Below are 57671 nucleotides of genomic sequence, written 5' to 3' on the forward strand. Positions count from 1 at the left end.
GAACATGGGGAACAGGAACCAGGGGTCGCTGATGCCGGTCGCGATGTTGATCCCCAGGCAGCCGAGCGAGACCGCCGCCCAGCTGGCGAACTGACCCCGAGCCTTCTGCACGATCCGCGGCTCACCGGTATCGGGCACCAAGTCCTTGTCGTTGCGGTCGCGCGGATCGCGGCGGCGCAGCGCGTCACCCCGGGCGCCCGGAGACGGCCGGGGCCCGAGCCCGGGCCGGGCGCCCAGGTCGCGCCGACCGGGCCCCACGCCCGCGCCGGTGCGGCCGCCCGCGAGCGGCCGGGGTGATGCCGGGGCGGGCGCTCGCTGGCCCTTGAAGGTGGTGCCGGTCGGGCGGTATCCGCTGACGATCCGGCTCTCCAGGGACCGCCGGAGCGCGTCCGCGCTGGGCCACCGGTTCTCCGGGTCCTTCTCCAGGCAGCGGCTCACCGCGAGTGCCAGATCCTCCGGCACTTCCGGGCGACGGGTCCGCAGGTCCGGCGCCGGCTCGGTGATCTGCTTCATCAGGATACCGGCCACCGTCGGTGCGGTGAACGGCAACTCGCCGGTCAGCATCTGGTAGCTGACGACGCCGAGGCTGTAGACGTCGGACCGGCCGTCGATCTCGCGCTCCCCCGCGGCCTGCTCGGGACTCATGAACGCGGGTGTCCCGATCGCGACCCCGGCTCCCGTGAGCGTCGCGCCCGACGAGGAGGACAGGGCCTTCGCGATCCCGAAGTCGGTCACCATCACCCGGCCGCGGGACCCCTCGAGCAGGATGTTGTCCGGCTTGATGTCGCGGTGAATGATGGAAAGGGCGTGGGCGGCGCTGAGGGCGTCGGCGGTCTCGCTCATGATCCGCCGGGCCTCGTCCACCGGGAGCTTGCCGCGCCGCCGGATCCGCCCGGCGACCGACTCCCCGTCCACATAGCCCATGACGAAGTACACCAGTCCCTGGCCCTCGCCGACGGTGTGGATGGGGACGATGTGGGGATGGGAAAGCTTGGCGGCCGTCTGGGCCTCGCGGGTGAACCGCTCCCTGATGTCCTTCTGGAAGGCAAGCTCCGGCGGCAGCACCTTGATCGCCACCCGGCGCTGAAGGCGCTCGTCCCGGGCGCGGTAGACCACCCCCATGCCGCCGCGGCCGATCTCCCCCTCGATGGTGTACGCGTCGCCCAGGGCCTCGCCGAGCCGCGCCGCCAACGGCTTATCGGCGGGGTCGGTCATGAACGAGGCCGCCGCAAGATGCCGGCGAGAGCGCGGGGGAGGCTAGAGGGTTGGAACCGCCGAACATGGCACCCAATCTGTACCCGCGCGCGGCCAGCGGCAACTGAACCGGCCCCGGTGTCGGCCCCCCTCGGCGGCGGTTGCCGTCAAATTGGCAGCGCCACGCTCGGATTTTCCGGCCGTCCTGCCGCCCCGGCCTTCGCCGGAAACCACGCGGGCCCGTAAGTTGTTTGCTAGCATGACGCAGATCCGGGGCCTGCGTGGCACGTTCGGTGCTTGTCTGCCCCCGATCTGCAATACGTCGTTTTCTTCCCCGACAATCGGGGACTTGGAAGGAGTAGTCTCTACATGGCCGAACGACTGACTTTGCCGGTGCTGCCTCTGCGCGAGGTGGTACTGTTTCCAGGGGTCACGGCCCCGATCGGCGCCGGGCGACCGGCGACGCTCCGGGCCATCGAGGCGGCGCTCGCGACCCCGGAGCGCCTCGTGTTCGCCGTGAGCCAGCGGCAGAACGTCGAGAGCGTCAACCCTGACGTGCTGTATACGATCGGCACCATTGCCAAGATCGGTCAGCTTCAGCGGGGCCTTTCCGGCATGCAGCTGCTGCTCCATGGGGAGCACCGCGGCATCGCCATCCACTATACCGAAAAAGAGGGCTATCTCCAGGCCGTCGTGCGTGAGGCGGAGGAGATGCTCCCACTCAATGCCGAGGATGCGGCATTCGTCGCCCTGCACCGCGAGGCCCGGACCCGGGCGGCGGAGCTGGGCCAGAAGTCGGGTCTGCCGGACGAGGTGGTGCAGCAGGTGCTGGCCGGCGTGAACGAGCCGGGCCGGTTCGCCGACCTGGTGGCCGGGTATATCGACATCACCCCGGCCCAGCGCCAGCTCCTGCTGGAGACGCTGAGCGTCGAGGAGCGGCTCCGCCGGGTGCTGGTGCACGTGCAGCGTCAGATCGGCGTGCTCGACGCGCAGGAGGACATCAAGTCGCAGGTCCAGGAGGAGCTGGGCGAGCGGCAGCGGGAGATGTTCCTGCGGGAGCAGCTCAAGACCATCCAGCGCGAGCTGGGCGAAGGTGACGAGCGGGACGACCTGCAGGAGCTGCGCGAGAAGCTCGAGGCGCTCGACCTGCCGGCCGAGGCCCGGAAGGAAGAGGACCGCGAGCTCAACCGGCTCACCCGGATCGGCCGCGAGTCCATGGAAAGCCAGGTCATCCGCACCTTCCTGGAGAACATCGTCGAGCTGCCGTGGAACGTCCGCAGCAAGGAGCACCTCTCGCTGCCCGAAGCCCAGAAGATCCTCGATGAGGACCACTATGCCCTGGGGGACGTGAAGGACCGGGTGCTCGAGTTCCTCGCCGTGCGCCAGCTCCGCATGCAGCAGGACGCGGCGGAGAAGGCCGCTGAGGCGGAGGAGAAGGCCGGGCGGAAGGCCGACGAGGTGGCCCAGGGCGAGTCGACCGACACGCCCCAGGCGACCGCCACCGTGCCGCCGCCCAACACGGCGGTGAAGGGCAACGACGACGACCGCGCCCGCGGTCCGATCCTGCTGTTCGTGGGTCCTCCGGGTGTCGGCAAGACCTCGGTGGCCAAGAGCATCGCCCGCGCGATGGGACGGAAGTACGTCCGCATCTCGCTCGGCGGGGCGCGCGACGAGGCCGACATCCGCGGCCACCGGCGCACCTACGTCGGGGCCATGCCGGGGCGCATCATCCATGGGATGAAGCAGGCCGGCACCAAGAACCCGGTGTTCCTGCTGGACGAGGTGGACAAGCTGGGCGTCTCGTTCCAGGGCGACCCGGCGAGCGCGCTGCTCGAGGTGCTCGACCCGGCCCAGAACGACACCTTCGTGGACCACTACCTCGGTGTGCCGTTCGACCTGAGCGAGGTTCTCTTCATCGCCACGGCCAACTTCATCCAGAACATTCCGAGTCCCCTGCTGGACCGGATGGAGGTGGTCGACTTCGCCGGATACACCGAGCGGGAGAAGCGGGAGATCGCGCGGAAGTACCTCATCCCCCGCCAGTTCACCGAGAACGGCGTGAGCCCGGATCAGTTGACCATCACCGACGAGGCGCTCTCCGAGGTCATCACCAGCTACACCCGGGAATCCGGGGTACGCCAGCTGGAGCGGGAGATCGGCCGGCTGGCCCGCAAGGTGGCGCGGAAGATCGCGGCGCACGAGGCGGAACAGGTGACCATCGATCGGGAGATGGTGGACGACCTGCTGGGTCGGCCCAAGGTCCATCCCGAGAAGATGGCCCGGGAGGACGAGGCGGGCGTGGCCACGGGCATGTACTACACGCCTACCGGCGGCGACATCATGTTCGTCGAAGCGTCGACCATGCGCGGTAAGGGCGAGCTGGTGCTCACCGGCCAGCTGGGCGACGTGATGAAGGAGTCCGCCCGGGCGGCCTGGACCTATGCCCGCTCACACGCGGCCGCATTGCAGATTCCGGATGAGATGTTCGATCGTGACATCCACATCCATGTGCCCGCGGGCGCCATCCCCAAGGACGGCCCCTCGGCGGGTGTGACCATGGCCTCGGCGGTCGTCTCGGCGCTGTCCGGCCGGGCGGTGCGCCACGACGTCGCCATGACCGGCGAGATCACTCTGCGCGGCCGGGTGCTTCCCATTGGGGGCGTGAAGGAGAAAGTGTTGGGTGCGGTGCGGGCAGGCATCACCAAAATCATTCTGCCCAAGGAGAACGAGCCCGACTTGGAGGATCTGCCCAAGGAGGTTCTGGACAAGATCGAAGTCTTCGTGGTGCAGGAGCTGGGGGAAGTGCTGGCGCTGACCCTGCGCGGGGCCACCTTCCGGGAAGGCCGCCTGCTGTTCGGCGACGAGAAGAACCCCCGGGATGTGACGCCGTTGTCGGGAGGGTTCCGGCACTAATTCCTACTTCTCGCTCTTGTCCTTTTGCAGTGCCCGGACCGCCGCGTGGGTCAGCTCCCCCGCGGCGGTTCCGTCTGTAGGGAAGCAGGACCAGCCGACGCTCACGTGCAGGGGAATGATGATGCCCTCCTGGGTGGAGGCGGACTGCTCGCCCAGCACTCGCCGCAGCTTGGCCGCCAGCACGGCGGCGCCACCCGCAGTCACTCCCGGCAGCACCATGGCGAACTCCTCGCCGCCGTACCGACCGATCACGTCGCTCGCACGCACGTTGGCGCGGAACACGTTGGCGACGTGAAGCAGCACCTGGTCCCCCACCTGGCTGCCGAAACGCTCGTTCACCTCATGGAAGCGATCCAGATCGAAAACTACGAAGGTCAGCGCACCGCCGTGCCGCCGAACGTGGTCGGCAGCGTAGTCCAGCTCGGCCAGCAGGGTCACCTGGTTGAGCAGGCCGGTGAGGTGGTCGCGATGGAGGGTCTCCCGCAAGCGTCGGCTCCGCTCGGCTCGGACGACGACCGTCTCGACAAGCAGCGCCGGAGAGACCGGGAAGGGCAGGAAGTCGTCCCCGCCGGCTCTGAGCGCGGCGATCTGGTCGTCGATGGTTCCGGGCCCGAGGAACAGGATCGGGAGAAAGCGGAGCCGGGGATCCCGCCGAAGAAGGCGAGCTACCGCCTCGCCGCTCGAGTCGGCCAGCTGCACCGCCAGAAGCAGCAGGTCCGGCACCTCGCGATCCAGGATTTCCGGCACCGATTGGGCGAGGTGACAGCGGACCACGCGAACGTTGGCCTCCTCCAGCTGCCCGCCCACCGTGGCGGCCCGGTCGGGATTGCTCTCGACCAGCAGGACCACTCGCGGCGGCGGCCCGCTTCGGGCGAGGGTACGGGCGTACCGGGGCACGTCCTCCACCATGCGCTCGGCGGGCACGACCGCGTCGACCCCCGCCGCGATGGCTCGGAGCCGGTTCACCGCCCTGAGCGTCTCGATGAGCACCACGGCCCGAGGCCGGGAGCTGGACGCTCTGGTCCAGATCGAGGCAATGGCGGACGGATCCCCCTCTCCGGCGGAGGTGCCGATCACCAGTAGATCGAGGGGGTCCGTGGCCGCAGTCCCTGGGGAGTGCTCGGGTCCGCGAACCGGACCTACCTCGAATCCTTCCTTCCGGAGCGCCTTCGAGAGCTGCTCCTGCTCCGGGCTCGAGGGGAGGATCAAGCTGGCTCGGAGCTGGACCGGGGTTACGGCCGGCGTACCGGTCAGACCGGCGAGCAACCGGCGCTGGACCGCGGCCAACTGCCCCAGCGCCTGGTCCAGACGGCCTGCCTCGGTGGTCGGCGGAGCCGTCCCCATCCACAGCTCATGCTCCCGGGCAATCCGACTGATCTCGGGGAAGCCGTACGAGCCGCCGGAGCCAGCCAGCCGGTGAAAACGCACTTTGAGCGAGCCTGCCGCCTCGGCCGATCCGGACCTGAACGCGGCGACGTCCGCCCGGATCTCGTCCAACCGCTGGGGAAGCTCGGAGAGGTACTCCCGCTGCAGTTCGAGGGAAGCCTCGTCGATCGGCTCAGTCATGATTCCAGGAAGCGCTCGAAGGCGAGCCGGGCGCCTGCCACGAACGCCGGGGCGGTGCTCCAGTGGCCGCGCACGTCGCCGCCGGTGCGGGAGGCCAGGATGGCGCTCCGGTCGTCCACCACGGCGATGATGGGCATCCCAGGCCAGCCGTGACCGTCGGACACGACACCCACCGAGGCAAATCCGAGGTCCACGGGGGCGGGCGCGCACAGAGTCAACGGCAGCCCGGCGGAGAAGGGGCGACGGAGGGCAGGGGCGAGAATCGGGAACGCGTCTGCCGGGGCGAGCAGGGAGACGGCGACCGTGGCCCGAGCGACGTCATGGGTGATGAGCTGCAGCACGGCTCGTCCCGACTCGATCTCGACCAGCGTGGGCGTGCTGGGCACGCTGACCTGGTCCAGGTCGCTGCTCAGACGCTCCATCGCCAAGCCATGATCGGTCGAGATCCGGGCGATGAGGGCCGTCGGAGACTCGGGCCGATACCGCTTGGGCCGCCCGGGGTCGACCCGCGCGGCACCCTTCGAGACCAGCCCCTCGAGCGCGCTGTAGGCGTTGGCACGGGCGAGTCCGGCCGACCGGGCGATGGCGTACCCAGTCCCGGGTCCGCCGGTCAGCAGGACCTCGTAGACCAGGCTCTCGGTCGGAGTGAAGCCGAAATGGGTGAGGTCGATGCGAGGCATCGAAGTAGTATTGCCCGCTACGACGTAACGAGCAAGGGCAGTTCAGCTCTCAGGCGTAATCCAACGTCCAGCCCAGCAGTTTGGCGATGAGGCCCAGCCGAAAGGTCACGTCGACCTCGCGGCCCTCGGTGGTCTTGTCGTCGACAGTCAGGGGATAATAGTGGTAGGTAATCTTGTTGAGCGCCTTGGGCTGAGACCGGAGGTTTTTCGGACGCCAGACGCCCATGTCGTCGCAATCCTTGAGCAGGCGGGCGAGCACTCGGGTGGCCACCGGGGCCCAGGTGAGCGCCCCCATCCGAGCCAGGAGCTCGATGTAGTGCAGCGCCAGCGGCAGGTCTTTGGGCAGACCCTTCGCGTCGGCCTCGATGGGGTCACCCAGCAGCAGGTGCTGCGGCTTCACGGTCCGCTTGCCCACCTGAATGACAAACGCCTTGTTGGGTGCGGGCTGCGCCAGATAGTGACCCAGCCGCTCGGTGAATCCGGCGCGCTCCCGCTGCAGGTTGGGCATCGAGCCCAGCATGGTGACCGAATACCAGCTCGGCGGATGCGCCTCGGGATGGAGCACGACCTGCTTGCCGGACTTGAGGAAGGGTTTCTCCGCCAGTGGGCTGCGAAGAAACTGGGAGATGGCGTTGGCGATCTTGTGCCCGGCGCCGCGAAGTCGGGGGTCGTCGGCGTAGCCGGCTTCGGCCAACGCACCGGAGGCGGCCTCCCGCATGATCCCCCGGGCCCAGGCTTCGGCCTCGGGATCGGATTTGACGCTCTTCTGAAATTCGAAGAGGAGCGCGGGATCCTCATCCCTCGAGAGCAGCCGGAACAGCACCCGGTCGGCCAGCTTGAATGGCCGGGTGGCGCGGGGCCAGGCCAGCTGGAGCAGGCGGCGATACTGCGGAATGGTCCCGACGTCCTTGATGCCCTGGGCCGCTGAAGCTGCGAGACCCAGCAGATTGCTCCCCCATACGCCGTTGTCCTTCTGCTTCTTCACCACCCCGAGCGCGACCTTGGACTCGGTGATCGCCTGGTGAGCGGCCTCGATTTCTTCCGGAGGCGCGTACCCCGGCGGGGCCAGCTCGACGTAGGTTCGGTACCGGACCGACGCTCCGGCGTTCTCTAGCAGCCACGCGAGCGGGATCCGGTGCTGGGTAGGCAGTTCCAGAAGCGCTCCTGGGGACGGGGGCCAGGCGTCAAGCGGGCGCAAATCTACCTATGTGAGTGGCAAGAGAGAAGTAAGGCCCGCGGCACCAGGCGACCGGGCCTCCTTCGGGACCTCCGGCGGACTGACCTAAGTCCTTGTCACTTACGGGCTGTCCGCTCCTCACCGGCCTGGCGAAACTCGGAGTTGGCCTTCCAGGTCGGCTGGCTGGGTTCGTTCCCGACGGCAACTGCTGTCCTGACGATGACGCGAAGCTGTTGGACAGCGCCGTCGTCGGTGAACCAGGGAAGCAGCTCATCGCTCGGCTGATGGTAGCGCTTGGCCACATACTCGTCCTGCTGCTGCTTGCCCCACCCGGCGGGCCGCCCGACATAGTCGGTGCCGCTCTCGAGCGAGGTCCCCGGGACCCCGACCCGGGCCAGGGAGAAGTGGTCCGAACGGAAATAGGCTCCCCGAATCAGCGCGTCCTCGTTGGTGCTGACCCGCAAGCCCTCCGCGGCGGCCGCCCGGGTCACCGTCTCGCCCAGAGTCGATTGATCCAGGCCCAGGGCGGAGAAGTCTCGGGTTCGGCCATACAGGTTCATCACGTCCATGTTGAGAATCGCCGCCATGTCGCGAAGCGGGATCGGCGGGGTAGTCGCCAGGGCCTGGGACCCGAGCAGTCCCGACTCTTCCGCCGCGAACCCGATGAAGAGCATCGAGCGGGCGGCCCTGACGCTGCTCCGGACGAACGCCTCCGCGGCGGCCAGCACGGCCGCGGTGCCCGACGCGTTGTCCTCTGCGCCGTTGTAGATCGAGTCGCCGTCCACCGGGACCCCGATACCGAAGTGGTCGTAGTGCCCCCCGATGAGAACCGCCTCACGCGCCAGGGGGCCGCGCCCGGGCAGCCGTCCCAGGACGTTGTACGTGTCCGAACGGCGGATGCCGCTGCGCACGGAGGCGTCGAGCTGGACTTTGAGCGGTACCGGCCTGAAGCCCCGATGCCAGGCCCGTTCGCTCAGCGACGTGAGATCCTGACCGCCTTGGCTGAAGAGCCGGCCGGCCGCATCCTGCTGCAGCCATCCGGCGACGATGAGCGAGCTGGGCTCGGTTTCGAGCCGGACCTGAGGGCCTGACCAGCTGGAGAGCACCGTGGTCCACGGGTAAGTGGCGCTCTCGGTGGTGTGGATCATGAGGATCCCGGCCGCGCCCTGCCGCCGCGCCTCTTCGATCTTGTAGGTCCACCGGCCGTAGTAGGTGAGGATCTTGCCTCGGAAGATGGTCGAGTCCCGCAGGCCGGGATCGTTGGTCAGGGTGATGACCAGCTTGCCCTTCACGTTGACGCCGGCGTAATCGTTCCAGCCGTATTCCGGCGCCACGATGCCGTAGCCCACGAAGACCGGCTCGGCCCGCAGACTCACCAGCGAGTCGTTTCGCATGGACCACATCACGAAGTCTTTCTTCCACGCGAGCGCCGCCGGCTGGGCCGCACCGACCGCGAGCGAGGGCTGTGGCGTCAGCCTGATGATCGGCACCCGCTGGAAGTAGCTGCCGGTGTCGCCGGCCGGGACCAACCCCAGGCGCTCGAACTGCGTGGCGATGTACTTGGCGGCCGTCGTCCCTCCCCGGGTCCCCGGCGCGCGCCCTTCGAGCGCGTCATCCGCCAGGAACTCGAGATGGGAGTGGAACACCCGGGGGTCCACCGCTCGTGCCACCCGGGATTCCGGCGAGTTGGCCCGGCCGATCTGCTGCGCTTCGGCGGCACCCGCATCGAGGACCAGGCCGATCAGGCAAGCCAAGCGAAGAAGTGTCATGCGGGTCCTCACAGGCGGAGTCGCCGGAAGATGGATTCGGGCAGGGCGGTGACGAGACACATGATGGGCCGCCAGAACCAGGGAATGTACACCACGCTGCGACGCGACTCGATGGCACGGTAGATGGCGCGCCCGACCCGCCGCGGGCTGGCGAAGAGAGCGTTCTTCGGCACCTGCGCGGTCATCGGGGTGTCCACGAAACCCGGCTTGATCGTGATGACGTCCACGCCGGAGCGGAAGAGCCGGTTGCGGAGCCCCTCGAGAAATCGCTCCAGTCCGCCTTTGGCGGCCCCGTACACGTAGTTGCTCTGCCGGCCGCGGTCTCCGGCCACCGAGCCGATCACCGCGATGCAGCCGTGGCGCGCGCTCTCGAATCGGTTGGCCACCAGCGTCAGCAGGGCCACGGTCGCGGTGAAATTCACCTGCATCGCGGCCAGCGACTCGGCGACGCTTTCCTCACACCGCCGTTGATCGGGCAGGGTGCCATGCGCGATCAACACCACGTCCAGCCCTCCCATGCCGGCCGCCGCCGCGTCGATCACCCCGGCGTGACCCCCAATGTCGGTGACGTCGAGGCGCGCTGTTTCGACCTGCATCGCACCCCGTACTCGCAGATCCGCGGCAACGGCCTCGAGCCGGTCCGGATGGCGTCCCGTCAGGAAGAGACGAGCCCCGTACGCCGCGAATACCCGCGCGGTTTCGGTGGCGATGGCTGAGGTCGCACCGATGACCAGGACCCGCCGGCCTGAGCGATCAGGAGCGCTGGACACGACGCCAGAAGGATGAGGAGAACTTGGGATCGACGTGGACCGCGAACCGCTCCCATTGGGGAAAGAACCGGCGGAAGCTCTCGGGGCTCATCCGGGCGTCCTTGGCGGGATAGACCGCTCCGCCCGCGTCTCGCACCACCCGGTCGAGATCTTCCAGCAAGGCGAGCGTGCGCTGCCCACGGAAGGCAAAGTCTACCGCCAGCGTAAGCCCCGGCCGGGGGAAGGAGAGCAGGCCGGGGGAAGGCACATCCCCGAAGCGTTTGAGCACCGCCAGCGACGGTGCTTCACCAGACCTGGTCATACGCTCGAAGATCTCGCGCATGCCTGCACTGCCCGGTTGCTCCGGAACAACGCATTGGTACTGCAGGAAGCCGGCGGCACCGTACAATCGACTCCAGTCGGCCACCGTGTCCAGCGGGAAGAAGAACGGCGTGTACGGGACAAGGGACCGAGTCCGGCCCCGAACCTGCCGTCGATAATACAGCTCGTTGAAGGCGCGCATGGTCGCCCGGTTGATCAGGCCGGCAGGCGCATCGCAGGGAACCCGCAGCCGAGCTTCGACCAATGGCGAGGGTGGCGCCCCGGGCCACCCGGCGTGATCGCCCCGCATGAAGATCCCCCGGCCCAGCCGCCGTCCCCGGGCCAGGCAGTCTACCCACGCGACGGTGTACTCATACTGTTGATCGCTCTCGGTGAGCGTGAAGAATTCATCCAGGCTGCCGAAACGAATCCGTTCCAGGGCGATGCCAGCGCCAGGAATTCGGTTGAGCCGGATCTCCGCCCACAGGATCAGGCCGGTGAGGCCGAGTCCACCGACCGTGGCGTGAAAGAGCTCGGCATTCTCTTCCGGAGAGCAGACCAGCCGGTCGCCGCTGGAGCGCAGCAGCTCGAGCCGCACCACGTGAGCCCCGAAGGTGCCCGCGCGGTGGTGATTCTTCCCATGAATGTCGTTCGCGATGGCACCGCCTACCGAGACCCATCGGGTGCCGGGCACGACCGGCAGGAACCAGCCCTTGGGGACGGTGAGCGCGAGAATCGCCGCCAGGGTGACTCCCGCCTCGCAGCGCAGCAGGCCGTTCCCGGCGTCGAAGGCGATCAGCCGATCGAGCGCCTTCGTGTCGAGCAGCAGCCCGCCGTCGTTGAGGCAGCTGTCTCCGTAGCTGCGGCCGAGTCCGAAGGGCAGGATGCTCCGGTCGAGCCGGTCGAGCGGAGGTGGCTCGGTCCGCCACACGATCGGCAGCACTCCGGTGTGACTGGCCCGGGGGTACCGTCCCCAGGACTGGTAGGTCCTCATCGGCTACAGGGCCGCGTACATGATGACGCCGACCAGGGCACCCAGCAGGTAGCTCAAGGGGTCCTGCACCGCAGCCACGATGGGATCCTCATGAATCTGCCCGCGATACGCCCGAAGCCACATCCGGCCGATCCAGAGCAACAGCAGGGGACAGACCAGCCACAGTAGGAGCGGGAACCGGTAGAGGGCCACGACCTGGTCGCTGTTGATGTAGAGCGCGAGTACCAGCACCGACAGATACCCGCTGGAGCTTCCCATCGATCCCAGCCACTCGCGATCGCTCCGCAGATATCCGCGGCGGCGGACCTGCTCGTCGGCCTGCGGCTCCAGTCCGCTGATCTCGGCGTAGCGCTTGACGAAGGCGAGGCTCAGGAAGAGGAACATCGAGAACGCGAGCAGCCAGGTGGAGAATCGCACGTGCGAGGCCGCGACTCCGGCCAACACCCGAAGGGTATAGAGTCCCGCCAGCAGGACCACGTCGAGCACGGCGATGCGCTTGAGATAGGTGGAGTAGGCTGTGGTGAGCACCAGATAGAGCGCCAGTGCGGCGACGAACCGCGTTGGCAGCCGGGTCCAGCTGAGCCAGAGCGCCCCGATGACCAGGACGGGAATGAGCGCCACGCCGAGTGCCGGCGGCAGCGCTCCCGAGGCGAACGGCCGATGTCGCTTGGTGGCGTGCCGGCGATCGGCCTCGAGATCGAGCATATCGTTGAGGATGTAGCCGCCCGATGCCGCCAGGCAAAAAGCGATGAAGCCGATCCCGGCCTTGGCCATGGCCGCGCCGTTGAAGAGCTGGTGATCGAGGATCACGGGCACGAAGAGCAACAGGTTCTTCACCCACTGGTGCACGCGAATGGCCCGGACCGCCGCCACCCAGCGCGACTGCGTATCGGGGTGCTCAGGCACGGGGCATCGACCTGAGACGGTACCCACTGATGCGCCCGGCGAGGTCGGTGCGCTCACCGAGGTCCCGCAGCAGGGCCTGGCCGGTCTCGACGCCCGATCCCAGGGCGGTCCCGGTGGACACGATCGTCGGGAAGGTGCGATAGTTGCCCGCAAAGTAGAGGTTGTGCCAGGAGGCGCTCTTGAGCGGAGGATTGCGGAAGCTCCGGCCGAAGACCGGCGAGTACATCGGCACCCGCGCCAGGTGGGTCCAGAACGGCTCCAGCTCGAAGCCGAAGACCGCCCGGAAATCGGCCCGGTAACGCTCCACCAGCCGCTCGTCCGGTTCCTGGAACAGCGGACGGTCCCGCCCGCGGAGATGGGTCACGAAGTTGACGCAGCTGTCACCCGGGCGGCCGATCGACGGGTTGAGTGAGCTCAGAAGAAAGATGCCGCAGGCGGTCCGGTCGAGCGACGCCAGGTTGATCCAGTAGGCGTCGGACCTCACCGCCTGACGGGTGGCGCAGACCAGGGAGATGAGCGCGGAATAGCGGATGCTCGCCAGCTCGGGCGTGGCGTCGCCGGGCAGCAGCCGGAGATAGACCTCCGTCGGGATACTGCTGACGAAGAGGTCGCCGCCCAGCCGCTCGCCCCCGGCCAGCTCCGCTTCCCGGATGAGGCCGTCGCCGGTAAAGAGCTTGGTGACCGGGCTCCCCAGCCGCACCCGTACGCCGGCCTGCTCCAGCAGGCGGGTCACTCCATCACAGAGCACCTTGGTCCAGTTGGCGCCGGGGATATAGCCCAGCGGAGCGGATCCTTCCCGGTAGTGCAGCCGGGCGCCCAGCCAGGCCCCGCTCACCTCGGAGCAGGGCAGCTCGAACTTGAGCCGGGTCAAGCGCTCGAACAGCGCCTCCCGCACCCCGGGGCCGGCGCACTCGTCCACCAGCTCGGCGGCGCTCCGGTCTTGCCAGTCGGACCAGTCGCGCTTGCCGAACGCTTTGAGCATGAGGCGAACGAAGCGGGCCTTGTCCGGCAGGCTCATAGGGAAGCGGAGGAATCCGGCAGGACTACCTAGATCGTACGACTGCGTGCCCAGATTGAAGAGCATGCGCACCCGGCGCCAGCGCACGTCCGGCAGCGCGCCGACCAGATCGAGAAAGAAGAGCAGGGCGCGATCGCGGTGCAGGATGTGATGGTAGCCGAGCGGATAGAAGTGCTGTTCTCGCTCGAAGCTGCCCGCCAGGCCGCCCAGGCTGCCGCCGCTTTCGACCAGGGTCACGTCGCGGAGGCCCGCCCGTGCGAGGGTATAGGCGGTCGCCACGCCGGAGAGCCCGCCGCCCAGCACCACGACGGACGGTTGGGCCATCCGCTATTTCTCCTCCGGCCGGCTCATCGACATGGCGGAGATGAAGAGCGACGAGAACAACGTGCTGAAGCCAAGGATCACCAGGGTGGCCGCGAACGACACCCACTCTGGATGTGGCAGCGGGAGGAGCTGGGAGCGGAGCCACTGCGCCACGATCACCAGCAGGATGCCGCCGCCGAGGACGATGAGCCCGCCGCCGAGCAGCAGGCCGGCTTCGAGCTTGAACCGCCGGTAGAACGCGCCGAGCGCCCGGTTGTCCCGGTCGAACCGGCGGCTCCAGGAATAGGTCTTGGCGTGCAGGCCCAGGCTCAGGATCTCGAAGCCGACCACGCTGAAGATCGTGGCGAACACCGCCGTCACTCCCGAAGCGGGACGGCCGCCGAAGCGCACCAGTCCGAGCAGCACCGCCAGGTGAATCAGCAGTCCGAGCGTCAGCAGGATGGTTCCCGGAACGAAGAACAGCTTGTTGGGTGAGTAGAGCAGCATCATGCGAAGGCTGCGCCAGCCGTCGCGGAACGTCCGCAGCTTGGACTCGCCCTTCCGGGCGCCAAGGACGATGGGGATCTCCCTGGTGCGGAGTCCCGCGAGTCCGGCATTGATGGCAAGCTCGAGGTTGAACTCCATGCCGGGGCTGACCGGACGGATCAGCTCGTACGCGTTGCGGGAGAAGGCGCGGTAGCCGCAGTACACATCGGTGTACCGGGTGCCGAAGAGCAGATTGAGGATCCGGGTGAGCGCCGGATTCCCGAAATAGCGGTGGAGCGCCGTGATGTGCGCGTCGCCGCCGTTGAGATAACGGCTCCCGGTGACGAATTCGCAGTGCTCTTCCTCCAGTGCCGCGAGGAACTGAGGAATCATCGTGAAGTCGTAGGTATCGTCCGCGTCACCCATGACCAGGTACCGCCCGCGCGCGCTGGCGAACCCCTTGAGGTAGGCGTTGCCATAGCCGCGAGCCGGCTGATGCACCACCCGGGCGCCCATCCGCTCGGCGATAGCTACCGAGGCGTCGGTCGACCCGTTGTCGCACACCACGATCTCGCCGTCGATGCCGGCCCGGGCGAAGGTGGCCTGGATCTTCTCGATGCAGGGGCCGATGGCCTCTTCCTCGTTGAGGCAAGGCATGACGACGGATACGAGCGGCTCCTGGCTCATGCTCCCCTCATTCCCAACGTGGCCGCGCCTCGGCGGCGTCTGCGCCGAATCGCATCCAGCGGATACCCCCCGCCACCAGGCCGGCCGAGTAGGCCAGTCGCGCGGCGAGAATCGCAGGCAGCATCAGGAGCGGCTCGAGCCGGCGCGCCCGGATCCAGCACCACAGGATGTACCCGGTGCTCCCCAGCGCGAGCGGCAGGCTCGCGGCCACCAGCAGGGCGGGGAACCGGTAGACCCAGGCCAGGCGCGCGGCGCCGGTCGGCGCCTTGCTCTCGATGGCGCTGTAGCCCCAGCGGTAGTTGCGCCGGAGGAGATTGCGGAAGCCCGGGCGGTTGTAGTGATAGACGATCGCCGCCGGATCGAAGAAAATGCGGCCGCCGCGCCGCCGCACCTCCGCCTGCCAGACCAGCTCCTCATGCGCGTAGGCGATCGGCTGGTGTTCGGTAAATCCGGCGGTGCTCGCGAACTCGGCGCGGCGGACGCTCAGGTTGCCGGGTGGATGATTGGGCACCTCGCCCGCGGCGCGGCGGGAATGCGCATGGTACCAGCCGCAGTAATAGTCGCAGCGTGCCATCGGCGAGAGGCCGGAGGGGAGATCGAGCGAGCCTCCCACCACCGCGGCACCGGCTGCGTGTCCCGCGAGGAGCCGTGCCAGCCAGCCCGGCGCCGGCAGGCAGTCCGCGTCGAGGAAGATCAGCGGATCCCCCGAGGCGGCCCGCGCGCCCCGATTCCTGGCGACCGCCGGGTTGCCGCCGCCCGCTCGGCTACCGAGCTCGAGCACCCTGGCACCCGCGGCGCGCGCGACAGCCACGGTGTCGTCGGTCGACCCGTCGTCCACCAGCATGACCTCCGCCGTCCATCCGGCGGGCGTCTGCTGCTGAATGGAGTGGATCAGCCGGGCGATCGTCCGGCCCTCGTTCCGGGCTGGAATGATGACCGAGACGGTCCGTTCGGGGGCGGCCCCCCGCGGCTCAGGCTGCGGCATACGGCCCCTCGATGGAGCCGACGACCCCGCACCAGCCGAGGCGGGCAGCCAGGGGAGCAACGACCAGGATGCGGCGAATGGGGATTTCCGCCACGCTCCCGCGAGCGTCGTGACCCCGCTCCCGGCCATAGGCCGCATGGGAGGGGGCTTCGCCCGGCGTGGCTCCTGAAGGCATGGATTCGCCCGTGTGGGTTAACGGTGGTTCCAATGCATCCCTAAGTGTCTGCCCTTTAAGTACTTCCGGTGGCCCTTCCGGCGACGAGGGGTCGACGGAAGCGTCCCGGTGCTGAATATAGAGCGCGGTGCTGGGAAATCGGGGGTGATTCGTGTCGCGTCGCAGGCAAGTTCCTTGCCCACCCCCTCCGGCCTCAACATCGGGCGCTCGTGGAACCCGAGCATCGCCGGGCCGGTGCCGGGTGAGCTTCCAGAAGCCGAGGGTCGACCGGATAAAACCGGTAGGGCAGCTGCCCCGAGACGTACATCTCGTCGGGAGCCCGCGGGAGGTCGGCGCCGAAGTAGTAGCGGAACACGTTCCTCAGCACGTTCACCAGGGTGACGGGCTCGCGGAAGGTGCTGTCGCCGCCAGCCGGAAGGTAGAAGGCGCCGAAGGCGCCGAACCGCTCACGGATGAATGCCGTCGAGACCCGCTCCGGGTGGCCATAGAAGCCGACATCGGCGAACCGCGACCCGTGGTCGCCTACGATCAGGATCACCGGAGCGATTGGCGACTGGCGAAGCAGGGTCGTCACCAGCTCGAGGACCAGCCGATCGGCGCACTGCACCTGGCCGATGTAATCGGCGCGCTGTGCCGGAGTGTCGGCCTCCTCATCGTCCGCAACCGGATGCTCCAGGGGCCGGCACCGCTCATCCACCAGGTAGGGCACGTGAGGAAGGAGCACGTGAGCGAAGGTGAACGTAGGCGCCGTATCCGCTGGAATCCTGCCCATCGCCTCGAAGGAGCGCAGGAAATGCTGCACCAGAGGGGTCCGCGTGTGATCAGTCCCGAGGACGAACCTGAGCAAGGTCGACCGGAGCACCGTGAGCCGCAGCTCCGTCCGGCGCACCTCGTGCCCGAGCTCGAACCTCGCGTGGGAATCGAACTCCCGGTCGGCGAGAGGGCTGGCAGCGGTGGCGGCCCACCAGGCGGAAGGGAACAGCACGTACCGGTACCCGTGCGCCTTGAGGAAGCGCGCGGCGCGGTTGTGCATGATCAGGTACTTCGGGAGTGAGTGGTCCGTGCTGGTGGTCCCGGCGTCCTCCGCCAGCCTCGTGACGTGGGAAAAGTTCAACAATGAGGAGACCGAGAGGTAGGTCTGGACATAGTTGCTCCGTGCGTCCCGCGGGATCAGGAAGCCCAGAGCGCGCAAGCTGTCCTCGAAGCGGGAGTTGTCGAAGCCGAACACCTCCTGCAGGACGCGGGCGTTCGCGTGGCCGTCGAGCACGATCAGGTAGATGTCGCGAGGCGGTGCATTCCTCCCAGGTGGCGGCGGGACGGCGATAGGTAGCGGGGAGGCGAGCTCGCGCACCAGCGTGCTTCGCCTCGCGACCCGGGGCCCGCGCCCCTGGGAGACGACCACCTGCACCGTCACCATCGTGAGGAGCAGGAGCCCGAAGGTCGTCAAGTATCTGCTGAGGCCGAGGAGGCGGGGGCGCGTCTGCCGGAGCAGCCAGGTTATCGCCGCGAGAGTGGGCAGGGCAGCCAGGGGAGCGAAGATCCGGTCGCGGGTGAGGCGATGGCTCACGCTCGAGAGCGCCTGCTGTGCCGGGATGTAGTAGAAGATCCACGCGATGGCGAGCAGTGCGACCGCGGCCGCGAGCGGCGCGGCGCGATCGGTGCGGTCCAGCGCCCACACAGCTAGGAACACGACCGCGATCACCAGACCACTCACCAACAGCACGGCGGCGAGTGTCACGGCGAGGTCGGAGGGCCGGTACTGCCCTGGATTGCCCGCCGCGATCGCCAGCACGAGGGACGCGGCGAAGCACAGCGGATACAGCAGCCCGCTCACGGCCCCGACGCCTTGCTCGATTCCCGCCACGCACCGAAAGGTCCGATTCCGGCCTCATGCAGTCGCTGCAGGCTCACGACCATCAGCGGCTCGTCCCAATGCAGCATGAACTCGTAGTGACGCCGGGCGAGCGGCTCCGCCGGCGTCTCCGCCACCAGATCGCGCTCGAACGATTCGAAGCCCGCCTGGAACCAGGCCCGGCGCTCGAAACCGACACGGGTGTTGAATGGAAAGAGCAGCGCGAGACCAACAGCCAAGGCGGCGGGGAGCATGCGCCGCGTCCAGGCCGTTCCGTAGAGAAGCGCGGTGAAGTAGACGGCGCACAGCCCCGGTGCCGCGAGCAGCACATATCGAGTGGGCATCCGGCCCGTGGCCGCGGCGCGACCCGCGCGCCCCCAGCCGACAGCCAACGCCAGCACCGCGGCAGCCAGGAAGAACGCCAGCATGCCGAGGATGCGGAGGCGCTCCTCGCGCTGCTGGCGATACGCCGCGATCAGCAGGCCGAGGCTCAACAGCAACAGAGGAACGGCGATGCTGCCGCAGAGGAGCCACCGCTTTGACGCGGCCGGGCCCAGGCTGAGCGCCAGGAACTTGCCCGTCGTCGCCAGCGTGGCGCCCAGACCGGGGCTCGCCTGGTTCCACGGCGACGCCTGGTAGCCGATGAAATAGACCGCACACAAGAGCACCGCGAGGCAGGCCATCGCGGCCGGCAGCCACTCACCGCTCCGCTGGTCGGCGGAGGCGTCGCGTCGCCGGGCCCAGGCAGTGTATCCCAGCCAGGCCGCGAGCGTCGGCGTGAAGACCAGCCCGTTAGCGCCCGAGAGCGGCAGGCCGATCAGCGCGAAGGCAGCGGCCAGAGCGCCCCAGCGGGTGGGCAGGCCAGGCCGCGCGACGATGACCAGCAGCAGCACACAGGCCAGGACCGTCGGGAGGACGAATTGGATCTGCCATCCCCACACGAGGTTGTCCCAATTCCCCAGATGGAGAAGGAGCAGCGGGAAGAACGCGTCGGCCAGGCTGGTGCGTCCACCGCGGAGCGCGCGCGCCACCAGGATCATGCCGGCCGCGACCGCGCCCAGGGCGAGGGTATCGAACAGCATGGTGGAGCGAAAGTCATGCGTGGCACGGAGCAGGGTGAGATTGACGAGGCGGGGAAGCGGAAGCCGGTGTTCGCTGTTCTGGCTCCAGAGCCAGCGCGGCAGGTTCGGCTCGTGGCCGGTCATCGGCCCGACCATCAGCCAATCTTCTTCGAAGGGAATGTTCCGGCCGTCGCCAGCGATGGCGAGGAGGAGACTGGCGAGGGTGGCCGCCCAGATGAGCCATACCAGGGGCCCGGCGACTCGGGATGCGCCCGGCGTGTCAGTGCTGGTCAATCGTCCGTCCGATCAGGAGTGGGCCGGTGCTCGCCTCCTCCGGCGTGCGCACCAGCATGAAGAACAGAAACAGCGCGCTGGGCCAGATCTGCAGCAGCAGCCGATCGAGCGAGCTGTCGAGCAGCCTGGCCAGCTCATCGGCCATGCTGACGAAGACCATGAAGTGGCCCGCCAGCAGAAGCATGAGGGCAATCGCAGCCATTCGCAGCCAGCGGCGGCTGGCGTCGGTCCCGCTGACACCGAGTCCCAGGAGATAGGCGGCCAGCACCCACACCGCACTGCCGAAGCCGTTCCCCCCGAAGGACGCGATATGAGTGGTGTATGCCTGGATGACGAGATAGTAGCGATGCGCCGAGGTCAATCGCCCGAAGGTGCGCTGGACGTCGAGGGTCGATAGCAGGTCGTTCGGTGGGGCGAACGCGATCTTGAAGCTCGCCACCAGGAGGAGCAGCGGGAGCAGTCCGCTGCCGAACCCGCGCAGCCGCCGCCGAGTGGCGGCCCAGTCGCGCCCGCCGGCGACGATCAGTCCGGCCCCCACGGCCAGGCTGAAGAGCACGCCTTCGTTCTTGGTCCACATCGCCAGGCCCGCCGCCACGCCGGCCAGCACCGCGAAGCGGGTGGTGGCCTCGCCCTGCCGCGCATCCAGGGCAAGGCAGACCATGGTCGCGAGAAAGAAGAAGGCGAGGGGCACGTCGGCGTAGAGCGAGGTGCCATGAAGGATGAAGAACGGCGTGCTCAGCAGGACCATTCCGGCCAGCAGCCCCTGACTGGTGCTGCGAAGAGCGGCCAGCGCTGATGCCAGGAGTGCCACCGCCCCGAATGTGAACGTGGCCGCCACCAGCGCGGGCCCGAGCAGTGTCTCGGCGCCGGCGTAGAGCCAGCTCCGGGCGACGAGCGAGGGAACCAGCACCGGATAATCCGGGTGGGACCACGGGAACGTGGCCGAGAACGCATTCCGCCAGGCCTCGCCCCCGCGGAAGAACATTCGGGCCCGCATATCCCAGTTCATCCAGGCGTCCCACTGGCCGTGCGGGTGCTGCCGAAGCGTCGACACGAAGGCCGCGGCCGCGGCAGACAGCGTCACCAGAAAGCCCGCGACCAGCAGCGGGAGCAGTCGAGAATTGCTCTGGCCGCCTTCGGGTGCAGGCCCGGCGGCCGGCCTCCTGCCGGCCCTGAACGCCACGACGACCAACAACATCACCAGTCCCACCTCCGCCAGCGCGAAGCCTCGCGTGGGTCCGAACGCGAGCATCCAGAGGAAGAGCAGGACGGCCGACACTCCCGCGCCCAGTCCGGCTCCGAGCGCGACGAGCAGCGGCCACGGTCTGCCGGCGGCATCACCGGGCCACGCGGTCCGGAGCAGCAGCGCGCCCAGTGCAGTCGAGACGACGAACGAAAGACCGAGCGCCGCGATCACGGGCGCGACCGGAAGAGCACCAGACCGTCGCCGAAATCCCGGATGACGCGGAGTCCCGTCGGCACCTCCGGCACAGCCTCCGGGCCAAAGTTACCGATGACGAGCTCGGGATCGGTGCTCTTGACCAGGAGCACCGGCGCCAGAAAGTATTGCGCCAGGAGATAGCGGCGGAACCGAAGGAGCGCTTCCGACTTCGGGTCGTCGGCAGGGGCGCCGGCTGGCCCCAGTCGATCCAGGTACCCTACGGTGCCATGGGCCGGAAGCATGGCCCGCAGGTCCCCGAAGGCGTGCTCGTAAGTCGAGATCTCGTCCTGCGCGGCACCGGTTGGCCACTCGGAGGCCCGCTGCACCCACCGGACGGTCGACGCCCCCGCGTAGAGGAGCACCAGCAGGATTGCGATGCGGGTCCTGGTGCCGGCCCATGAGTCGTTGCCGGACACGGGGCCCGAGGCGGCGGACAGAGTCATCCCTGCCCGACCTTTTCCGCCGTCGTCCCGGCGGTCAGGCGGTCGGACACAGATCCTCCGGCCGCCCCCTCACGCATCGCGCCGAGGGCACCGTACCAGTACAGGTAGTCGATTGCCAGGGTGTAGTACTTGTCGAGGCGGGCGGGCTCGAGGCGTTCCACTCGCTCGATCAGCCCGACGACCCACTGCGGCACACGGTCGGTCACCCGGCTCAGGCGCAAGAGGAGGCCCCGGAGAGCGCGCCACCGCCAGGGTCCGCTGTGGAACTCCGAGAGCTTGATGCGGTCCACGATCGCCGGGTGCTTGCCGGCGAACAGCACTGCCGTGCGCCCGCGGGCGATCCCATCGGGCGCGAACCCGGCAAAGGTCTTCTCGTAGTGCTGGTGCGCCAGCGCGTCCGCGCTGTAGGTGAGCTCGACACCGGCCTCCTGCAGACGGAGGGCGAGCTCGTAGTCCTCATGACCGTAGACCCGGAACGCCGCATCGAACCCGCCGACCCCCAGCAGTACCTCGCGATGAGCCGAGAAGTTGCCAGTGTAGGTGTCGCGGAAGCGGAGCCGATAGCCCGGCTGGGACATCCGATCGAGCCGCGAGCGGAATCCACTGGCCATGTATCGCACGAAAGGAGGCGACTCGGATCCGGCGACGATCGGCGCGGCGCCCACCACCGCCCGCTCGACCGGTCCCTGGTGGGCGCGGGCGTGGGCGGCCAGAAATCCGGGGGACGCTTCCATATCGTCGTCGAGCAGCACTACAACCTCGCCTCCCGCCGCACGAATGCCGGCGTTGCACGCTCCGGCCCGCCCCCGGTTGGGTCCCTCCAACGCGGAGAGAGCGTAGGGTACGGCAAGCCCGCGCACCGCCGCGGCTGTTCCATCGGTCGAACCGTCGATCGCCGCGATGACCTCGTAGGCATCGGCGGGAAGCGTCTGCGTGCGCAGCGACGCCAGCAGGCGCAGCAGCGAGTCCCGGCGCTGATAGGTCGGGATGACCACGCTGATTTGCGGCGCCGCCGTCACTGGGCGGAAACAGTCCGCTTGCGGAATCGCCGGGTCACGCCGCCGAGAGCCTGACTGATGTGTTCGCGGAACGCGGTGCCGTTCCGGAGCCGGCAAGCAAAATCGATCAACGAGTCGTGCCCGTAGATGGAGACGCGCCGGAGCGCCAGCGGGTCGTCATCGGGGCCGGAGAGACCCGGGCGAGTGGAGCATGCGGTGAGGTAGCCCGCGGCGGCCGCGGCGGCCTGCACGGACTCGTCGACAGAGCCATAGGGATAGGCGAGGTGCAGGACGGGCCGGCCCAGCTCATCCTCGAGCCGCTGCCGCCCATCGACCAGCTCGGCTCGACAGCGCGAGGCATCGAGCCCCGTCAGCCGCGGGTGGGTGACGGTGTGGGCGCCACACTGATACCCGTCGGCAACCAGTGTTCTGGCGGCCTCCCATCCCATCACCGGCAGCGCCATGCCGAGCTCGGGAAGCAGCCACCGGCTGGTCTCTCCCATCAGGCCCGCGACGAGGTAGAAGACCGCCGTGAATCGGTGGGCCCGGAGCACCGGGACCGCGTGATCGACACACCCCTGAAAGCCGTCGTCGAAGGTGATCACCACCGGGCGGGTGGGCAGCTGGCCGTGGCCCAGCCGTACACTGGCCAGGGTCTCCATGTCGATCGGCTGATAGCCGAACGCGGCCAGCCACCGCATCTGACGCGCGAACTCTCGAACCGTGACGGAATATCGCCGGAACGCCGGATGCGGATTGGGAGTCACCTCGTGGTACATCAGGATGGGCACGGACGCGCGCGTCATGCGCTCGCCCCGGCGCTGCCGACCTCGGAGCGTACCGCGCCCGGGCGTCCGCGGAGGAGCTGCAGCGGGAGCCATGGCTGGGCCTGCCAGGCACGCAGGCCCCAGCCAATGCTGGCTCGAAGATGTCCGGCCTGGTAGGCGGCCCTCGCCTCCTTCAAGCAGGCGCCGGCCAGCATCGGCCCCAATCCGCCGTGTCCCTTGGAGAGACGCCGGCCCGTGCGAAGCAGCTCGATCGCCTCCTGCCGGCGCCCGACCTGCTGCATGAGGTACACCGCGTAGCGATACCCCTCGCCGATCGCCTCGGCCAAGGTTGCGTCGGGTACCCCCCACGCGCGCAGCAGCTCGGGCGTGACGTGCCCCTCGGACGGCGTGGGATCCGTGCCCCCGGTCTTGCGCGCGGCCGCGGCAGCCCGCGCGCCGACCACCGACACGATCTGCTGCTCGAGATGGCGGACCGAGACCTGGCTGGCATACACCCGGTAGTAGAGCAGCGGCTCGGCGAGATTGGCCACCTCGTATCGCTCGCTCAGGCGGAGCCAGAGATCGTAATCCTGGGCCTGGCGGTAGGCTTCGCGATAACCGCCGACTGCCGCCAGCATGTCCTTCCGCAGCATCACGGTCGGATGGGTAAAGCAGTTGTACCGGGTCAGGGCCCGCACGATCTCCGCGTGCGACGTGGGACATTCGCTGCGCTTGATCTCCCGGCCCAGCTCGTCGATGCGGACCACGGCGCTCCCCAGCAGGGCCACCCCAGGGTGCCGATCCAGAAACTCCACCTGCCGCGCCAGCCGATCGGGGAATGCGACATCGTCGGCGTCCATGCGGGCCACGTAGGTCCCGCGTGCGAGCTGACAGCCGCGGTTCAGCGACGGGGTCAGCCCCGCGTTCTCCTGATGGAGCACCCGGACACGGTGGTCCGCGGTCTGGTAACGTCGGAGCACTTCTGGCGTCGAGTCCGTCGAGCCGTCGTCGATGATCACGAACTCGAGGTCGGTGAACGTTTGCGCCAGGATGCTGTCGACGGCCTGCTCCAGATAGGGCACGCCATTGCGCACCGCCATCACGACGCTGACCCGTGGAGTCTCAGGCATGTCCCTTCACGGCGCGCACGGTAATGAGGACCTCGTACTCGGGGTCGATGTACTCCAGCTCGTCCGGCCGGAGCTCCCGGCTCGACAGGCCCTGCAGGAACGCCGTGGCCGCGAGCACGTTTCCGTGGGTCTCGACCCGAACCTCGCCCTCCGGAAAGCCGCACTCGAATAGCCGGCGCGCCGACAGGGAGGTGAATCGCCAGTAGTCGCCCCAACGATCCATGTCGTAGCGGACGATCTGGCTGATGCCCGGCATCGTGGCGAGCACGACGCCGCCCGGCCGCAGCAGCCGGTGCAGGGTCCGGACTGCCGCCGGCACGTCCAGGATGAACGGCAGCACCTGGGTCAGCACGATGCAGTCGAAGCTGTCGCCGGGCACGTGGTCGGCGGAGGTAAGGTCGGCGACGATGGTCGCTCTGGGATTGTCCGTGGTGGGGTGCAGCACTTCGGCCCGGGTGACGTTGGTGCCCCCGAACTTGCGGGTGTAGGCATCGTCCCTCGCCTCCAGCACGCGGCCCCGGATGTCTCCCGCGTGCTCCCGCAGGAAGCGCTCGATGTAATAGCGATCGACCGGCAGCCCGCCTCGATCCCAGCCGAACCGCCGGCTCACCGGCGTGAGCCGGCGCAGACTTCCGAACCGCACCGCCTGGGTACCGGGTGAGCCGCCCAGCGCCGGCACCCGGGCACCGACCCAGGTTCGGAGGCCGACCGGCAGGGTGGCCCGGGCCAGCCGCCGAGCGCCTGCTATCGCCCGAGACACCAGGCGGAATGGGCGAAGCTCCGCCTGGACGGTCTCCCAGACCGGACCGCTCGCCTGGCCGTGGTCCTGCAGGTATCGCCGTAACCACCTCAGGAAGTAGCCCCGGGCGAGCTCACGCCCGCCGCTGGCCTTGGAGACGGCGTAGCAGGACTCCGGATGCTGGCGATACCGGTCCCAGGTCTCGCTCGAGGCAAAGGCCGGGAAGCGGAGGAGCAACTTCGAGAAGAAGCCCTGGTCTTCATAGACCATGTTCGTGCCGACGAAGTGGGACTCGAATCCGCCGACGCTCACCGCGGAGGCGCGGCGGACGAGCACGTCGGATGGGCAGGGTGTCGGAGCCGTGCGCGAGAGGAAGGGGAGCAGCAGGTCGGGCGGCGCGTAGGTTCGGTCGAGCGGTAGCTTAAGATCAATGACGTAGTCGCGCTCGCGATCGTCGGGCTGCCCGGTCCATCCGAACCAGTACAGCGGTGCGCCGAACAGCAGCGCCACCTCGGGGTGCGCCTCGAGAATCGCGACCTGACGCTCGAGCTTCTCGGGCAGCCAGACATCGTCCGCATCCAAGAGGGCGAGGTACTCGCCCCGGGCGTGCTGCAGACCCAGGTTGCGGGACGCGCTCATCCCCTGGTTCTGATGCCCCGGGTGCTCCAGATAGCGGACTCGGTGAGGCTCGCGCTCGGCGAAGCCCCGCGCGATCTCGCCGCTCTCGTCGGAGGAGCCGTCGTCGACCAGCAGCAGCTCCCAGTGGGGATAGGTCTGCGCCAGCACGCTCCGGATCGCCTCGTCCAGGAAGCGCTCGGCGTTCAGGAAGATCGCGACGACCGAGACGAGCGGAGTTGGGCCCGGCGTCACGATCTCCCCCGTCTGAGGCAGGTAACTGTGGGCGAAGGGATAACGCGTTGGGGTGCGGCACTCACCCTGCATTTCCCGGAGGCGGCGCGCAAGGTGCAGGAAACATACCACAGGGGTGGGTCATCTCGAAGGCAGGAACACCCTGGAGGCCGCCGGGCAGACTCGCCCTATCTCGTGCTCAGCGAAGCCATTAGCCACTGACGTGAGCCACCTATGACCGCCGCTCCGGCGAGCCGCACGACTCACCAGGATACGATCTGGACGCCCAGCACGCCCCTGCGCCACATGCCGCAGTTGGATGGGCTTCGAGCGCTCGCGGCTGGAATGGTAGTTTGCTACCATTTCTGGCGCCCTGCCCGCCAGTACGTCCACCTCGGCGGAATCGGCGTGCGGGTGTTCTTCGTTCTCAGCGGCTTTCTCATCACCGGAATACTCCTGCGGTCCCGCCTGGGGCTGGATGCCGGACGGACACCGGCCGGGGTCGCACTGCGGCACTTCTACATTCGCCGAGTGCTGCGGATCTTCCCGCTGTACTATCTCGCGCTGGTGATCGCATGGTTCGGGAAGGTGTCGGGCGCACGGGAGGGAATGCTCTGGCACGCAGGGTACCTGTCCAACGTACACTTCTTCCTGGTCAACGCGGTCCACCACGGCGCCTGGGGCGGCCACGTGGGCCATTTCTGGTCGCTCGCGGTCGAAGAACAGTTTTATCTCGTGTGGCCGTGGGTCATTCTCTTTGCCCGCCGCCGCTGGCTCCCGGGGATTGCCCTGAGCCTGGTCGCGCTTGGGCCGATCTTCCGGTTCGTCGTCTTCACCCTCACCGGGAACGATATCACGCCGGTCCTGCCCTTGGGATGCATCGACTCCCTGGCGCTGGGGGCGTACCTGGCCATGACGGTGCTTCCCGAGTTCGAGTCGCACCCCCTCATCCGGCCCATCGGGGCGTCCGCGCTCTGGAGCGGGTTGCTGCTGTTCGCCATCCATCAGGCGGCGGTAGCGAGCAATGGTTTCTGGCGGCTTCGCATCGTGGTGTTCGATCTCGCGGTGGCGCTGGTGGGCGTGTGGCTGGTGGCGCGTGCCTCGCGCGGCATGGGCGGGCCGGCTGGCCGATTCCTGCAGCTCGCCCCGGTGCGCTATCTGGGGACGATCAGTTACGGCATCTACGTCTACCACGCGATGCTGCCCGAGCTGCTGCCGAAGTTAGCCCGCCGTCTGGGGTACCCCGATCTGCTCGCTCCGCTCGGGGATCAGACGTTGCCCTTTCTGTTCTTCTACGCGGCCGCATCCATTGCGGTGGCCGCGGTCTCCTGGCACGCCTTCGAGGGACCGCTCAATCGCCTGAAGGCTCGGTTTGAGTACCGTTAGCCTCGCCTGGCGATGAGTAAGGTCCTGCTCATCGCACCGGTCCCCACCCACCCCAGCACCACCGGCGCCAGCGCGCGGGTGCGCCACATGGCGGACGGGTTGCTGTCCCTGGGACATGAGGTGCATTTCCTCTATCTCCAACAGTCGCTCCGGGCCGCCGACACACCCATGCGGCAGTACTGGAAGGAGCGATTGCATCCCTTCCGCAGCCTCTCCCCGGCGAGCTTCCTCGGGCGCGGCCGGCGGAAGCTGGTCCGGCTGGTCGGTAAGGCATTCCACCTGAACCTCCCGGTGGACAGCTACTTCGATCCCGAGGCGGCCGGCTACCTGGGGACACTGCTCGCCCGCGGGTTCGAGGTAGCGATTCTGTCTTACGTTTTCTACTCCAAGCTGTTCGAGTTCGCGCCAGACTCGGTACGCAAGCTCCTCGACACCCACGACGTCTTCTCCGACCGCTACCGCCTGTATCGCGCGCACGGTCAGGCAAATGAATTCTTCTCGACCGGGAAGGCGGAGGAAGCGAAGGCGCTCGATCGAGCCGACGCCGTGCTGGCGATTCAGGAGTGGGACGCGAGCCATTTCCGATCGCTCACCACCCGGACGGTTACCGTGGTCGGGCATCTGGCTCCGGTGGTTGAGGCGGCCCCGGTGGCGGCGGGGGACTGCGCCCGCGCCATGCTGTTCGTCGGCGGCCCGATGGGCATCAACGTGCACGGGGTGACCTGGTTCATCGATCGGGTCCTGCCGGCCGTTCGTCGCCGCGTTCCAGAGGCCGAGCTCTGGCTGGTCGGCGGCATCGGGAAGCGTATTCGCAGCGACTCGCCCGGCGTGCGCCGTTTCGGGTTCGTCGACTCGCTCGGGGACCTTTACCGGCAGGCCGCCGTCGTCATCAATCCACAGCAGTTCGGCACCGGGCTCAGCATCAAGTCCGTGGATGCCCTGCAACATGGTAGGCCGCTGGTGACGACGGTGTCCGGCGCCCGAGGGCTGGAGGAGGGCGCTGAGTCGTGTTTCCGGCAGGCCGGATCGGCCGAGGAGTTCAGTGAGCTGCTGATCGAGCTGCTGCGAGATCCGGAGCAGGCCGCCGCGCTCGGCCGGCGGGCCACGGATTTCGCCCGGCGCTATTATCAGCGAAACCTGCAGGCCTTGGCGGACGTGGTAGCGGCCTCCCCCCGAAGCCCGACGCAATGAGCCGTCTCGTCGTTCACTACGTCGACGGCGACTTCTTCGGAGGCAGCGAGGAGGCGGCGCTGCACCTCATGGCGTCCTTGGACCGGGAACGCTGGGAGCCGGTGCTGATGCATCATCCCGAGGCTGGGGTCGCCCGCCTAGTGGACGGCGCGGCGCGGCTGGGGATCCGCACGCTCGCGGTGCCGCGGGTCGACCCACGGCACCGAGTGGCCGGGACGATCCGGCTCCGGCGCGCGCTCCGCGCCGAGCGCCCGGCCGTCTTTCACGCGCACTTGAGCTGGCCGTTCGCCTGCAAGCACGGTGTGCTCGCCGCCTGGCTGGCTCGAGTGCCGGCCATCGTGGGAACCGCCCAGCTCTACATGACGCCGGACAGCACGCGCCAGCCGCATCTGCTCCTGAAGCTGTTTCGACGCATCATCGCCGTCTCGGACGAAGTGAAGGCCCGATATGCTCGGGAGCTGGGCGTGCCGCCGGAGAAGCTCGCGGTGGTCCGGAACGCGATCCGGGTGCCGCCGCCGCGCCACTCGGGCAATCCTGTGCTCCGCGCGGCGCTGGTCCGAGGCGGGCCGGATTACGTCGTCTTGACACCGGCGCGACTTCATCCGCAGAAGGGCCATGCATATCTCCTGGCGGCAGCGGCGCAGGTTGCCGACGCGACCTTCGTGTTCGCCGGCGACGGTCCGCTGCGGCAGGAGCTAGAGGCGGAGGCGCGCACGCTGGGTATTTCCGATCGCTGCCTCTTCCTGGGCCATCGCTCCGATGTGCCCGATCTCCTCGCGGCCGCCGACCTCTTCGTGCTCCCCTCGCTCTATGAAGGCTTGCCCATCTCGGCGTTGGAGGCGATGGCGGCGGAGCGACCGATCGTGGCCACGGCGATCGGCGGCACCGACGAGGCCATCACGTCGGAGCAGACAGGGCTGCTGGTCCCCCCACGCGATCCCGCTGCCCTCGCGACGGCTATTCGCCGGCTGCGCGGCGACCCTGTGCTCGCGCGGCGGCTCGCCGCGGCGGGGCGGGCTCGGGTTGAGCGCGAATTCTCCTCCCAAATGACCGCGCGCCAGGTCATGCGAATCTATGACGAGGTGCTGGCCGGGGCCGGGCGACAGTGATGCCCGTCCCGGCTGAGACGCCCGAGCAGGAGCGAAACGCGCGGCTCCGCCGGGCGGACTGGCGATTCCTCCTGCCCTCGCCGCGTCCTCACCGGGCGCTATGCCGCGCGCGGGGTGCGTTGGCCGCCGCCGTGGCGAGTATCGCGGATGAGGTAGTCTCGGAAGGGCAGCCCCGGGATTGCGATCTCGCAGTAGCCGAGGACCCCGATGCCAGAACTCTGGCCGAGCTACGCGAAGCGCTCCGGCCTGGCGGCTCGTGTTATACGGAATGGCATTCGCGGCTGGGCGGTACGGACCGGATCGCAGGCGCGCTCCGCGCCGCGGGGTTCGAAGAGGTGGCGTGCTACCGGCAGTGGCCGGCCTCCTCCGTGCTGCCGGTCTACTGGATGCCGGTCGGGGCGCGTGGCCCCGCCGCCTATGTACGCTCCAGGCGGCGCCTGCGCGGCGGGCGGGTGCGGCGGCTCATCGCGGAGGCCCGCCAGCGAGCCCACGACCTCCTCCGCGGTCGGTTTGGAAGTCCCGTCTGTGCGATCGCGCGATGCCCGGGGCCTCCCTGCTCGGGAGGGCACGGCCCCGCGGCGTGGCTCCGGGATGGCTGGCCGGAATGGGGCCTCGGCTCCGCGCCCGACCGGTTGTCGACTCTGCTGGTGACCGGTGGACCGCGGAGCGTCAGCAAGGTGGTCCTGCTGGCATTCGCCGAGCCGAGCCCGGTCCCGCTGGTCGCGGTGAAGGCGCCTAGGGTGGACGAGGCCGCGGCCGGCGTCCTCCAGGAGGGCGCCGCGTTGGCGAGTCTGGCCGCTGGCCGGCCCGTGCCCGGGGTGCCCCGAGTCCTCTTCCGCCGGGAGGTCGACGGCGTGCCCCTGGTTGGGGAGACCGCGCTGGCCGGCCGGCCGCTCGAGAGCCTGCTCTCACCCCGGAGCTTCGGCGGCTGGTCGATGAAGGTCACCGATTGGCTCGGCGCGCTCGCCGCCGGCCGGCCTGCGCGGTCACCGGGCGAGTGGCGTGAGGCGATCGTCGAGCCGGTGCTGTCCCGGTTCGTGGAAAATTTCGAAGGGGTGGTGGACCGGGGACTCCTGCGGGAGGGAGCGACCATCGTGCGCGGCATCGGGGCGCTCCCCGTGGTTCCGGAGCAGCGCGACTTCGGGCCGTGGAACGTGCTCGTCACTCCGGGTGGCGAGATCGCGGTGCTGGACTGGGAGTCGGCCGACGTGGAGGGATTGCCGGCGCTGGATCTGCTCTATTACCTGGCGTACGCATCGTTCAGCGTCGACCGCGCGCGGAACCGCGAGAGCCGGCTGGCTTCGTTTGATCGGTCTCTCGATCCCTCGACGCAGACCGGCGCGGTCCGCCGTGACTCCCTCGCGCGATACTTCGAGGCCACCGGTTTCGACCCCGCGCAGCTTGCGCCGCTCCGCGCGCTGGTATGGCTGATCCACGCACAGTCGGATGTTCGCCACGCGGCGGCCGACGCCGGCGGGACACCACCCGCCGCCCTCCTCGCCCGGAGCCTGTTCCTCGCTCTCTGGACCGCGGAGGTGCGCCAGATCTCACGCGGCGGTCCCGATCTCAGTCGGAGTCCAGCAGCTCCAGCCGGCAGGTGACCAGCCCGTCGTCGCTCGGCGTGCGCCCCAGGCCAGGCGATTGCTGGGCCACCACCTCGAGATCGAACCCCGGTCGCACGTGGTCGTGAATGACGCCGAGCGGCCCCGCCAGCCAGAATCCCATCCCGTACACCCCGGGGTTGAGATGCAGCTCCGGAATCCGGAGTGCCAGCCGGTGCTCGCCTGGCTCCAGCCGAAAGGTGTGTCCCAGCGTGATCGTGTCGGCGTTGACGAGCTTCGTCCCATGCACCTCGGAGAGTGTCACGGCCAGGCTCGCGATGGTGCACGGGGCCACGGTCTCAATGGCCAGACCGATCGTGAGCGGCCCATCCGGATAGGGCTGGCCGCCCGCGGCCTCGAGGTCACTCCGATAGCGCGCCCGGACCACCCGCGCCACGCCGCTCCCCCGGCGCTCCACCCCGGACAGGTCGATCCAGGCGCCTGCGGAGGACGGGGCATCGGCCCGCGCGAGATACTGCGCCACGATGTCCGCCGTCGGGCCCATGGCGACAGCGCGTCCCCGCTCCAGTAGGACGGCCCGGTCGCAGAGTCGCTGCACCGCGTCCATATTGTGGCTCACGAAGAGGACCGTCCGACCGTCGCCCCGCGAGACGTCCTGCATTCTCCCGAGGCATTTCTTCTGGAACTCGGCGTCGCCCACCGCGAGCACCTCGTCCACGATCAGCACCTCGGGCTCGAGATGGGCGGCCACGGCGAAGGCGAGCCGCACCTGCATGCCGCTGGAGTAGCGTTTCACGGGGGTGTCGAGGAACGGCCCGATGTCGGCAAACGCCACGATCTGCTCGAATTTCCGCTCGATCTCCGCCTTCCGCATGCCCAGAATGGCGCCGCTCATGTAGACGTTCTCGCGCCCGGTGAGCTCGGAGTGGAAGCCGGTGCCCGCCTCGAGGAGCGACCCGACCCGCCCCTCGATCTTGGCCCAGCCCTCGGTCGGCGCGACGATGCGCGAGAGGATCTTGAGCAGCGTGCTCTTGCCCGCGCCGTTCCCGCCGATGATGGCCATGACCTCGCCGCGCTGGACCTCGAGCGAGACGTCGCGCAGGGCCCACACGGTACGGCCCTTCGGCCCCGCACCTGACATCGCGCCGCGGCGGAATGGCGCGCGTGCCAGGTCCGCCAAGTCCTCCCGCAGCGTCCGCGATCCCCGCACGGTCCCGATGTGGTACTCCTTGCCCAGGCCCTCGACCCGGATCGCCGCGCGGCACACGGCTACACCAGCTCGCTGGCGCCGGCCATCAGACCACGTCCGCGAACGAGCGTTCCATTCGCCGGAAGAAGTAGAGCCCGCCCAAGAACAGGACGACCACGGCCGCGACCGAGGCCGCAAACCCGGTGCCAAGCCCGGGTGCCGCGGGTGCGATCATCCAGCGGAAGCCGTCCACCACGCCCGCCATGGGATTGAGCCCATAGAGCGGTCGCCAGCGCTCGGGGACCAGGCTGCTGGAGTAGGCCACCGGCGTGGCGAAGAGCCAGATCTGCACCAGGAAGGGGATCGCGTAGCGGACGTCGCGGTAGCGCACGTTGAGCGCGGCGAGCCAGATGCCGGGGGCGATCGCGCTGGCCACCGCGAGTAGCACGAACCCGGGCGCCGCGAGCAGCCGAATGGAAAGTGGGATGCCGTACCAGGTCAGGACGAGAAGCAGGAGGAGGAACGCGATCGCCAGGTCGGCCAGCCCGGCGATCACCGCCGCGAGCGGGAGCAGCAGCCGGGGGAAGTACACCTTGGTCAGCAGCTGCTGCTGATCCACCAGGCTGTTGCCGGCCTGGGTGAGGGCGTTGGCGAAATAGGTCCAGGGAACCAGCGCCAACAGCGCGAACAGCGGATAGGGCAGACCGTCCGAGCCCAGCCGGGCGAGCCGGCCGAAGATCACGGCGAACACCACCATGGTGAGGAGCGGCTGCAGCAGCGCCCATGCCGCACCGAGCGCCGTCTGCTTGTAGCGCAGCTTGAGGTTGCGGAGCACCAGGAAGTAGAGCAGCTCGTGCGCGGCGAGAAATTCCTCGATCTCGAGCGGTGCCCAACCCTTCGGCGGACGGATGGTGATGACGGGCGCCGCAGCTGGAGGGGGCATGCCCATAAGCTAGTACGCCGCCGAGGTCATTCCCAGCGACATGCTAGGGCGCGACATGCGACGCCGCCGGGTGCGGATTCGGCGCGAAGAAGCTGTCTCCCTCCAGGGGAGCGAAGTACAACACCTGCGCCCTGGACGAATGGAACTGGTCGCGCCGAAGCAGGTGGGCATGTGTCCGCAACCACCCATCCAGCTCGGTGGACGCGCCGGAATCGTGGATCCTGGCCAAGGCCACCCGGCGCCGCCCGCGCAGGAGGCGCTCCAGATCGCCCGGCACCTGGCGGCCTCCGAGCTGGGCCACCCATGAGATCAGCGGAACATCCCGCCGGAGATACCGAGCCACGCCGACGATTCCCGAAGGGATCGAGGCCACCAGGACGAGGTCACCGGGCCGGGCCCAGGAATCGAGACGAGCACCCAGCTCGGGGTACGGCTCCCAAGGCCGGGGAGCTCGCGCGTTGACGGCCTGACCGCCGGGAAGCCAGAGGAGGAGCATCGCCGCGAGAAACAGCACGGAAGACCTCGGCGGGAGTTGGCCGATGGCGAGTGCGGCCAGCAGCATCGCGGCTGGAAGGGCGGCCAAGACATATCGGGGAACCTCGGTGGTGGTGGTGTGCCGGAGCAGGTCGAATACGAGCGGGCCCGCGCAAGCCGCGGCCATCCAACCCCAGAGGAGGAGAGACCGCGCGGAGAACATGCGCCGGAGCAGGCCGTGGCCGGCCATCCAGATTCCCAGCCCCACGAACAGGCCGGTCGCCAATCGATCACTCCAGCGCCAGCCGCCCATATAGCTCCTGCCGGAGAGAAGGCTTCCGGCCAGCACGAACGGCTGCCGCAGAGCGCCAGGCCAGTGCAGGTCGCCGTTGAGCCACCCGCCGGTGATTCGCCACCGCGCGAGACTGCCCGGAACCTGGAGATACCAGGGGAGGACGAGCAGCAGCGTGACCCCGGCAAGCATGACGAGCCGCCAGCGCGACGCCGGGCTGCCCCGGAGCCACAGCCACGCACTGCAGGCGAGCCAGACGAAGGCGAAGAAGTAATGGGTGAGGAGGCCGGCTGCGCCGGCAACCACCCAGAGCGCTGCCTGCCACGGATGGACGTCTTCCGCGGAGAGCCGGAGGGTCAGCCACCCAAGTCCAAGAGCCAGGCACCAGAGCAGCGAATACATCCGGCCTTCGACGGAGTAGTAGATCGCGACCGGAGAGAAGGAGAATAGCAGGCAGGCGGTCCAGGCCACGCGGCGCCCACCCAGCTCTCGCCCGAGCAGCCACAGCAAGGCGAGCGAGAGTGCGGCCCACCAGACGGAAAAGAGGCGCAGGGCGGCATCGCTGGTGCCGAACGCGCGGGTCCATCGATCGAGGAGCAGGTAGTACAACGGGGGGCTGGTGTCGGAGAGCAGGACCGCCCGGACCACCCGCGCCGCACCGGCCGGATGCGCTTCCTGCTCGGCGTATTTCCGGAACGTCTCCGGCCGCGCTGCCTCGCGGGGCTCGACGAAATCGCCCAGCGTGGAGTCCGCCGCGGCGGCCGGGTGCTCCAGGCTATGCCCGGTCGCGATGGCCAGCGAAAAAATCTCGTCGGCCCAGAGCCCGGGCTGTGACGCCGCCTGGATCCGGATCGCGAGCGCCGCGAGAGCGAGCAGCAGGGCCAGGAGCGCCGGCCACGGTGCCCGAGGGGTGGTGATCGTCAGGGTCTGCAGTGGAAGCCCGGGGCGATCAGCCCCGAGCGTTGCGGGCATGCCCGCCTACCTCGTCGTAGATCGCGGCCACCGACTCGACGAACGGTTCCCATCCCAGATGCTCGTCGGCGTAGGCCCGCGCCGCGCGGCTCAACCGGGCCGCGCGCAGCTCATCCTGCAGCAGCGCCAGGATGCCACCGGCGAGCGCGTCGGTCCGCGGCGGCACCAGCACCGCCCGATCCTCGGTGAGCACGGTACGGTGGGTGGGGATGTCGGTCGCCACGATGGGTCGGCCAGCGGCCAGATAGTCGAAGATCTTGAGCGGGAGATTGCCGCCATACGCCCGGGGTGAGACCAGCACGTCGGCCATGGCAAGGTAGGCGGCCATCTCCGCCCGCGGCTGCCGCTCGACGATGCGCAGCGCGCCACTCCGGACCAGCGCCTCGACATCGTCCTGGGTGGCGAGACCGTTCGCCCGGTCGGCTCCCACCAGCACGAACGTGGCGTTGGGGACCTGGGCCCGCACCAGCGGAATCGCGGCGATGAGGTCGGGCAGTCCTTGGTACGCCTCGAAGGTGCCGCTGTACAGGATCACCGGCTGCTCGGCCGGGAGGCCGAGGCGCTCGCGGAGCGCGCCCACGTCGGTGGGGCGCGCCTCGACTGGCGCACTGGGGAAGTGCCACTCCCGCAGCAGGGCGTTCGGCGCGGCGCGCTGGACCCGGCAGGCCAGTCCCGCGCTGCTGACGATCAGGTCCGCTCGATCGATCAGCCAGCGCTCCATCCTCTCCAGGACCCGCCGTATCGGCGCCCACCCGAACACCGCTCTGCCCGCGAGCTGCTCCGGCAGGCTCGACTGCATGTCGTAGAGCACCGGCACGCCATAGCGTCGGCCGAGGAGCGCGGCAGGAAACGCCATCTCCTCGACAGCGTGAACGCAGCTATAGGACTGACTCCGGAGGTGGGCCCGAAGTGCCGCCGCCAGCGAGAGGTCCAGCAGCAGCTTCTGCATCGACAGGCCAACCGGAACGCTGCGGATGCCGAACGGGTTGGCTCCGCGGAAAATGCGGAGCCCGGGAATGGTGACGTCGCTTCCCACCGGATAGGTCAACAGGTCTACCGCGTAGCCCAACTCTCCCAGCGCCAGCAGGACCTGGCGGACAGCGATCGGGGTGCCTCGGTCCTCGTAGAAAGGCTGGGGTGCGACAAACAAAACGCGGCGGCGGAGGGGTTCCGCGATACTCTTCTCGGAGCCCCAGGCTGGGGCCTCGCGGCCCCGCTTGGGCACACTCCCAAGCGTTTCTGCCGGGGAGCCCCCCATGGTCACCCAGTTCACCAGGTCCATAGGTTCATCATAAGCTGTTGAGGCATATGTGAATAGTGCGCAGGCTCACAGCGGCTCCCAGCTACCCGCCCGGGCTCGTGTCGCCAACGCCGGCCAGGCGCAACAGGGTTTCGTCTGCTGAAGGGAATATGAAAGCCCGGTGGGTGCAAGTTTCCTGCCCCACATAGGCAGTCTGGAGGGGAGGAAAGTGTGGCGCATGTGCAGCGACACCACACCCCAGGCCCTTCAGACCAGGCTCGACGGGCAGACATCGGCCAGCACGCACTCCCCACACCGGGGGCGCCGCGCGATGCAGACCTGCCGGCCATGGAAGATGAGCAGGTGGGAGATCTGGGCCCACATCTCCCGGGGGAAGAGCCCCATCAGATCCTGCTCGATCTTGACGGGGTCGTCGTGCTGGGTGAGTCCGAGCAGCTGACTCAAGCGCGCGACGTGGGTATCGACCGTGATCCCCTCGTTGACCCCAAAGGCGTTTCCCAGGATGACATTCGCGGTCTTGCGGCCCACGCCCGGCAGGGTTCGCAACTGCTCCATGGTGCGGGGCACCTGCCCGCCGTGATCGGCCACGATCGCCTGCGCCATGCCGATGAGGCTCTTCGCCTTGTTCCGGAAGAAGCCGGTGGACTTGATGATCTCCTCCAGCTCGGGACGTGAGGCGCGCGCCAGTGCCTCCGGCGTCGGATACCGCGCGAACAGCAGCGGTGAGACCAGATTCACGCGTACGTCGGTGCACTGGGCGGAAAGGATGGTGGCGCAGAGGAGCTCGAACGCATTGCGGTGGTGGAGCGCGCAGGCCGCGTCCGGATAGATGCGCTGAAGGCGCTGCATGATTTCCGCGGCACGGCCCGGAGCGCCGCGGAGCCGCCGCGCAGACTTCCGCTGAGGCCCCGGCCCGGGTCGGGCGGGGACCCGCTTCACCGCGCTTTCCTCTTGGCGGCCTGCGCCAGGAACCCCTCGACTGGTCGGGCGTTCAGCAGGTCATCCGGACCCAACCAGCCCTTCCGCGCCACCGCCACGCCGAACTCCACGTTCTTGATGCCGGCGAGACTATGGGCATCGGCGCCGATCGAGACCGGCACCCCGTGGTCGCGGGTCCTGCGCAGGACCCGCCAATCCAGATCGAGCCGGTGGGGGTCGGCGTTGATCTCGAGCGCGACCCCGGTGGCGGCCGCCTTCTCGATCACCGCATCGAGGTCCAGGCCGTACGGGTCCCGGGAGAGCAGCAGCCGGCCCGTGGGATGTCCGATGATGGTCAGGTGGGGGTTGTCCATCGCAGCCAGCATGCGGGCCGTCATCTCCGGCTCGCCCATGTTGAAGCGGCTGTGGACCGAGGCGATCACGAAGTCCAGTCGTGCAAGGACGCTCTCGTCGAAGTCGATCCGCCCGTCCTGCAGGATGTCGGCTTCCACGCCCTTCAGCACCCGGATCCCCTCGAGCCTGCCGTTCACCTCGTCGATCTCGTCCGATTGCCGCGCCAGATCGTCCGGCCTGAGCCCGCCCGCGTAGGCGGCCGCCTGGCTGTGATCGGTGATGCCGACCCAGCGGTATCCCGCCGCCCGGCAGGCGAGCGCCACCTGCTCCACCGAGTTGGACCCGTCCGAATAGGTGGTGTGGCAGTGCAGGAAGCCCTGCATGTCTGCCAGCTCGAGCAAACGGGGGAGACGCCCGTGGGCAGCCGCTTCGATCTCGCCCTGACCCTCGCGCAGCTCGGGCGGGATGAGGCTCAGTCCCAGCGCCTGGTAGAAATGCAGCTCATCCGGCGTCGGAACGAACTCGCTGCCCCTCCAGAGAGCGGCGCCCGTCAGGGCGAACCCGCGGCCGACCGCGTAGTCCGCCAGCTGCTGCAGGTGGGCCTCGCTGCCAGTGGCCTGGACCAGCACGGCCCCCGCGTTCACCGGCGTGGTCACCACGATCTGTGCGCTCGCCCCGCCGGCGAATCGCAGGGTCAGCCGGCGGTCATCCTGCCCCGCGAACTCGTGGATCCCGGGCAGCTGGCTCAGCCGCTTGAACAGCTCGCCCGGGGCCACCGCGGCCACCAGCACCACGACTAGGTCCTTGACCACCTCGGCGCGGCGCCGAACGTCACCGGCGACAATCGCGAAGAGCACACCCGGAAGCCGCTCCAGCGCCGCCCGCAGCCCCTCGGCCTCCTCCGCGGCGTGGTGCGACAGCCGGAAGGCACTCGCCTGACGCAGGTAGGCGATTCCCTTAAGGATGTTCTCCGAAGTCTTGGGCCCGAAGCGAGGCAGTCTGGCCAACCGGCCATCGAGCGCGGCGGCCTCCAGCTCGGGCAGGGAATCCACGTCGAGCACCTCGTGGATCTGACGGATTTTGGCGACGCCCAACCCCGAGATGGCCAGCATTTCGACCAGGCCCGGCGGGATCTGCTCCCGTAGATCCTCCAGCATGCCGGCTCGGCCGGTGTTGAGCAGCTCGGCCACGATCTGAAGGGTGGCGGGTCCCACGCTCTTGGCGGCGGCGAGCGACCCGTCCTCCAGCGCCTCGCGCAGGTCGCCAGGGAAGCTGCCGACCGCCCGGGCGGCGGTTCGGAAGGCGCGGATCCGGAAGGGGTTCTCGCCCTTGAGCTCGAGAAAGGCGGCGATCTGCTCCAGGACCTGGGCCACCGCCTTCTTGTCCATGAAGCTCTTGACGCTCTCCATCGATCAGCGCGCCGGGGCGATCAGTTCGCTGGCCATGCTGCGAGTACGCCAGCCGAGCTCGAGCAGCTCCTCACCGCCGGCAATGGAATGGAGATGGGCCGCGGCGCCGCCAGGCAACGCTGGCGAGAAGAGCGGGGCCCCGTCGGAACGGCGAAGGTCCCTGGCCCGAGCTCCCTCCGCTTCGACGACACTGAAGCCCAGCCGCTCCGGACGCATACCGAACACGCCCAGCACCCGGAGACTGCCGCCGCCCGTCGCGTGGACGAAGCATCCGTCGAGCGGCTCGTGCGACTCGCCCTCCAACACCTCGGCCCAGACCCGGTGCTGGGGAAGCTGGGCATAGTATGCCTTCGGCGACTCGCCGGGATCGGTCTCGGGGGAGATGGGGGAGCTCAGCAGCTCCTCCAGGCGGTCCTCCGGGATCGGCAGCAGCAATCCACCGGCCTCCCACTGCAGGTAGGCGTGGTGCACCAGGGCCACCAGCTGATCCATGCCCTCGCCGACCCCCTCCTCGGGCCGAAGCTGGTGCAGCAGGGTGACCATCTCGGGGACCATGAGAACGGCGTCGCGATCGGTGGGATCGTATCCGGCCCGCTCGATCGACGCCTTGATCTCCGGAAGGACACGCTCGGCGATCTGACTGAAGACGAGGTCGAAGGGAGTGAGGCGCGCCATGCTCGAAAGGTAACCCCCCGGCGCGGGCACTCCCCCGGAAGATCAGGGAAGAAAGCCGTCGAGCGCCTCGACAAAGCTATCGAATGCCTCCACATACGGCACATGACCGCAACGCGGCAGGGGCCGAAATTCCGCCCCGATCAGGCCGGCCGTGACCCGTGCCGCGGCGATCGGGATGGGGTCGTTTTCGCCGTGGATTACCAGGGATGGAATGCCCCGCAAGCTCCCCAGGCGGGGCCGGAGGTCGTAGTCACCCAGACTGGCCCAGACCTCCTGCTGGGTGCGTCCGGTAACTCGAAAGGGCGTGAGCTCGCGCGCCCGCGCGGGATCGAAGAAGTACGGCGCCACTGAGAGCTCGAAGATGCGCTGCTGGTACAGGGCGGGGTCCTGCTCTCGAAGGCCGCTCTCGCGAAGTCGCCGGCGCGCCTCCTGGAATTGGGGATCGAGACTGCGCTGAGTAAAGCTCTGCTCGAACTGCTCCCTGGCGGCGCGCCAGGTCGGGGCCGGAGAGACCAGTGCCAGGCGGGCCACGCGATCGGTATGCTCGAGCGCGTACAGGAGCGCCAGCAACCCGCCCCAGGAGTAGCCCGCGATGGTAAGCCGAGGCAGGCCCCAGCGCTCCCGCAGCATTTCAAGGTCGGCAACGTGCTCGGTCCACCCTACCGGCACGTCACGCGGCACCGGCGAGCGTCCGCCGCCGCGCTGGTCGTAGTAGATGAGCTCCCGCCCACGGGCCAGGGCGTCGAAGCCTGGAAGGAGATAATCGTGGTGGGCGCCGGGTCCGCCGTGAAGCACGACCGTGGGTGGGCCGGTCCCGATCCGGCGGACGAACAGCTCGACCGGTGGGGACAATTACAGCAGGACCGCCAGCGCGTCGGCCACCCGGCGGACGGACGCTTCCTCCTCGGGCGTGAACGGGTCGGGCACGTCGCTGTCGATGTCGATCTGCCCCAGGATGGTGCTGCCGCGGCGGATCAGGACGACCAGCTCCGACCGAGTCCAGGTGTTGCAGGCGATGTAGTTGGAGACAGCCCGCACGTCGGCCACGTTCTGATCCCGTCCGGTGGCCACCGCCGTGCCGCAGACACCCTGGCCGACCGCGATCCGGGTGTGCTCGGTCTCGCGCCCCGCATGGGCCTCGAGCACCAGCTCCTCCCCGTGCAGCATGTAGAGATACACCGACGTATAGGGCGGCCCGGCCGCCCTGATCCGCTCGGCGGCTATCCCCAGCAGCTCGGCGCGCCCGACTTCCCGGGCGAACCCGCCGCGCAACGACGCGATGACCTTGTCTGCGTCCAATGCGGCCATCCTTCAACCTCCCCGAATCCCGAGCGTGGCTCTGAGGGTCGTGATCTGGCCCCCGCGGCGGACGACGATCTCGACCACATCGCCCGGCTGATGACTGCGGAGCGCCGCGGCCATGGCGCTGAGATCGGGCACGTCCATGGTGCCGATCCGGGTGATCACGTCGTCACCGCGGAGCCCGGCACGCTCCGCTGGACTCCCGGCCCGCACCCCAACCAGCCGAACGCCTCCCGGGCTGGCCATCATGTCGGGGACGGTGCCGAGGTAGGCTCCCTGACCCGATCCAGACATTCTGGCGGTGTCCGACTCTTCCGGCGGCGCGGAGGTCACCACGGTGAGCGGGTGCGTGCGGTTGGCCAGCGCGGTCACCAGCCCGGCGGCGAAATCGCTCACCCGCTTGAAGCCGTCCAGGTTGATCTTCTCCCAGTCGTCGGTCGAGCGGTGATAGTCCTCGTGCAGGTCGGTGAACAGGTGCAGCACCGGCAGACCGGCGGCGTAGAACGATGACTGGTCGCTCGGACCGTAGCCATCGCCCTGGGCCTTGAGCTCGAAGCCCGCGTACCAGTTGAGCGAGTCGAGCAGGGCAGGAAACTCCTTTGCAGTCCGGCTGCCATACACGATGAGCCGGCTCTGCCGCAGCCGTCCCACCATGTCGAGATTGATCATCGCCCGAGTGGTGGCGAGGGGATAGACCGGCTGCTTCACGTAGTAGGAGGACCCCAGGAGGCCGAGCTCCTCGCCGCTGAACCCGATGAAGACCACCGTCCGGGCCGGCGGCGCCACGGCCAGCCGGGCCGCGATCTGGATCAGCATTGCCGCACCCGAGGCGTTGTCGTCCGCCCCGTTGTGCACCCGCCCGGTGCTGTCCGGGTCGAGGCTGCCGAACCCGCCGAGCCCGAGATGATCGTAGTGGGCACCCACGATGATCGCCTCGTTCCGGAGCACTGGATCGCGGCCGGGTAAGACACCGATCACGTTGTTTCCCCGGAGCCCCCCGACGTGGGCCTGCTGCGCCACCGGGGCGGTCTTGGCCACCGTGAAGGCCTGAAACCAGCCCCCGGCCGCCGGCTGCAACCCCACCTGGGCGAACCGGCGCGCCAGGTAGGCCGCGGCCGAATCGGCGCCCGGCGTCCCCGTCATCCGCCCCTCCAGACGGTCATCGCTCAGGTAGCGGATGTCGTCGATCGCCTGGAGCGGGGGGGGAGTGACTCGCGGCGCCGGCTGGGCCGGCACGCCGAACTGAGCCTCGAGCCGGACAGCAGGAAGAGCGAGCAGCAGCAGGACGCGCGGAATCTGGGGCGGAAGTCTCAGCATACGCTCGAAGAATATCACCCTCTACCGCGGTACGAAGTCGGTGTCGGGCCGGAGCCGCCGGGCGAAGGCCGCGAGAAGGCGGGCGGTCCGGTCGAGGTCCTCCAGGGCGATCATCTCGTTGGGACTGTGCATGTACCGATTGGGCACCGAGACCAGCGCCGTGGCCACGCCCCGATGCGCGTTGAAGATCGCTTCCGCGTCGGTGTGTGTGTCTCGTGAGGCAGCTTCGATGCTGTAGGGGATCTTCTCCGCGTCCGCGGCGGCCGCCAGCAGCTCGAACACCGGCTCGCTCACCGATGCCCCGCGCGACAGCACCGGACCACCGCCCAGCCGGTAGTCGCCGTGGCGCCGCTTTTCGATGCCCGGATAGTCGGTGGCATGGGTGACGTCGATGACGATCGCGACGTCGGGCTCCAGCGCGACCGCCGAGGAGCGGGCGCCCCCACCGTGTGCCGCGATCTCCTCCCGGGAGGTGGCGACGGCGGTCACCGACGCCGCCAGTCCGGCAGCGTCCCCCGCGAGCAGCCGGAGCGCCTCCAGCACCACGAACGCGCCGATGCGATTGTCGATCGACCGGCTCACCAGACGGTCGTTGGGGAACTCCACCACTCCCGCGGCCAGCACGCCGGGGTCGCCGATGCGCAGGTGACGCTCGGCCTCCGCCCGGCTGGCGGCGCCGATGTCGATCCAGAGATCCTCCACCTTGGAGACCTTCTCCCGATCCTCCTTGTCCATGATGTGGATCGCCTTCTTCCCGACCACCCCGGTCACTGCCCCGCCGCGGCCGAGCAGCCGCACCCGCTGCCCCACGAAGACCTGCGTGTCCCACCCGCCGATCGGGTCGAAGCTGACGAACCCATCGTCGTCGATGTGGGTGACCATGACGCCGATCTCGTCGATATGTCCCGCGAGCATCACCCGGGGACGGCCCGACGGATTGACCGTGGCCAGAGAGTTGCCGCTCACGTCCGCCCGCACGTCCCCGGCGAATCCCCCCGCTTCAGTGCGCCAGAGCCTGGCGGGAGCCGTCTCGAACGCCGAGGGGCCTGGGGTATCCAGGAGGGTCTTGAGAAACGAAAGCGATTGGGGTCTCATCGGGCGTCGGGGATGGGGACCGCCAAAGGTCGCGGCGGTGCCTCGCGATGTCTAGCCCTGATCGGCGCGCAGCGTCAGCTCGAGAAAGGCCGTACCGTCGATCGGATTGGGTCGATAGGCCGGAATGGGCCGGAATCCCATCGCCTGGTAGAGCGCCCTGGCGCCGACCATGGCAGGGAGCGTGTCCAAACGCATCCGGCTGTAGCCCGCGTCCCTCGCCTCCCGAACGATCCGCTCGACCAGCCGGCGCCCGAGTCCGGCCTGGCGGTACGCCGGCCTCACGTAGAGTCGTTTCATCTCGCAGATCCCCGGCTCCAGTGGACGCAGCGCCACGCAGCCCGCCGCCTCTTCGCCTTCCCATCCCAGGAGCAGCCGCCCCAGAGGCGGGGCATAGCTGCCAGGCAAGGTGGCGAGCTCCTCCGAGAAGCCCTGGAATTCCAGATCGACGCCAAGCGACGCCGCGTACTCCCGGAAGAGCTCGCGAGCGATGTCGGTGCTCTGGTCAGAGGCCTGGACGATCCGCGTCACCCGTGCGGACACCATCTCACCAGGCCCTCCATCTCCCGTCCCAGCATGGCCGATTGCAGCCGCTCCGCCCCGTCCACCAGCCGGGGTCCCGGCCGCGAGGTGTAGGCGTTGCCGTCCAGCACCCATACCGGCGCTCCATCGAGAAACCGCCGGCTCCCGGGATCCTGCAATCGCGCCAGCTCGACGCGCGATCGCTCGACCCCGAAGCCGCACAGCATGACGATCATCAGCTCGGGATCCAGCGCCGCGATCTCGGTCCAGGAGGTGTGTACCGAATGGCTGCCGGACCGCGCGCCCACATCCTCGCCGCCGGCGGCCTCCACCAGCTCGGGAATCCAATGGCCGGCGAGGTACGGTGGATCGAGCCATTCGACGCAGACGACGCGGGGCCGACGTGCCGGCGCGCTCGCCCCCAGTCGGGCCAGCCGCGCCTGGAGGTGGTCGACCAGGGCTGTCCCTCGGTCTTCCAGCTCCAGCGCGCGGGCCACCCGTCGGATGTCGTCCCAGACGCCCTCCAGTGTCCTGCCGGACAGCGACAGCACCGCCGGTGGCGACGGCAGAGCGGAGGCCAGCCGGTGTGCCTCGCCGTCCGCGACGGCGCACACCTCACACAGTTCCTGCGTCACGATGATGTCGGGCGCGAGCCGCCGAAGCAGGCTGGCATCGACGCCGATGACCGGGCGGCCGCTCTCGCGAAGAGCGCGGACCTGGGTGTCGATGGCGCCGCTGGCCGCGGCGGGGTCGATCGGAGTTGTGGTTACGCGGGGGATCGAGCCAAGGCCGGGCGGGAAATCGCACTCGTGGGAGATGCCGACGAGCCGGTCCGCGCAGCCCAGGGCCGCGACGATCTCGGTCGCGGCGGGCAGCAGAGTCATCACCCTCATTTCAGCTTCCGGTCAATCGGCTCGGTCGGTAGTTGGCGAACAGCAGCAGGCCGATGAACGGCGCCAGCAACGCTCGGAAGTCCCGGGTGAGGAGGTAGGCGATGGTGCCGAGCAGCGCCGGCGCCTCCACCAGCGCCCAGATGACGACAGCGCGGCCCAGGTTGGCGCGCCACCATTCGTCCGGCGGGCTTCCCGGCCTCGGCGGCACCAGCCGGCTGGCGGTAAAGCCGGCGGCGCCGAACAGGGTGGCAGCGACGATGGTCAGCGACACGTACAGCACTCGCCGGTCGGGGAGCTGCACACTGGGCTCGGCATCCTGCGCGTACCAGGCCACCATCCAGAACAAGACCACCCCGACCACGAGCGCCGCGTGAATCAACCGGGCGCCGATGGTGGGCGAAACCGGCTGCCTCCGCGCCACCTCAGCGACTCGCGACCCGATAGAGCACCGCCGCCAGGCCGGCGAAAAGCAGCAGCGCGATCACATCGTTCTGCGAGACAGATCCCAGCGCATTCTGCAACCCTGCCAGGTAGGCCAGGTAGTCCGCCGCGGGCACCTGCGCCGTCTCGGCCCGGTGCGCCAGCGCCGCGGCCACCCCCGCGATCGCCACGCCGCCGAGCGCGCCCCCCGCGATCAGCCCGCTGGAGAAGAGCACGCCGGGACCGGACTCGACCTCGGCGAGTGACCGGTCGCCGCCGCGAGTCCGCCGTTCCATCAGCCAACGGACCACGCCACCGGCGAACATGGCGGACGAGGTGGAGACCGGCAGGTACACGCCGACCGCGATCGGCAGCGACTGCAGGCCCATCAGCTCGATCGAGAAGGTGAGAAACACGCCGATGAGCACCAGCCCCCAGGGAAGCTTCCGAGTCAGGATCCCGTCGGTCACCAGGGCCATGATCGTGGCCTTGGGCGAGTCCAGCTTGGTGATCGGCCGGCCGTTGATCTCGTGGATCCGGCCGCCGATCCCGGGATCGACCAGATAGCCGATTTCCCGCGTGGTCGGCTCCACCAGGTACTTGCCCGGCACCACCCCCTGGACGGGCAGGTTGACCCGCACCACGTCCCAGGTCCGCCCGCCGTACGTCATCCGCTCGCCGAGCGCGGTGACGGAGCGGTCGGGTGCTCCCGGCGCGGCTGCCTGGAGGGCCACTCCCGCATGCTGCTCCGGCACGATGTTGGTGTAGGTGTTGTTGAGCAGGGCGAGGGTCCACCCGATGGCCAATGCGGAGGTCACTGCCCCCACCATGATGGCGAGCTGCTGCCTCCGCGGCGTGGCGCCGACCAGAAAGCCGGTCTTGAGGTCCTGGCTGGTGGCACCGGCATTGCCCGCGGCCACCGCGATGACCGCGGCGATGGAAATGGCTCCCACCCGGTGGTCCACTCCGGTCCATCCGATCAGGAGGAAGATCGCCGTGGTGCCGATCAGGGCGGCGATGGTCATTCCGGAGATCGGGTTGGCGCTGACCCCGATCTCACCGGTAATCCGGGCCGACACCACCACGAAGAAAAATCCGAAGATCACGATCAGCACCGCGCCCAGCAGATTGACGGCGAGCTGCGGAAGCACCGTGAGCAGCAGTGCGAGCGCCACTGCCCCCGCCAGGGTCACCCAGATCGGCAGGTCCAGGTCGGTCCGGATCCGGGCCGCCGCGTCGCCCACGCTGCCGCGCAGGTCCTCGAAGCCCGAGCGGAACGCGGCGATGATCGTGGGGATCGCCCGGATGAGTGCGATGATCCCTGCCGTCGCCACGGCGCCGGCGCCGATGTAGAACACGAAGTTCGCCCGGACCTCGGCCGGGCTCATGTCGGCGATGAGCTTGGTCTCGGCGAAGATCGGCTTGGTGAGTCCGGAGCCGAACAGCTTGATTGCCGGGATCAGGACCAGGTACGCGATGCAGCCGCCGGCAAAAAGGTTCCCCGCGATCCGAGGGCCGATGATGTACCCCACGCCGAGCAGCTCGGGCGACACTTCGGCCGAGATCGAGGCCCCAGCATACGAGCGGGAGACCCAGCCGGGATACTCCTTCCAGACCTTGAGTCCGGCCATCAGGAATTTGTACGTGAAGGCGATTCCGAACGCCTGAAAGAGGCGCTTCGCCTGCAGGCCACCCCGCTCGCCCGCCTCGAGCACCTCCGCGCAGGCCGTGCCCTCGGGGTAGGTCAGCCGTCCATGCTCCTTCACGATGAGCGCCCGCCGGAGCGGAATCATCAGGAGGATGCCCAGCAGCCCGCCGACGACCGCGATGACCGCCACTTTGCCGACAGTCAGGTCGTAGCCCATGAGCAGGATGGCGGGCAAAGTGAAGACGATGCCCGCCGCGATCGACTCGCCGGCCGAGCCGGTGGTCTGGACGATGTTGTTCTCCAGGATGGTCGAGCGACCCAGCGTCCGGAAGAACGCTACCGAGAGCACCGCGATGGGGATCGACGCTGAGACGGTGAGTCCGATCTTGAGCGCGAGATAGACGCTCGACGCGGCGAAGACCACCCCGAGGATTGCCCCCAGGATCAACGCGCGAGCCGTGAGCTCGGCGGGCGATTGATGCGCCGGAACGAACGGTGTGTGCGCGGCCGGCTCCGGTGGAGCGCTCGGGCGGGTCAGGGTCGCCATGGATGTCCGTCCAGAGGGGAAGAAGAGAACGCGCCTCAAGCTACCGAGGCCGCTGGGGGGCGTCCAGCACCTGCGGGGTCCGGACCCTCGAGGGTGTTGCGCGGGGCACCGGGCCCGTGAGGGTCATCACGGCGCTCGTCCTGGGGTTCGCCCATGATTAGAGCGTCACTGCGCAGCAATCCGGAGGTTCATCGGTCAAGGGAGGGCGCTATGCTCTGGACGATCTTCGTCATTCTACTGGTGCTCTGGCTGCTGGGGATGGTGTCCTCCTATACGCTCGGGGGATTCATCCACGTCCTGCTGGTCGTCGCGGTCGTCATTGCGCTGATCCAGCTGATCCAGGGACGGCGAGTCGTATGAAGGCCGCGACGATCGTGGGCATCCTGCTGATCATCGTGGGCATCGCCGGGTTGGCCTTCGGTGGGTTCTCCTACACCCACAGGGAAAAGGTGCTCGACGTCGGTCCGATCCAGGCGAGCGCCGACAAGAAGGAGTCGCTTCCGGTCCCGCCGCTGCTCGGTGCCCTCGCCATCGTCGGTGGCGTCGTATTGCTCGCCTCGGGCGCTCGCCGCGCCTGAGCCAGGCGGCCGCAGGGGAAACCCCCTGCGGCCGGCCCCTTCCGCCAGCCTCCTCCGCAAACCGGAACTCCAGCCGCGACGTTCTTAGATCGAGCGGGTCCTCCGCGACTTGCGCTCGGCGACTTGCGCTCCGCCTTCCGGCGATGCAGTCATAGTCGTGGCCCGATCAGAATCCCAGCCCGGAAAGAAGTCCGGCTCGCCCAGCGAGGGGCGGCCCGGCCGGGAGACGCTCACGCTGGAGACCGAGCGTTCCCTCCGCCAACGGCTGGTGGCCCGGGACGAGCAGGCGCTGGTCGAGCTCATCGAGATCGCGGGTCCCTGGCTCCTGGGCCTCACCCAGTCCATGCTGGGCGATACCGACGAGGCGGAGGACGTGGTCCTCGAGGTCTTTGCTTCCGCCTGGGACCGGATCGGCCGGTTGGGAGACGAGCCAGGGGGACTCATGCCCTGGCTGCTGCGGATCGCCCGGAATCGGGCCATCGACCGGCTGCGGCATCGGCGGCGTTGGGAGGTGAAGCACGCCCGGGCGGAGAGCTTCGATGCCCTGCCCGTGGGGCGAGTGGGTGGCGGCCTCGACGAGGCCGCCCTGCCCGGTTGGCACGTGCACGAGTCGGTGCACGCCGCCCTCGCCGCGCTCCCCCCGGAGCAGCGCGAGGCCGTCCGTCTCGCCTACTTCCAGGGGCTCACCCATTCGGAGATCGCCCGCGCCCTGGGCATCCCGGTAGGCACGGTGAAGACCCGGCTCCGACTCGCCTTCGACAAGCTTCGCGTCTCGCTGGCTTCCATCAAGGATTGGGTGCTATGAACGCCCACGACTGGTACGTCGAGAATCGCGCGGGGTTCGTTGCCCGCAGCCTCGAGCCGGCGGAGGAGCGGACCTTTCGCGATCACCTGGCCCGCTGCGCGGAGTGCACCGCGGAGGTTGCCCGGCTGGAGCGCGAGCTCGCCTGGCTCCCGATGGCGCAGCCGCCCCAGGCGGCCTCGCCCAGCTTCGCCCGGCGCGCCGCGACGCAGATCCTGCAGCGGCGGGGACGCTGGCGCCAGTGGGTACCGTACGGGGTCGCGGCGGCCGCGATGCTGCTCGCGATCGGCGCGGGCTATCGGGGCGCGGAGGACCGACGTGAGCTGAGCGCGGTCCTGGCTGACCGGGAGCACCGGCTGGTCGCGCTGGAGGACACGCTGTCGGTGCTGCGGGGGGCCCGCCAGGTAGTGCAGATCCCGATCGCGATGGAGGGTCGCCAGGGTGGGTTGCTGATCTTTCAGGAACCGGTGTCGCACCGCTGGTGCGTGGTGGTCCACGGCCTGCCCCCGGCGCCGGCGGGCAACATCTATCAGTTCTGGTTCATCACCGAGAGCGGCATGGTGCGTTCCGTCACCCTCAAAGCCGACGCCCCTCACCCCGCCTTCTTCACGCTTCCCATGCCCCCGGTCCGGTCACCCGTCATGGGCGCCGCGCTCACCGTCGAGCCGGCGCTCAACCGCTCGTCCGAGCCGCAGGGACAGCAGTTGGCGCATGTGACGTTTTGAGGGCGGCGGGGCGGTGGGAAGGACGGGAAGGCGGTAAGGACCGGTAAGGACGGTAAGGGCGGGAAGGCTCGCATGTCCCGGCTCCGCTCAGCCATCCTCGGCCGGCGCCACCTTACCGCCCTTACCGCCCTTCCCGCCTACTGCGCTGAGTCCGAATTCACCGGCCACCAGGCGGGATGGGAGGTCTCCTCGCCGCCCAGCTGCACCGGCGGTTCCGGGAGCGTGTCGCTCGGGATGACGACGCCGTTGGCACCCAGCTCCCGAAAGAGCTTCCATTGGGCCTGCCGGGCCGCCCACGGCCTGCCGCCGTTGTACATCAGGGCCACCAGCAGAGTGCCTTCCGGCCGGCCCAGGTACCCCACCACCGTGGAGACTCGACCCAGCGTGCCGGTCTTGGCCCGCACGACACCCACACCCGGGAAGCCGCTGTTGAGCCGGTGCAGTGTGCCGCTCCCGTTGGCCGGCAGCAGCTGGGGGAAGTTTCGTCCGGCCGGCGTGGTCGGGAACTTGGCGAGATAGGAGACGAACGCGGCCGGAGTGACCCGATCATCGTAGGAGAGGCCACTGCCGTCCACCAGATACACTCCGTCGGTTGATCCGATCACCTGCCGCACGTGGTCGGTCAGGAGCTCCGGGCCCCGGGTCCGGCCGCCGGCCCATTGCAGCAGGAGCTCGGCACCGAAGTTGAGGCTTCGACGGTTGATCTCGCTGGCCAGCGAGTCCAGTGACGGCGATGCCACTTCCCCCAGAATCTGCATGCCACCCGTCGGGGGCGGGCCCAGGTAGGGCGACGGATTCCAGACGATGCCAGCCCGGGTGAGTGCGGTGCTCCAGACGGCGTTCAACAGGGCCCGCGGGTCGGCGGCCACCGCCGTGAGCCGGCGGACCCCGGCGCGCGCGCCGATGGTACCAGTGACGACCCAGCCACCGTCCAGCCGGGTGCGGAGGGCCAGCCGGGAGCGCCGACCCGCTCGGGTTCGGGCCGTGACGGTCACCATCGATCCGATGCCGCTCGGCGCGGTCTCGATGAGCCGGACGCGCTGCCCCGGCTTGCTGCCGGGCGCGATGGTGAGCCAGACGACATTTTCGTGCAGCGTGAGTGGGCCTATGAGCGGGGCGAAGATGCGACCCTGATGCCGGGTCGACCAGACCGCCGGATACACCGCGTTGGCCGGACCATCGGTGCTCTGCACCTGCAGCGGCCCGGTGAGCTTGCGAACCCCGGCCCCCGCGAGCTGGAGGGCCAGATCGTAGAACGTCGGTCCTGAGCCCTCGGCCCGCTCCAGGGACGGGTCGCCGTTCAGCTCGAGCGCCCAGCTCCCGATCCATTCCCCGCTCGCCGGGTCCAGCGAGCCGACCCCGACCACCCGGGTCGCGCGGCGGGCGCTCCCGCCCAGGACACTGCGGGCGAATCCTGTGGTGAAGAGCTTCACGGTGGACGCCGGCATGAGGGGCTGATCCGGCTGAATGCTCCAGAGGATCTGGCCCGTCTGATCGGCCACCGCGATCCCCCACTCGCCCGGAGAGCTGCGCTGGGCCCGCTGGTACCAGGAGGACATTCGGTCGGCCAGCCACTGGCTGTCCGTCTGCGCCTGCAGGGGAGCGACGTGGCTCTGCAGCCAGCCCATGAGGGCCAGAGCCAGGGTGCAGCGGGCAAGGGACGACGAAAGGCGCACTGAGATTCCCGACCGTAGATTGTGACCACGAGGTGCGTCCGGGTGCTGCTGTGGCGAGCACGCTGCGGAGACCCTGCTATGATCTCCAATGTATGCCCTGGGCCCGGCCGGCATGTCAAGGCCTAAGGTCATACTCGCCACTCATTTATCTCGCTGGATGAAGCGCCGCAACCGACTCGGCGGCAAACCCTGTGGGCCAGTGCAGTCAACTAGCAATTCCTGGGCCTTCCGGCGAGCTTGCACCGGGTGACCATGATCACGGCAGGGGTAGTCACCCCCGGGTACCGTCCGGCATCGCCGAACCCTGGTCAGCCAACCTGACAATCGCCCGAATGCGATCTGAGGAGGTCGAAATGCGAACTCATACGTGTGTACGCTTGGCGGCTCTCACCGTGCTGACCACAGGACTGGCCTGCTCCAGTACTACCGCACGGGTGGACAACACCAGGACTGCCACGGCCCAGGACACCACTTCGGTGCAGAATCCTCCGGGCTATCGGGGCATGGAACGGGACACAACGGCCGTACCACCTAAACCCGAGACGCCGGTGGACACGCTTCTCCAGCGCCAGGGAACCGGGGCTACCCACGACACCAGTTCTATGCGCATCCAGCGGGATACCACCCTCGGCCGGACCGGCGTGGTGGACTCCACGGGTGTGAGCCCGGCAAACTCGACCGCGGCCCCGCCGGTCGACACGATGCCCCGCGATACGACGGGGTACGGCCAGCCTCAGCAGCACGATTCAACTTCACGCTGAGCGTGATGGACGTGCAACCACGGCAGCGAGCCTGGAGGCGCCATCGTGCCGCCGCTTGGCGTTGGCTCCTCCTGCTGTTGCCGCTGGCTGCATCCTCCGTCCGCGCTCAGCAGGCAACCGACACCACCCGGTCGGCGGACAGCCTGCCCGCGGGGAACGCCGCCCCGCGCGACAGCACCGCCGTGAGCGACTCAACGCGGAACGATTCCACCCGCCGCGACTCGACCCGCCGCGACTCGACCCGCCGCGATTCGACTCGCCGCGATACCACCGCCCGCGACTCCGCCGCCCGCCGCGATACCACCGCTCGGGCCGGCGCTTCCCCCCGAGCGGACACTGCGGCGCGTCGGAGCGACACGCCGAAGCCGATCCCGCCTCCACCTGACGACACCAGCCTCACCGCGCGTATGGACGTCCGCCGGGGCGGCGGGCTCACCCGCTCGGAGTTCCCCGATCTGTTGCAGTCGGCGCAGCTCACCCGGCAGTACGGCAGGTTCCTTCGTCTGGTGGAGCGTTCCGGCTGGGCTCAGCGCCTCGCGGGAGCGGGCCCCTACACCCTGCTGGCCCCCAACGATCTCGCCCTCCGGCGGGTGCAGGCGCCGGTGCTCGCTCGCCTCGAGGGCGACTCGGTCCTGCTGCATCGCTGGGTGGGTGACCACGTCTTTGCCGGGAGTCTCCGCACGGCCGACCTGCTGAGCGCCGGCCAGGATACCGCGGAGAGCGGGAGAGTCGTGCGGTTCACCCGGGACTCCGCCAGCGGAAGCCTGCGGGCGGATGACGCCCGGGTGGTGCAGCCCGATCTCATGGCCCGAAACGGGATGATGCAGGGGATCGACCGGGCGCTGGCGCCGGACACCGTGACCCGGGTGCGTCCACCGGAGCCCCGGCCGGCTCGCCGGCGCTGAGGCTACTTGAGGAGAGTCTTCGCGATCGTCTGGAGCTGCATGTTGCTGGTTCCCTCGTAAATCGTCCCGATCTTGGCGTCCCGGTAGTACTTCTCCGCCGGGTACTCCTTCGAGTAGCCGTAGCCCCCGAAGAGCTCCAGGCAGTTGGAGGTGGTCCGGTCGGCGACCTGGGAGCTGAACAGCTTCGCCATGGCCGCCTGGTGGGCGAAGGCATGGCCCGCGTCCTTGAGCCGCGCGGCGTTGTAGACCATGAGTCGGGCGGCCTCGAGGTCGGTCACCATCTGGGCCAGTTGAAACTGGACCCCTTGAAACTCCGCGATGGTCTTTCCGAACTGCCGGCGCTCCTTCACATACTGTGTCGCCGCCTCCAGCGCGCCCCGCGCCACCCCGATCATCTGGGCCCCGATGCCGATGCGCCCTTCGTTCAGGGTCTCGATGGCGATCTTGTAACCCTGGCCGACCGGCCCCAGGACATTCTCCGCCGGCACCACGCACTGCTCCAGGATCAGCTCCGTGGTGCTCGAGGCCCGGATGCCCAGCTTGTTCTCCTTCTTGCCCACGCTGAATCCCGGGAAGCCGTGCTCGACCACGAACGCGGTGATACCCTTGTATCCCTTCGACAGGTCGGCATTGGCGAAGACGATGAACACCCCCGCCTCCGCGCCGTTGGTGATCCAGAACTTGCGCCCGGTGAGCTCCCACCGGTCGCCCTTCCGCTCAGCGCGCGTGGCCAGCGCGAAGGCGTCGCTCCCGCTGTCGGGCTCAGAGAGCGCGAAGGCGCCGAGCAGCTCGCTGGTGAGCCGGGGGAAATACCGGGCCTGCTGCTCCGGGCTGCCCCACCGCAACAGCGCGTTGTTGACCAGCGTGTTGTGCACGTCCACGTAGATGGCGGCGGAGGCATCCACCCGGGCCAGCTCCTCAATGGCGAGCACCGACATGAAGATCCCGCCGCCGGCCCCGCCGAACTGCTCCGGCACCTCGATTCCCATGAGGCCCAGCTCGAAGAACTTGGGGATGAGATCGGGCCGGAACTGGGCCGCCTCATCCATCGCCTGGACATGGGGCTTGACCTCGGTCTCGGCGAACTGCCGGACCGAGTCCTGGAACATGGTCTCTTCTTCGGAGAGCAGGGTGAGGGCGGGAGCAGCCGTGCGGAGGTCCTGCATAATGGCATGGCTCCGAGAATGGCCGGAAGCGTTGGTCAGGTCGGCGGAGTATAGCCCTGGCTCGCCACCGGTTCAATCGGCGCCGCCTGCAGCACCTCCAGCGCCACCGGCACCCGCCCGAGCGGCGCCGAGACCTGTGCGCCCTGAACCCGCTCCGCGGCGGCCGAAAGCATCTCCTGAGAGATCCGCACCCCTTCAGCCAGCGCCTCCTCTTTCCCCTTGCTGCTGGCCTGCCGCATGCGCTCGAGGACGCTGTCGGGCACGGTGATCCCGGGGACCTCGTTGGCCAGGAATTCGGCGTTCCGGAGGGAGATGAGTGGCCAGATTCCGGCCACGATGGGGATCCGGAAGCTCTCCACTCGGGCGAGGAAGCGGTCCAGCTGAGCCAGATCGAAGACCGGCTGAGTGATCGCGAACTCGGCCCCGGCCTCGACCTTCCAGGCGAACCGCTTGAGCTCCCGGTCGAGGTCCGGTGCTGCAGGGTTCACGCCCACGCCGATGACGAACCTCGTCGGCTGGCCGATAGGGTTCCCCCCGGGGTCGAGCCCGCGGTTCAGGCGAGACACCAGGTTGGTCAGACCGATGCTGTCGATGTCGAAGACCGCCGTCGCCTCGGGATAGGGCCCCATCTTGGGTGGATCGCCGGTGATGATCAGCAGGTTCCGGATCCCGGCGCCTGCCGCGCCGAGCAGGTCCGAGAGCATGCCGAGCAGGTTCCGGTCCCGGCAAGCGTAGTGCACCACGGCCTCCAGGCCCACCTCGCGCTGGATCATGAGGGCGGAGAGCAGCGCGCCCATCCGGCTCTGCGCCCGCGGCCCGTCGGGCACGTTGACGGCATCCACCCCGGCGCTCTTGAGCAGCCGCACCTGGGCGAACATCGGGGCCGGGTCCACCCCCTTCGGCGGGACAATCTCGACCGTGGTGATGAACCGCCCCTCCGCCAGCTTGGCGCCGATCCGCGAGCGCTCGGCCAGGGGCACCGGGTCGGCGGCGGTGGCCGCGATGGGCGTGGCGCTCACCGAATGCACGTGCCGGGGCGACACGCTCTGCACGAACCCGACGATGGCCCGGATGTGGTCCGGCGTCGTGCCGCAGCACCCTCCCACCAGTCGGGCGCCGGCCTCGACCATGCGGCGGGCGTAGCTCGCCATGTATTCCGGCGAGGCCATGTAGATCTTCCGGTCGGCGACCTCGCGCGGCAACCCGGCGTTGGGCTGGGCGGAGAGGGGCAGGGTCACCACCCGGGCAAGCTTCTCCACCGCCTCCAGCACGCCGTGCGGGCCGACGGAGCAGTTCACCCCCACCACATCCGCGCCCATCACGGCGAGCTCGGGGCCGAAGACCACCGGATCGGTTCCGTAGTGGGTCTTCCCGTCGGTGCCGACCGTCATCTGTGCGATCACCGGCAGGTCGGAGAGGCTCCGGACGGCCTGGAACGCCGCTCCGAGCTCGGCCACGTCGCTGAACGTCTCCAGGATGAACCCGTCGACGCCGCCGGCCAGGAGTCCGCGGACCTGTGAGACGAACGCCTCCCGCGCCTCGGCGACGGACATCTCGCCGAACGGCTCGATCCGCACCCCCAGCGGCCCGATCGCGCCGGCCACCGCGGCGCGGCCGCCCGCCGCCTCGCGGGCCAACCCGGCGGCCTCCGCATTGATCCGCTCCGTCTCGGCGGCCAGGCCATGGGTGGCGAGCTTTACCGGATTGGCGCCGAAGGTGTTGGTCTCCAGCAGCTCGGCGCCGGCCCGGACGTACTCCCGGTGGATCTCCCGCACCAGGTCGGGCTGCTTGAGATTGAGCTCGTCGTAGCACACGTTGAGGAAGACGCCGCGGCCGTAGAGCATGGTGCCCATCGCCCCGTCCACCACGTGGACCCGGCCGTCGGCGAGCAGATCGCGTAAGGTCGGCACGCTAGCGCTCGTAGTTCAGGTTGGGCGCCAGCCAGCGCTCCACCACCGGCGGGTCCATCCCCTTCCGCCGGGCATAATCCTCCACCTGGTCGCGCTCGATCTTCCCCACGCCGAAGTATTGAGCCTGCGGGTGCCAGAAGTAGTATCCGCTGACCGCGGCGGCGGGCAGCATCGCGAAGCTCTCGGTGAGCGAGATCCCGGCGTTCGTTTCGGCCTGCAGCAGGTCGAACAAAGTGCGCTTCTCGGTGTGATCCGGGCAGGCCGGATACCCGGGTGCCGGCCGGATCCCTTGATACTTTTCCTGGATGAGCGCGCTGTTGTCTAGCGACTCCTTCCGCGCGTATCCCCAGAACTCCTTGCGCACCCGCTCGTGCAGCCGTTCCGCGAAGGCTTCCGCCAGCCGGTCGGCCAGCGCCTTGGCCAGGATGGCGGAGTAATCGTCGTTCGCCGCCTCGAAATCGGCCACCACGCGCTCCAGCCCGATGCCGGTCGTCACCGCGAAGCCACCGATCCAGTCGGCCACCCCCGTCTCCCGCGGCGCGACGAAGTCCGCCAGGGCAAGGTTGGGCCGACCGGGCGGCTTGAGCATCTGCTGCCGAATGGTGTGGATCACCGCGAGGGACTGGCGGCGGTCGGCGTCCGCGTAGAGCTCGATGTCGTCCCCCACGCTGTTCGCCCGGAAGAAGGCGAACACCCCGCGGGCCTGCACCAGCCGCTTCCGTACCATCCGGTCGAGCAGCTCCTGGGCGTCGCGGAAGAGGCTCGTGGCCGCGGTGCCGAGCACCGGGTCCTGCAGGATGTCGGGATAGTGGCCGGCCAGCTCCCAGGTCTGAAAGAACGGAGTCCAGTCGATCCGGGGCACCAGGTCGTCCAGCGGGTAGTCGTCCAGCACTGTCAGGCGCGGCGCGCAGGGCTCGGGCGGAGTCACCCCGTTCCAGTCGATGGCGAGCCGGTTGCGCCGGGCGTCGGCAATCGACTGGCGCCGCTCCTCCGGACGCCTCTGGCTCCGTTGCTCCCGAAGCTCCTGATACTCTGCGCGCACACCGGAGACGTACTCCTGGCGCAGCGTATCGCTGAGCAGACTGCCCGCGACCCCGACGGCGCGGGAGGCGTCGAGCACGTGCACGGTCGGGCCCTGGTACTTCGGCTCGATCTTCACCGCCGTGTGCACCCGCGAGGTGGTGGCGCCGCCGATCAGGAGCGGGAGCTCGAAGCCTTCTCGCTGCATCTCGCTCGCCACGAACGACATCTCCTCCAGAGACGGAGTGATCAGGCCGCTCAGCCCGATGATGTCCACCCGCTCGCGACGGGCCGTCTCCAGGATCTTGGCGCACGGCACCATCACGCCCAGGTCGATGACGTCGTAGTTGTTGCACTGGAGCACGACGCCCACGATGTTCTTGCCGATGTCGTGCACGTCGCCCTTCACGGTGGCCAGCAGCACCCGGCCGTTGGTCCGCATCGCCGAGCTGGTGTCCCGCTCCGCCTCGATGTAGGGGATCAGGTGGGCCACCGCCTTCTTCATCACCCGGGCGCTCTTGACCACCTGCGGCAGGAACATCTTCCCGCCGCCGAAGAGATCGCCCACGATATTCATCCCCGCCATCAGGGGGCCCTCGATGACGTGGATCGGCCGCTCCACCTGGTGGCGCGCTTCCTCGGTGTCCTCTACGATGAAGTCGGCGATCCCTTCCACCAGCGCGTGGGCCAGCCGCTCGTTGACCGGCGCGTTGCGCCAGCTCAGATCGGTGATCTGCGCCGCCGCCTGACCCTGCACCGAGGCGGCGATCTCCAGCAGCCGGTCGGTCGCGTCGGGTCGCCGGTTCAGCACCACGTCCTCCACCCGCTCCAGCAGGTCGGCAGGGATGTCGGCGTAGATCGGCAGCTGTCCCGCGTTCACGATCCCCATGTCCATCCCCGCCTCGATGGCATGGTACAGGAACACCGCGTGGATCGCTTCGCGGACCGGATCGTTGCCCCGGAAGGAGAAGGAGACGTTGCTGACGCCGCCGCTCACCAGGACGTGGGGCAGGGTCGACTTGATCCGCCGGGTGGCCTCGATGTACTCGACCGCATAGTTGGCGTGCTCCTCGATCCCGGTGCCGATGGCGAAGATGTTCGGGTCGAAGACGACGTCCTCCGGCGGAAAGCCCACTCGCTCGGTCAGGATCCGGT

Annotated in this window: 50 protein-coding genes (1 of these 50 running past the window's edge); 11 read left to right on the forward strand and 39 right to left on the reverse strand. The window is 68.9% G+C overall.

Annotated features, from left to right (window positions below):
• Window positions 1-1215 (reverse strand): serine/threonine-protein kinase (locus VHR41_20445; protein HEX3236574.1); only part of this gene is annotated, 1215 nt, incomplete at its 3' end.
• A 348-nt stretch (window positions 1216-1563) separates the two neighbouring features.
• On the opposite strand from VHR41_20445, the gene lon reads away from it, so the two are divergent.
• On the forward strand, window positions 1564-4107 hold the full coding sequence (gene lon, locus VHR41_20450) for an endopeptidase La (GenBank protein ID HEX3236575.1): 2544 nt from the start codon (window positions 1564-1566) through the stop codon (window positions 4105-4107).
• 3 nt (window positions 4108-4110) lie between these two features.
• Here lon and VHR41_20455 read toward each other — a convergent pair whose 3' ends face one another.
• The 19 genes from VHR41_20455 to VHR41_20545 all read right to left on the reverse strand — a co-directional run bounded on the left by VHR41_20455 (window position 4111) and on the right by VHR41_20545 (window position 25518).
• Window positions 4111-5673 (reverse strand): diguanylate cyclase, encoded by a 1563-nt coding sequence (locus VHR41_20455; GenBank protein ID HEX3236576.1) that lies wholly within the window; start codon window positions 5671-5673, stop codon window positions 4111-4113.
• Window positions 5670-6353, reverse strand: coding sequence for a helix-turn-helix domain-containing protein (locus VHR41_20460; GenBank protein HEX3236577.1), 684 nt, complete (start codon window positions 6351-6353; stop codon window positions 5670-5672). Before VHR41_20460 ends, VHR41_20455 begins: the two co-directional genes overlap by 4 nt.
• A gap of 49 nt (window positions 6354-6402) precedes the next feature.
• Complete coding sequence (locus VHR41_20465; protein HEX3236578.1) at window positions 6403-7551, reverse strand: hypothetical protein; 1149 nt, start codon at window positions 7549-7551, stop codon at window positions 6403-6405.
• A 95-nt stretch (window positions 7552-7646) separates the two neighbouring features.
• Window positions 7647-9299, reverse strand: coding sequence for a M28 family peptidase (locus VHR41_20470; protein ID HEX3236579.1), 1653 nt, complete (start codon window positions 9297-9299; stop codon window positions 7647-7649).
• A gap of 8 nt (window positions 9300-9307) precedes the next feature.
• A complete protein-coding gene (locus tag VHR41_20475) occupies window positions 9308-10069 on the reverse strand; it encodes an SDR family oxidoreductase (GenBank protein ID HEX3236580.1) in 762 nt (253 codons plus the stop codon).
• Window positions 10053-11363: an FAD-binding oxidoreductase gene (locus tag VHR41_20480; GenBank protein HEX3236581.1), complete on the reverse strand. Its 1311-nt coding sequence runs from the start codon at window positions 11361-11363 to the stop codon at window positions 10053-10055. Before VHR41_20480 ends, VHR41_20475 begins: the two co-directional genes overlap by 17 nt.
• Before the next feature lie 3 nt (window positions 11364-11366).
• Window positions 11367-12269, reverse strand: coding sequence for a UbiA family prenyltransferase (locus VHR41_20485; protein HEX3236582.1), 903 nt, complete (start codon window positions 12267-12269; stop codon window positions 11367-11369).
• Entirely contained in the window at window positions 12262-13611 is a 1350-nt protein-coding gene (locus VHR41_20490; protein ID HEX3236583.1) for an FAD-dependent oxidoreductase, read from the reverse strand. Before VHR41_20490 ends, VHR41_20485 begins: the two co-directional genes overlap by 8 nt.
• 3 nt (window positions 13612-13614) lie before the next feature.
• Complete coding sequence (locus VHR41_20495) at window positions 13615-14763, reverse strand: glycosyltransferase family 2 protein (protein ID HEX3236584.1); 1149 nt, start codon at window positions 14761-14763, stop codon at window positions 13615-13617.
• Between the two features lie 7 nt (window positions 14764-14770).
• Entirely contained in the window at window positions 14771-15748 is a 978-nt protein-coding gene (locus VHR41_20500) for a glycosyltransferase (GenBank protein ID HEX3236585.1), read from the reverse strand.
• Complete coding sequence (locus VHR41_20505; protein HEX3236586.1) at window positions 15735-15923, reverse strand: hypothetical protein; 189 nt, start codon at window positions 15921-15923, stop codon at window positions 15735-15737. Before VHR41_20505 ends, VHR41_20500 begins: the two co-directional genes overlap by 14 nt.
• A 193-nt stretch (window positions 15924-16116) precedes the next feature.
• Complete coding sequence (locus tag VHR41_20510) at window positions 16117-17757, reverse strand: hypothetical protein (protein ID HEX3236587.1); 1641 nt, start codon at window positions 17755-17757, stop codon at window positions 16117-16119.
• Window positions 17754-19130 carry a hypothetical protein gene (locus VHR41_20515; GenBank protein HEX3236588.1) on the reverse strand — a complete coding sequence of 459 codons (1377 nt, stop codon included), beginning with the start codon at window positions 19128-19130 and terminating at the stop codon, window positions 17754-17756. The genes VHR41_20510 and VHR41_20515 overlap by 4 nt, the downstream gene beginning before the upstream one ends.
• Window positions 19117-20547 carry a glycosyltransferase family 39 protein gene (locus VHR41_20520; GenBank protein ID HEX3236589.1) on the reverse strand — a complete coding sequence of 477 codons (1431 nt, stop codon included), beginning with the start codon at window positions 20545-20547 and terminating at the stop codon, window positions 19117-19119. Before VHR41_20520 ends, VHR41_20515 begins: the two co-directional genes overlap by 14 nt.
• Complete coding sequence (locus VHR41_20525) at window positions 20544-21014, reverse strand: hypothetical protein (protein ID HEX3236590.1); 471 nt, start codon at window positions 21012-21014, stop codon at window positions 20544-20546. Before VHR41_20525 ends, VHR41_20520 begins: the two co-directional genes overlap by 4 nt.
• The gene (locus VHR41_20530; GenBank protein HEX3236591.1) at window positions 21011-22033 is read right to left on the reverse strand and encodes a glycosyltransferase; all 1023 of its coding nucleotides are present in this window, start codon (window positions 22031-22033) and stop codon (window positions 21011-21013) included. The genes VHR41_20525 and VHR41_20530 overlap by 4 nt, the downstream gene beginning before the upstream one ends.
• Window positions 22030-22818 carry a polysaccharide deacetylase family protein gene (locus VHR41_20535; GenBank protein HEX3236592.1) on the reverse strand — a complete coding sequence of 263 codons (789 nt, stop codon included), beginning with the start codon at window positions 22816-22818 and terminating at the stop codon, window positions 22030-22032. The genes VHR41_20530 and VHR41_20535 overlap by 4 nt, the downstream gene beginning before the upstream one ends.
• Complete coding sequence (locus VHR41_20540; GenBank protein HEX3236593.1) at window positions 22815-23909, reverse strand: glycosyltransferase; 1095 nt, start codon at window positions 23907-23909, stop codon at window positions 22815-22817. The genes VHR41_20535 and VHR41_20540 overlap by 4 nt, the downstream gene beginning before the upstream one ends.
• Window positions 23902-25518, reverse strand: coding sequence for a glycosyltransferase (locus VHR41_20545; GenBank protein ID HEX3236594.1), 1617 nt, complete (start codon window positions 25516-25518; stop codon window positions 23902-23904). The genes VHR41_20540 and VHR41_20545 overlap by 8 nt, the downstream gene beginning before the upstream one ends.
• A gap of 213 nt (window positions 25519-25731) precedes the next feature.
• On the opposite strand from VHR41_20545, the gene VHR41_20550 reads away from it, so the two are divergent.
• The 4 genes from VHR41_20550 to VHR41_20565 are packed head-to-tail and all read left to right on the forward strand — an operon-like array spanning window position 25732 to window position 30784.
• Window positions 25732-26883 carry an acyltransferase gene (locus tag VHR41_20550; protein HEX3236595.1) on the forward strand — a complete coding sequence of 384 codons (1152 nt, stop codon included), beginning with the start codon at window positions 25732-25734 and terminating at the stop codon, window positions 26881-26883.
• Between the two features lie 12 nt (window positions 26884-26895).
• Window positions 26896-28074 (forward strand): glycosyltransferase family 4 protein, encoded by a 1179-nt coding sequence (locus VHR41_20555; GenBank protein HEX3236596.1) that lies wholly within the window; start codon window positions 26896-26898, stop codon window positions 28072-28074.
• Window positions 28071-29183 (forward strand): glycosyltransferase, encoded by a 1113-nt coding sequence (locus VHR41_20560; GenBank protein ID HEX3236597.1) that lies wholly within the window; start codon window positions 28071-28073, stop codon window positions 29181-29183. The genes VHR41_20555 and VHR41_20560 overlap by 4 nt, the downstream gene beginning before the upstream one ends.
• Entirely contained in the window at window positions 29183-30784 is a 1602-nt protein-coding gene (locus tag VHR41_20565; protein ID HEX3236598.1) for a hypothetical protein, read from the forward strand. The genes VHR41_20560 and VHR41_20565 overlap by 1 nt, the downstream gene beginning before the upstream one ends.
• On the opposite strand, the gene VHR41_20570 is transcribed toward VHR41_20565, so the two are convergent.
• From VHR41_20570 to VHR41_20640, 15 genes are all read right to left on the reverse strand, one after another.
• On the reverse strand, window positions 30750-32012 hold the full coding sequence (locus VHR41_20570; protein HEX3236599.1) for a polysaccharide ABC transporter ATP-binding protein: 1263 nt from the start codon (window positions 32010-32012) through the stop codon (window positions 30750-30752). The two genes, VHR41_20565 and VHR41_20570, sit on opposite strands and share 35 nt — an antisense overlap.
• A gap of 28 nt (window positions 32013-32040) precedes the next feature.
• Window positions 32041-32877 carry an ABC transporter permease gene (locus VHR41_20575; protein ID HEX3236600.1) on the reverse strand — a complete coding sequence of 279 codons (837 nt, stop codon included), beginning with the start codon at window positions 32875-32877 and terminating at the stop codon, window positions 32041-32043.
• 43 nt (window positions 32878-32920) lie between these two features.
• Window positions 32921-34615: a glycosyltransferase family 39 protein gene (locus tag VHR41_20580; protein HEX3236601.1), complete on the reverse strand. Its 1695-nt coding sequence runs from the start codon at window positions 34613-34615 to the stop codon at window positions 32921-32923.
• Window positions 34593-35765 (reverse strand): glycosyltransferase family 4 protein, encoded by a 1173-nt coding sequence (locus VHR41_20585; GenBank protein HEX3236602.1) that lies wholly within the window; start codon window positions 35763-35765, stop codon window positions 34593-34595. The genes VHR41_20580 and VHR41_20585 overlap by 23 nt, the downstream gene beginning before the upstream one ends.
• Before the next feature lie 357 nt (window positions 35766-36122).
• Complete coding sequence (gene nth / locus VHR41_20590) at window positions 36123-36815, reverse strand: endonuclease III (protein HEX3236603.1); 693 nt, start codon at window positions 36813-36815, stop codon at window positions 36123-36125.
• Window positions 36812-38557: a DNA polymerase/3'-5' exonuclease PolX gene (polX, locus tag VHR41_20595; protein HEX3236604.1), complete on the reverse strand. Its 1746-nt coding sequence runs from the start codon at window positions 38555-38557 to the stop codon at window positions 36812-36814. Before polX ends, nth begins: the two co-directional genes overlap by 4 nt.
• 3 nt (window positions 38558-38560) lie before the next feature.
• Window positions 38561-39232, reverse strand: coding sequence for a hypothetical protein (locus VHR41_20600; protein ID HEX3236605.1), 672 nt, complete (start codon window positions 39230-39232; stop codon window positions 38561-38563).
• Window positions 39233-39274: 42 nt separating this feature from the next.
• Complete coding sequence (locus VHR41_20605; protein ID HEX3236606.1) at window positions 39275-40084, reverse strand: alpha/beta fold hydrolase; 810 nt, start codon at window positions 40082-40084, stop codon at window positions 39275-39277.
• Window positions 40085-40540, reverse strand: a complete 456-nt coding sequence (locus VHR41_20610) for a GAF domain-containing protein (GenBank protein ID HEX3236607.1) — start codon at window positions 40538-40540, stop codon at window positions 40085-40087.
• A gap of 3 nt (window positions 40541-40543) precedes the next feature.
• Window positions 40544-41851 carry a M28 family peptidase gene (locus VHR41_20615; GenBank protein ID HEX3236608.1) on the reverse strand — a complete coding sequence of 436 codons (1308 nt, stop codon included), beginning with the start codon at window positions 41849-41851 and terminating at the stop codon, window positions 40544-40546.
• Between the two features lie 21 nt (window positions 41852-41872).
• The gene (locus tag VHR41_20620) at window positions 41873-42946 is read right to left on the reverse strand and encodes a M20/M25/M40 family metallo-hydrolase (protein ID HEX3236609.1); all 1074 of its coding nucleotides are present in this window, start codon (window positions 42944-42946) and stop codon (window positions 41873-41875) included.
• A gap of 51 nt (window positions 42947-42997) precedes the next feature.
• Complete coding sequence (locus VHR41_20625; GenBank protein ID HEX3236610.1) at window positions 42998-43489, reverse strand: GNAT family N-acetyltransferase; 492 nt, start codon at window positions 43487-43489, stop codon at window positions 42998-43000.
• Window positions 43471-44349: an ABC transporter substrate-binding protein gene (locus tag VHR41_20630; protein HEX3236611.1), complete on the reverse strand. Its 879-nt coding sequence runs from the start codon at window positions 44347-44349 to the stop codon at window positions 43471-43473. The genes VHR41_20625 and VHR41_20630 overlap by 19 nt, the downstream gene beginning before the upstream one ends.
• Before the next feature lie 10 nt (window positions 44350-44359).
• Window positions 44360-44779, reverse strand: a complete 420-nt coding sequence (locus tag VHR41_20635; protein ID HEX3236612.1) for a hypothetical protein — start codon at window positions 44777-44779, stop codon at window positions 44360-44362.
• A 1-nt stretch (window position 44780) separates the two neighbouring features.
• Complete coding sequence (locus VHR41_20640) at window positions 44781-46973, reverse strand: oligopeptide transporter, OPT family (GenBank protein ID HEX3236613.1); 2193 nt, start codon at window positions 46971-46973, stop codon at window positions 44781-44783.
• Window positions 46974-47183: 210 nt separating this feature from the next.
• Between VHR41_20640 and VHR41_20645 the strand changes: the two genes are divergently transcribed.
• The 4 genes from VHR41_20645 (at window position 47184) to VHR41_20660 (ending at window position 49078) form a co-directional block, all read left to right on the forward strand.
• Window positions 47184-47333 (forward strand): lmo0937 family membrane protein, encoded by a 150-nt coding sequence (locus tag VHR41_20645; protein ID HEX3236614.1) that lies wholly within the window; start codon window positions 47184-47186, stop codon window positions 47331-47333.
• The gene (locus VHR41_20650; GenBank protein HEX3236615.1) at window positions 47330-47551 is read left to right on the forward strand and encodes a hypothetical protein; all 222 of its coding nucleotides are present in this window, start codon (window positions 47330-47332) and stop codon (window positions 47549-47551) included. The genes VHR41_20645 and VHR41_20650 overlap by 4 nt, the downstream gene beginning before the upstream one ends.
• Before the next feature lie 157 nt (window positions 47552-47708).
• The gene (locus tag VHR41_20655; protein HEX3236616.1) at window positions 47709-48356 is read left to right on the forward strand and encodes an RNA polymerase sigma factor; all 648 of its coding nucleotides are present in this window, start codon (window positions 47709-47711) and stop codon (window positions 48354-48356) included.
• Window positions 48353-49078 carry an anti-sigma factor gene (locus tag VHR41_20660; protein HEX3236617.1) on the forward strand — a complete coding sequence of 242 codons (726 nt, stop codon included), beginning with the start codon at window positions 48353-48355 and terminating at the stop codon, window positions 49076-49078. The genes VHR41_20655 and VHR41_20660 overlap by 4 nt, the downstream gene beginning before the upstream one ends.
• 137 nt (window positions 49079-49215) lie before the next feature.
• Here the strand turns inward: VHR41_20660 and dacB are convergent, their stop codons facing one another.
• Window positions 49216-50754, reverse strand: coding sequence for a D-alanyl-D-alanine carboxypeptidase/D-alanyl-D-alanine-endopeptidase (gene dacB / locus VHR41_20665; protein ID HEX3236618.1), 1539 nt, complete (start codon window positions 50752-50754; stop codon window positions 49216-49218).
• Window positions 50755-51107: 353 nt separating this feature from the next.
• On the opposite strand from dacB, the gene VHR41_20670 reads away from it, so the two are divergent.
• On the forward strand, window positions 51108-51515 hold the full coding sequence (locus VHR41_20670) for a hypothetical protein (GenBank protein HEX3236619.1): 408 nt from the start codon (window positions 51108-51110) through the stop codon (window positions 51513-51515).
• Window positions 51516-51592: 77 nt separating this feature from the next.
• Window positions 51593-52420: a fasciclin domain-containing protein gene (locus VHR41_20675; protein HEX3236620.1), complete on the forward strand. Its 828-nt coding sequence runs from the start codon at window positions 51593-51595 to the stop codon at window positions 52418-52420.
• Window positions 52421-52422: 2 nt separating this feature from the next.
• Here VHR41_20675 and VHR41_20680 read toward each other — a convergent pair whose 3' ends face one another.
• The 3 genes in view from VHR41_20680 to metH are tightly spaced (at most 35 nt apart) and all read right to left on the reverse strand, a layout consistent with a single transcriptional unit that may run on beyond the window.
• Window positions 52423-53586 carry an acyl-CoA dehydrogenase gene (locus VHR41_20680; GenBank protein ID HEX3236621.1) on the reverse strand — a complete coding sequence of 388 codons (1164 nt, stop codon included), beginning with the start codon at window positions 53584-53586 and terminating at the stop codon, window positions 52423-52425.
• 35 nt (window positions 53587-53621) lie between these two features.
• Window positions 53622-55496 carry a bifunctional homocysteine S-methyltransferase/methylenetetrahydrofolate reductase gene (locus VHR41_20685; GenBank protein HEX3236622.1) on the reverse strand — a complete coding sequence of 625 codons (1875 nt, stop codon included), beginning with the start codon at window positions 55494-55496 and terminating at the stop codon, window positions 53622-53624.
• A 1-nt stretch (window position 55497) separates the two neighbouring features.
• Window positions 55498-57671, reverse strand: the 3' portion of a protein-coding gene (gene metH / locus VHR41_20690) for a methionine synthase (protein ID HEX3236623.1). Its footprint extends 1564 nt past the window's final position; 2174 of the gene's 3738 nt are visible here — the last part of the coding sequence; its start codon lies beyond the right edge, outside the window; the stop codon is at window positions 55498-55500.

It is taken from the genome of Gemmatimonadales bacterium, from assembly GCA_036265815.1.
Taxonomy (GTDB): domain Bacteria; phylum Gemmatimonadota; class Gemmatimonadetes; order Gemmatimonadales; family GWC2-71-9; genus CAVVWJ01.

Coding starts and splice junctions, on each gene's coding strand:
- lon (HEX3236575.1), top strand. CDS start 1,564: ATGGCCGAACGACTGACTTTGCCGGTGCTGCCTCTGCGCGAGGTGGTA.
- VHR41_20455 (HEX3236576.1), bottom strand. CDS start 5,673: ATGACTGAGCCGATCGACGAGGCTTCCCTCGAACTGCAGCGGGAGTAC.
- VHR41_20460 (HEX3236577.1), bottom strand. CDS start 6,353: ATGCCTCGCATCGACCTCACCCATTTCGGCTTCACTCCGACCGAGAGC.
- VHR41_20470 (HEX3236579.1), bottom strand. CDS start 9,299: ATGACACTTCTTCGCTTGGCTTGCCTGATCGGCCTGGTCCTCGATGCG.
- VHR41_20480 (HEX3236581.1), bottom strand. CDS start 11,363: ATGAGGACCTACCAGTCCTGGGGACGGTACCCCCGGGCCAGTCACACC.
- VHR41_20490 (HEX3236583.1), bottom strand. CDS start 13,611: ATGGCCCAACCGTCCGTCGTGGTGCTGGGCGGCGGGCTCTCCGGCGTG.
- VHR41_20495 (HEX3236584.1), bottom strand. CDS start 14,763: ATGAGCCAGGAGCCGCTCGTATCCGTCGTCATGCCTTGCCTCAACGAG.
- VHR41_20500 (HEX3236585.1), bottom strand. CDS start 15,748: ATGCCGCAGCCTGAGCCGCGGGGGGCCGCCCCCGAACGGACCGTCTCG.
- VHR41_20505 (HEX3236586.1), bottom strand. CDS start 15,923: ATGCCTTCAGGAGCCACGCCGGGCGAAGCCCCCTCCCATGCGGCCTAT.
- VHR41_20525 (HEX3236590.1), bottom strand. CDS start 21,014: ATGACTCTGTCCGCCGCCTCGGGCCCCGTGTCCGGCAACGACTCATGG.
- VHR41_20535 (HEX3236592.1), bottom strand. CDS start 22,818: ATGACGCGCGCGTCCGTGCCCATCCTGATGTACCACGAGGTGACTCCC.
- VHR41_20540 (HEX3236593.1), bottom strand. CDS start 23,909: ATGCCTGAGACTCCACGGGTCAGCGTCGTGATGGCGGTGCGCAATGGC.
- VHR41_20550 (HEX3236595.1), top strand. CDS start 25,732: ATGACCGCCGCTCCGGCGAGCCGCACGACTCACCAGGATACGATCTGG.
- VHR41_20555 (HEX3236596.1), top strand. CDS start 26,896: ATGAGTAAGGTCCTGCTCATCGCACCGGTCCCCACCCACCCCAGCACC.
- VHR41_20560 (HEX3236597.1), top strand. CDS start 28,071: ATGAGCCGTCTCGTCGTTCACTACGTCGACGGCGACTTCTTCGGAGGC.
- VHR41_20565 (HEX3236598.1), top strand. CDS start 29,183: ATGCCCGTCCCGGCTGAGACGCCCGAGCAGGAGCGAAACGCGCGGCTC.
- VHR41_20575 (HEX3236600.1), bottom strand. CDS start 32,877: ATGCCCCCTCCAGCTGCGGCGCCCGTCATCACCATCCGTCCGCCGAAG.
- VHR41_20580 (HEX3236601.1), bottom strand. CDS start 34,615: ATGCCCGCAACGCTCGGGGCTGATCGCCCCGGGCTTCCACTGCAGACC.
- polX (HEX3236604.1), bottom strand. CDS start 38,557: ATGGAGAGCGTCAAGAGCTTCATGGACAAGAAGGCGGTGGCCCAGGTC.
- VHR41_20600 (HEX3236605.1), bottom strand. CDS start 39,232: ATGGCGCGCCTCACTCCCTTCGACCTCGTCTTCAGTCAGATCGCCGAG.
- VHR41_20610 (HEX3236607.1), bottom strand. CDS start 40,540: ATGGCCGCATTGGACGCAGACAAGGTCATCGCGTCGTTGCGCGGCGGG.
- VHR41_20615 (HEX3236608.1), bottom strand. CDS start 41,851: ATGCTGAGACTTCCGCCCCAGATTCCGCGCGTCCTGCTGCTGCTCGCT.
- VHR41_20620 (HEX3236609.1), bottom strand. CDS start 42,946: ATGAGACCCCAATCGCTTTCGTTTCTCAAGACCCTCCTGGATACCCCA.
- VHR41_20625 (HEX3236610.1), bottom strand. CDS start 43,489: ATGGTGTCCGCACGGGTGACGCGGATCGTCCAGGCCTCTGACCAGAGC.
- VHR41_20630 (HEX3236611.1), bottom strand. CDS start 44,349: ATGACTCTGCTGCCCGCCGCGACCGAGATCGTCGCGGCCCTGGGCTGC.
- VHR41_20640 (HEX3236613.1), bottom strand. CDS start 46,973: ATGGCGACCCTGACCCGCCCGAGCGCTCCACCGGAGCCGGCCGCGCAC.
- VHR41_20645 (HEX3236614.1), top strand. CDS start 47,184: ATGCTCTGGACGATCTTCGTCATTCTACTGGTGCTCTGGCTGCTGGGG.
- VHR41_20650 (HEX3236615.1), top strand. CDS start 47,330: ATGAAGGCCGCGACGATCGTGGGCATCCTGCTGATCATCGTGGGCATC.
- VHR41_20660 (HEX3236617.1), top strand. CDS start 48,353: ATGAACGCCCACGACTGGTACGTCGAGAATCGCGCGGGGTTCGTTGCC.
- VHR41_20670 (HEX3236619.1), top strand. CDS start 51,108: ATGCGAACTCATACGTGTGTACGCTTGGCGGCTCTCACCGTGCTGACC.
- VHR41_20680 (HEX3236621.1), bottom strand. CDS start 53,586: ATGCAGGACCTCCGCACGGCTGCTCCCGCCCTCACCCTGCTCTCCGAA.